Annotated in this window: 50 protein-coding genes, 1 pseudogene and 1 riboswitch (2 of these 52 cut by a window edge); of the genes and pseudogenes, 30 read left to right on the top strand and 21 right to left on the bottom strand. The window is 58.6% G+C overall.

Annotated features, from left to right (window positions below):
• Both argE and IG617_RS06320 read right to left on the bottom strand, forming a co-directional pair.
• On the bottom strand, positions 1-272 hold the start of the coding sequence (gene argE, locus IG617_RS06325; RefSeq protein ID WP_338109947.1) for an acetylornithine deacetylase. 892 nt of this gene lie to the left of the window's left edge; the window shows 272 of its 1,164 coding nt (coding positions 1-272); the start codon lies at positions 270-272; its stop codon lies beyond the left edge, outside the window.
• A gap of 7 nt (positions 273-279) precedes the next feature.
• On the bottom strand, positions 280-1,464 hold the full coding sequence (locus tag IG617_RS06320) for a M24 family metallopeptidase (RefSeq protein WP_192108337.1): 1,185 nt from the start codon (positions 1,462-1,464) through the stop codon (positions 280-282).
• A gap of 472 nt (positions 1,465-1,936) precedes the next feature.
• Between IG617_RS06320 and IG617_RS06315 the strand changes: the two genes are divergently transcribed.
• From IG617_RS06315 to IG617_RS06295, 5 genes are all read left to right on the top strand, one after another.
• Positions 1,937-3,031, top strand: a complete 1,095-nt coding sequence (locus IG617_RS06315; protein ID WP_192108334.1) for an ABC transporter ATP-binding protein — start codon at positions 1,937-1,939, stop codon at positions 3,029-3,031.
• Positions 3,032-3,125: 94 nt separating this feature from the next.
• On the top strand, positions 3,126-4,226 hold the full coding sequence (locus IG617_RS06310) for an extracellular solute-binding protein (RefSeq protein ID WP_192108332.1): 1,101 nt from the start codon (positions 3,126-3,128) through the stop codon (positions 4,224-4,226).
• A 75-nt stretch (positions 4,227-4,301) separates the two neighbouring features.
• Positions 4,302-5,564 (top strand): ABC transporter permease, encoded by a 1,263-nt coding sequence (locus IG617_RS06305; protein ID WP_192108331.1) that lies wholly within the window; start codon positions 4,302-4,304, stop codon positions 5,562-5,564.
• Between the two features lie 10 nt (positions 5,565-5,574).
• Positions 5,575-6,429, top strand: coding sequence for an ABC transporter permease (locus IG617_RS06300; protein WP_192108329.1), 855 nt, complete (start codon positions 5,575-5,577; stop codon positions 6,427-6,429).
• Between the two features lie 169 nt (positions 6,430-6,598).
• Positions 6,599-7,828, top strand: coding sequence for a M24 family metallopeptidase (locus tag IG617_RS06295; RefSeq protein ID WP_192108327.1), 1,230 nt, complete (start codon positions 6,599-6,601; stop codon positions 7,826-7,828).
• Positions 7,829-7,858: 30 nt separating this feature from the next.
• On the opposite strand, the gene IG617_RS06290 is transcribed toward IG617_RS06295, so the two are convergent.
• From IG617_RS06290 to hisD, 3 genes are read right to left on the bottom strand one after another with little or no spacing between them, the layout of a single operon-like run.
• Entirely contained in the window at positions 7,859-8,878 is a 1,020-nt protein-coding gene (locus IG617_RS06290) for a LacI family DNA-binding transcriptional regulator (protein WP_192108325.1), read from the bottom strand.
• A complete protein-coding gene (locus IG617_RS06285; protein ID WP_192108323.1) occupies positions 8,878-9,645 on the bottom strand; it encodes an SDR family NAD(P)-dependent oxidoreductase in 768 nt (255 codons plus the stop codon). The genes IG617_RS06290 and IG617_RS06285 overlap by 1 nt, the downstream gene beginning before the upstream one ends.
• On the bottom strand, positions 9,642-10,952 hold the full coding sequence (gene hisD / locus IG617_RS06280) for a histidinol dehydrogenase (protein ID WP_192108321.1): 1,311 nt from the start codon (positions 10,950-10,952) through the stop codon (positions 9,642-9,644). The genes IG617_RS06285 and hisD overlap by 4 nt, the downstream gene beginning before the upstream one ends.
• Positions 10,953-11,189: 237 nt before the next feature.
• Between hisD and IG617_RS06275 the strand changes: the two genes are divergently transcribed.
• Positions 11,190-11,969 (top strand): aldolase/citrate lyase family protein, encoded by a 780-nt coding sequence (locus tag IG617_RS06275; RefSeq protein WP_192108319.1) that lies wholly within the window; start codon positions 11,190-11,192, stop codon positions 11,967-11,969.
• Between the two features lie 85 nt (positions 11,970-12,054).
• On the opposite strand, the pseudogene IG617_RS06270 reads toward IG617_RS06275, so the two are convergent.
• The 9 genes and pseudogenes from IG617_RS06270 to IG617_RS06230 all read right to left on the bottom strand — a co-directional run bounded on the left by IG617_RS06270 (position 12,055) and on the right by IG617_RS06230 (position 19,621).
• Positions 12,055-12,407, bottom strand: a pseudogene (locus tag IG617_RS06270) (RidA family protein).
• Positions 12,408-12,442: 35 nt separating this feature from the next.
• Positions 12,443-13,543 (bottom strand): NAD(P)/FAD-dependent oxidoreductase, encoded by a 1,101-nt coding sequence (locus IG617_RS06265; protein WP_192108317.1) that lies wholly within the window; start codon positions 13,541-13,543, stop codon positions 12,443-12,445.
• A 143-nt stretch (positions 13,544-13,686) separates the two neighbouring features.
• On the bottom strand, positions 13,687-13,893 hold the full coding sequence (locus tag IG617_RS06260) for a hypothetical protein (protein WP_192108315.1): 207 nt from the start codon (positions 13,891-13,893) through the stop codon (positions 13,687-13,689).
• Complete coding sequence (locus tag IG617_RS06255) at positions 13,890-14,357, bottom strand: hypothetical protein (protein ID WP_192108313.1); 468 nt, start codon at positions 14,355-14,357, stop codon at positions 13,890-13,892. The genes IG617_RS06260 and IG617_RS06255 overlap by 4 nt, the downstream gene beginning before the upstream one ends.
• A gap of 5 nt (positions 14,358-14,362) precedes the next feature.
• On the bottom strand, positions 14,363-15,601 hold the full coding sequence (locus IG617_RS06250) for an agmatinase family protein (protein WP_209008289.1): 1,239 nt from the start codon (positions 15,599-15,601) through the stop codon (positions 14,363-14,365).
• Positions 15,602-15,617: 16 nt separating this feature from the next.
• On the bottom strand, positions 15,618-16,415 hold the full coding sequence (locus IG617_RS06245; RefSeq protein ID WP_338109942.1) for an ABC transporter ATP-binding protein: 798 nt from the start codon (positions 16,413-16,415) through the stop codon (positions 15,618-15,620).
• Positions 16,412-17,233, bottom strand: a complete 822-nt coding sequence (locus tag IG617_RS06240; RefSeq protein WP_192108311.1) for an ABC transporter permease — start codon at positions 17,231-17,233, stop codon at positions 16,412-16,414. Before IG617_RS06240 ends, IG617_RS06245 begins: the two co-directional genes overlap by 4 nt.
• Positions 17,234-17,303: 70 nt before the next feature.
• Complete coding sequence (locus IG617_RS06235) at positions 17,304-18,371, bottom strand: putative urea ABC transporter substrate-binding protein (protein WP_338109946.1); 1,068 nt, start codon at positions 18,369-18,371, stop codon at positions 17,304-17,306.
• A 105-nt stretch (positions 18,372-18,476) separates the two neighbouring features.
• A riboswitch (guanidine-I (ykkC/yxkD leader) is annotated at positions 18,477-18,612 on the bottom strand.
• Positions 18,613-18,868: 256 nt separating this feature from the next.
• Entirely contained in the window at positions 18,869-19,621 is a 753-nt protein-coding gene (locus IG617_RS06230) for an SDR family NAD(P)-dependent oxidoreductase (RefSeq protein ID WP_192108307.1), read from the bottom strand.
• A 179-nt stretch (positions 19,622-19,800) separates the two neighbouring features.
• Between IG617_RS06230 and aptA the strand changes: the two genes are divergently transcribed.
• Positions 19,801-21,120 (top strand): omega-aminotransferase AptA, encoded by a 1,320-nt coding sequence (gene aptA / locus IG617_RS06225; protein ID WP_209008288.1) that lies wholly within the window; start codon positions 19,801-19,803, stop codon positions 21,118-21,120.
• Positions 21,121-21,147: 27 nt separating this feature from the next.
• On the opposite strand, the gene IG617_RS06220 is transcribed toward aptA, so the two are convergent.
• Positions 21,148-22,650, bottom strand: coding sequence for an aminotransferase-like domain-containing protein (locus IG617_RS06220; RefSeq protein WP_192108305.1), 1,503 nt, complete (start codon positions 22,648-22,650; stop codon positions 21,148-21,150).
• A 266-nt stretch (positions 22,651-22,916) separates the two neighbouring features.
• On the opposite strand from IG617_RS06220, the gene IG617_RS06215 reads away from it, so the two are divergent.
• From IG617_RS06215 to IG617_RS06200, 4 genes are all read left to right on the top strand, one after another.
• Positions 22,917-24,053 carry an extracellular solute-binding protein gene (locus IG617_RS06215; protein WP_192108303.1) on the top strand — a complete coding sequence of 379 codons (1,137 nt, stop codon included), beginning with the start codon at positions 22,917-22,919 and terminating at the stop codon, positions 24,051-24,053.
• 101 nt (positions 24,054-24,154) lie between these two features.
• On the top strand, positions 24,155-25,249 hold the full coding sequence (locus IG617_RS06210; RefSeq protein ID WP_192108301.1) for an ABC transporter ATP-binding protein: 1,095 nt from the start codon (positions 24,155-24,157) through the stop codon (positions 25,247-25,249).
• Positions 25,250-25,252: 3 nt separating this feature from the next.
• On the top strand, positions 25,253-26,176 hold the full coding sequence (locus tag IG617_RS06205) for an ABC transporter permease (RefSeq protein ID WP_209008287.1): 924 nt from the start codon (positions 25,253-25,255) through the stop codon (positions 26,174-26,176).
• Positions 26,173-27,381, top strand: a complete 1,209-nt coding sequence (locus IG617_RS06200) for an ABC transporter permease (RefSeq protein WP_192108299.1) — start codon at positions 26,173-26,175, stop codon at positions 27,379-27,381. The genes IG617_RS06205 and IG617_RS06200 overlap by 4 nt, the downstream gene beginning before the upstream one ends.
• Before the next feature lie 132 nt (positions 27,382-27,513).
• On the opposite strand, the gene IG617_RS06195 is transcribed toward IG617_RS06200, so the two are convergent.
• Genes IG617_RS06195 through IG617_RS06180 form a run of 4 tightly spaced genes read right to left on the bottom strand, consistent with a single transcriptional unit; the run spans position 27,514 to position 34,961 of the window.
• Positions 27,514-29,217, bottom strand: coding sequence for a hydantoinase B/oxoprolinase family protein (locus tag IG617_RS06195; RefSeq protein ID WP_192108297.1), 1,704 nt, complete (start codon positions 29,215-29,217; stop codon positions 27,514-27,516).
• On the bottom strand, positions 29,214-31,322 hold the full coding sequence (locus tag IG617_RS06190) for a hydantoinase/oxoprolinase family protein (protein WP_192108295.1): 2,109 nt from the start codon (positions 31,320-31,322) through the stop codon (positions 29,214-29,216). Before IG617_RS06190 ends, IG617_RS06195 begins: the two co-directional genes overlap by 4 nt.
• 58 nt (positions 31,323-31,380) lie before the next feature.
• Entirely contained in the window at positions 31,381-34,113 is a 2,733-nt protein-coding gene (locus tag IG617_RS06185; protein ID WP_192108293.1) for a molybdopterin-dependent oxidoreductase, read from the bottom strand.
• 2 nt (positions 34,114-34,115) lie between these two features.
• Positions 34,116-34,961, bottom strand: a complete 846-nt coding sequence (locus tag IG617_RS06180) for an FAD binding domain-containing protein (protein ID WP_192108291.1) — start codon at positions 34,959-34,961, stop codon at positions 34,116-34,118.
• Positions 34,962-35,160: 199 nt separating this feature from the next.
• On the opposite strand from IG617_RS06180, the gene IG617_RS06175 reads away from it, so the two are divergent.
• The 11 genes from IG617_RS06175 (at position 35,161) to IG617_RS06125 (ending at position 46,140) form a co-directional block, all read left to right on the top strand.
• Positions 35,161-35,994 carry a ferredoxin--NADP reductase gene (locus tag IG617_RS06175; protein ID WP_192108289.1) on the top strand — a complete coding sequence of 278 codons (834 nt, stop codon included), beginning with the start codon at positions 35,161-35,163 and terminating at the stop codon, positions 35,992-35,994.
• A gap of 208 nt (positions 35,995-36,202) precedes the next feature.
• Positions 36,203-37,660 (top strand): 6-hydroxynicotinate reductase, encoded by a 1,458-nt coding sequence (locus tag IG617_RS06170; RefSeq protein WP_254170472.1) that lies wholly within the window; start codon positions 36,203-36,205, stop codon positions 37,658-37,660.
• A complete protein-coding gene (locus tag IG617_RS06165) occupies positions 37,657-38,559 on the top strand; it encodes a UPF0280 family protein (protein WP_254170450.1) in 903 nt (300 codons plus the stop codon). The genes IG617_RS06170 and IG617_RS06165 overlap by 4 nt, the downstream gene beginning before the upstream one ends.
• The gene (locus IG617_RS06160; protein ID WP_192108285.1) at positions 38,552-39,136 is read left to right on the top strand and encodes an amino acid synthesis family protein; all 585 of its coding nucleotides are present in this window, start codon (positions 38,552-38,554) and stop codon (positions 39,134-39,136) included. The genes IG617_RS06165 and IG617_RS06160 overlap by 8 nt, the downstream gene beginning before the upstream one ends.
• Positions 39,133-39,717 (top strand): amino acid synthesis family protein, encoded by a 585-nt coding sequence (locus IG617_RS06155; RefSeq protein WP_192108282.1) that lies wholly within the window; start codon positions 39,133-39,135, stop codon positions 39,715-39,717. Before IG617_RS06160 ends, IG617_RS06155 begins: the two co-directional genes overlap by 4 nt.
• A gap of 38 nt (positions 39,718-39,755) precedes the next feature.
• Positions 39,756-40,823 (top strand): aromatic ring-hydroxylating dioxygenase subunit alpha, encoded by a 1,068-nt coding sequence (locus IG617_RS06150; RefSeq protein WP_192108280.1) that lies wholly within the window; start codon positions 39,756-39,758, stop codon positions 40,821-40,823.
• Positions 40,824-40,901: 78 nt separating this feature from the next.
• Positions 40,902-42,101, top strand: coding sequence for an ABC transporter substrate-binding protein (locus IG617_RS06145; RefSeq protein ID WP_192108278.1), 1,200 nt, complete (start codon positions 40,902-40,904; stop codon positions 42,099-42,101).
• A gap of 89 nt (positions 42,102-42,190) precedes the next feature.
• Positions 42,191-44,053, top strand: coding sequence for an ABC transporter permease (locus tag IG617_RS06140; protein WP_153769073.1), 1,863 nt, complete (start codon positions 42,191-42,193; stop codon positions 44,051-44,053).
• Positions 44,050-44,823, top strand: a complete 774-nt coding sequence (locus tag IG617_RS06135) for an ABC transporter ATP-binding protein (protein ID WP_192108276.1) — start codon at positions 44,050-44,052, stop codon at positions 44,821-44,823. The genes IG617_RS06140 and IG617_RS06135 overlap by 4 nt, the downstream gene beginning before the upstream one ends.
• Positions 44,816-45,517, top strand: a complete 702-nt coding sequence (locus tag IG617_RS06130; protein WP_192108274.1) for an ABC transporter ATP-binding protein — start codon at positions 44,816-44,818, stop codon at positions 45,515-45,517. The genes IG617_RS06135 and IG617_RS06130 overlap by 8 nt, the downstream gene beginning before the upstream one ends.
• Positions 45,518-45,654: 137 nt before the next feature.
• Complete coding sequence (locus IG617_RS06125; protein ID WP_254170449.1) at positions 45,655-46,140, top strand: MarR family winged helix-turn-helix transcriptional regulator; 486 nt, start codon at positions 45,655-45,657, stop codon at positions 46,138-46,140.
• Positions 46,141-46,149: 9 nt separating this feature from the next.
• Here IG617_RS06125 and IG617_RS06120 read toward each other — a convergent pair whose 3' ends face one another.
• Positions 46,150-46,851 carry a GntR family transcriptional regulator gene (locus tag IG617_RS06120; RefSeq protein ID WP_254170448.1) on the bottom strand — a complete coding sequence of 234 codons (702 nt, stop codon included), beginning with the start codon at positions 46,849-46,851 and terminating at the stop codon, positions 46,150-46,152.
• Positions 46,852-47,180: 329 nt separating this feature from the next.
• Here IG617_RS06120 and IG617_RS06115 point away from each other — a divergent pair, with 329 nt between their 5' ends.
• The 8 genes from IG617_RS06115 to IG617_RS06080 all read left to right on the top strand — a co-directional run bounded on the left by IG617_RS06115 (position 47,181) and on the right by IG617_RS06080 (position 56,517).
• Positions 47,181-47,927: a class II aldolase/adducin family protein gene (locus tag IG617_RS06115; protein ID WP_192108272.1), complete on the top strand. Its 747-nt coding sequence runs from the start codon at positions 47,181-47,183 to the stop codon at positions 47,925-47,927.
• 101 nt (positions 47,928-48,028) lie between these two features.
• On the top strand, positions 48,029-49,579 hold the full coding sequence (locus tag IG617_RS06110; protein ID WP_192108270.1) for an ABC transporter substrate-binding protein: 1,551 nt from the start codon (positions 48,029-48,031) through the stop codon (positions 49,577-49,579).
• A 97-nt stretch (positions 49,580-49,676) separates the two neighbouring features.
• The gene (locus IG617_RS06105; RefSeq protein ID WP_192108269.1) at positions 49,677-50,645 is read left to right on the top strand and encodes an ABC transporter permease; all 969 of its coding nucleotides are present in this window, start codon (positions 49,677-49,679) and stop codon (positions 50,643-50,645) included.
• Positions 50,645-51,484: an ABC transporter permease gene (locus IG617_RS06100; RefSeq protein WP_153769066.1), complete on the top strand. Its 840-nt coding sequence runs from the start codon at positions 50,645-50,647 to the stop codon at positions 51,482-51,484. The genes IG617_RS06105 and IG617_RS06100 overlap by 1 nt, the downstream gene beginning before the upstream one ends.
• Positions 51,484-53,118: an ABC transporter ATP-binding protein gene (locus IG617_RS06095; RefSeq protein ID WP_192108268.1), complete on the top strand. Its 1,635-nt coding sequence runs from the start codon at positions 51,484-51,486 to the stop codon at positions 53,116-53,118. The genes IG617_RS06100 and IG617_RS06095 overlap by 1 nt, the downstream gene beginning before the upstream one ends.
• Positions 53,119-53,196: 78 nt before the next feature.
• Complete coding sequence (locus IG617_RS06090; protein ID WP_192108267.1) at positions 53,197-54,498, top strand: ArgE/DapE family deacylase; 1,302 nt, start codon at positions 53,197-53,199, stop codon at positions 54,496-54,498.
• The gene (locus IG617_RS06085) at positions 54,495-55,457 is read left to right on the top strand and encodes an NAD(P)-dependent oxidoreductase (RefSeq protein WP_338109941.1); all 963 of its coding nucleotides are present in this window, start codon (positions 54,495-54,497) and stop codon (positions 55,455-55,457) included. Before IG617_RS06090 ends, IG617_RS06085 begins: the two co-directional genes overlap by 4 nt.
• A 19-nt stretch (positions 55,458-55,476) precedes the next feature.
• Positions 55,477-56,517: a histone deacetylase family protein gene (locus IG617_RS06080; RefSeq protein WP_192108263.1), complete on the top strand. Its 1,041-nt coding sequence runs from the start codon at positions 55,477-55,479 to the stop codon at positions 56,515-56,517.
• Positions 56,518-56,542: 25 nt separating this feature from the next.
• On the opposite strand, the gene IG617_RS06075 is transcribed toward IG617_RS06080, so the two are convergent.
• Positions 56,543-57,671: the 3' portion of a M20/M25/M40 family metallo-hydrolase gene (locus IG617_RS06075; RefSeq protein WP_192108262.1), read on the bottom strand. 2 nt of this gene lie beyond the right edge of the window; 1,129 of the gene's 1,131 nt are visible here — the last part of the coding sequence; only part of the start codon is in view: it crosses the right edge, with 1 base visible at position 57,671; it ends in the stop codon at positions 56,543-56,545.

Below are 57,671 nucleotides of genomic sequence, written 5' to 3'. Positions count from 1 at the left end.
CGCATTTCAAACGGATCACCAACCCATTCATCCGGATTGGCGGGCACGACATCGGTATGGCCGGACAAGACGATCCCACCTGCGATATCCGGGCCGAAACTGGCAAACAGGTTGCCTTTCCTCCCGGTGCCGTCGCTCGTCAGTTCAATGCGCGCGCCCAGCTGCTCCAGCAGGTTCGCCGCATAGGAGATCAGATCAAGGTTGCTGTCGGAGGAGACGGTTGGAAAGGCGATCAGATCGCCCAAAATTGCTTTGGTCCTATTCAGATCCACCAATGACTCAATCCTTGATATGCAACTTGCGCGGCCGGTCGCACAGGGTTTCAGCAGCGCCGTTTTCGCGGATCAAGATGCTCTCGGTGATCTCAAGCCCCCAATCGTCCATCCATAGACCAGGCATGAAATGGAAAGTCATGCCCGGTTCGAGCACTGTTTCGTCACCTTCTCGGATCGAAATCGTCCGCTCGCCCCAATCGGGCGGATAGGACAGCCCAATCGGGTAGCCGGCGCGCGCGCCCCGGTCGATCCCCGCCCGTTCCAAAGGAGCGGCAAGCGCAAGGGCGATATCGCAGGCCCGATTTCCAGCGCGTGCGACTTCCAGACCCGCCTCGAGGCCTTCAACCAGGGCTTTTTCCGCCTCAAGCATAAACTCAGGCGGTTTTCCGAAGTACAGAGTGCGACAGAGAGGTGCATGATACCGCCGGTAACAGCCTGAAATCTCGAAGAAAGTCGCCGCATCAGACTGCAGCTCCCGACCGTCCCAGGTCAGATGCGGAGCCGCCGCATCAGACCCGCTCGGCAGCAAAGGAACAATCGCGGGATAATCACCCCAGGCATCCTCGACGCCGCGAATCGCATCGGAATACATCTCTGCGACCAGATCGACCTTTTTCATGCCCGGCACGGCACGCTCCAACGCCCCATCGATGATCTTTTCCGAGATACGAGCCGCCTTCCGGATGTAGACCAGCTCCTCCTCCGATTTCACGGATCGCTGCCAGTTCACCAGCGCCGTCGCATCCACAAAGGCCGCATCCGGAAGCTCGGATTGAAGCGTCAGATAGGCTTTGGCTGAGAAATAGTAGTTGTCGAGTTCGAGCCCGATACGCTTCGCGCCATAGCCTTTGCTGCGGATCAGCTCCGCCAGAACCTGCATCGGATGGCGCTCGGTCGACTGCACGAAATGGTCCGGATAGAACGTAACTCTCTCGTCAGACATCCATACCGTGCGGTGCGCGCCATTGGCATCCTGGCGCCTGCCCCACCAAATCGGGTCTTCATCGGTAAAAATCAGGACCCCCTGATGAACATAAAATGACCAGCCGTCATAGCCGGTCAGCCATGCCATATTGGATGGATCTTCGAGGAAAAGGAGGTCGATTCCGGCCGTTTCCATCGCAATGCGCGTTTTTTTCAACCGCCGCTCATACTCTTGGTTGGTGAATGGCAAAACACTTGCGCTCATCTTCGTCGCTCCCGCTGATGAATTCGGTCGATGTGAGAAAATCTGACGAAAAACGGCGGGCTTCTGCGCCATAGACGACGCTCGCCTCCAATTTACGAAATATCCTCGATGAAAAATCCGAGGCTTCAGTGGGAAACAAAGCGCAAGGCGTCAGGAAGACAAAAGCGACAACCAGTTCAATAAAAACGTCATCTGCGCATTTTTTTGGCGTTGTTCAAAGCAGGCCAAAGTCGAGCCAAGCTGAGCGACGAGATTCAATTAATTGCTGCAAGTTCAAATGTTTGGCTGTGAACAATCCTTGCACGCTTCTGTCCAATATTTATTCATCAATTCGCTTGCCCCCCCTTTTCCTCGGCACTTTAATTTGTTTTGATCATGTCAACTTCGAGGAACGTCGCTGCCGCACCAGCACGTCCCAGAGGAAATTTTTGCCTTCCGGCAATTAAAAATGAAAAAGGGTGTTGGGGATCTTATGCCATCAAATCGAGGCGCGTCCGTTCGCTATGAGAACGTCCAAAAGAGTTATGACGGCGAAATCCTGGTCGTAAAAAACCTCAACCTCGACATTCCCCCCGGAGAGTTCCTCACCATGCTTGGGCCGTCTGGCTCCGGCAAGACCACTTGCCTCATGATGCTCGCAGGCTTCGAGCCCGCGACCCATGGCGAGATCTTTCTGAATGACCGGCCGATCAACAACGTGCCGCCGCATAAGCGGGGCATCGGCATGGTGTTCCAGAACTACGCCCTCTTCCCGCATATGAGCGTCGCCGAAAATCTTGCCTTCCCGCTTCAGGTGCGAAACGTCGGCAAGGCCGAGCAGGAAGAAAAGGTCAAACGCGCGCTCGAAATGGTCGAGCTTGGCGATTTCGGCAATCGCCGTCCGGCCCAGCTCTCCGGAGGTCAGCAACAGCGTGTCGCTGTGGCGCGCGCATTGGTCTTCGATCCTGAACTGGTGCTCATGGATGAGCCTCTCGGCGCGCTGGACAAGCAGCTGCGCGAGCAGATGCAGTACGAGATCAAGCACATTCACGAAAACCTCGGTGTGACGGTGGTCTATGTGACCCATGACCAGACCGAAGCGCTGACAATGTCCGACCGGGTGGCCGTGTTCAACGATGGCGTCATCCAGCAGCTGTCGACGCCAGACAGCCTCTATGAGGACCCGCAGAATTCCTTCGTTGCCCAATTCATCGGCGAAAACAACAAGCTCAGCGGCAAGGTCATTGGCGTATCCGGCAATGAGTGCCTCGTGGAACTGGACGACGGCACCCAGCTGAAAGCGGACAAGGTCAACGTCAACGCGGTCGGCGATCGCACCACCTTGTCGCTTCGGCCTGAGCGGGTCGAGTTCGAGCCCGCCTCCTCCATGGAAAATCTCGTTCAGGGCCGTATCGAGGAACTCATCTACCTCGGCGATCACATCCGGGTTCGGATGAGTGTCGCGGGCAATGACGAATTCATCGTCAAGGTGAGAAACCGCGGTGAACGGCGCAAGCTCGAAACCGGCGAAACCGTGCCCATCGGCTGGGCCATCAATGATTGCAAGGCGCTCGACGCCGTCGCTTGAAGATCACAGGCCGACCCGAATAAGTCGGGCTTCGGCCGTGAGTAGACGGACCCGTACTACGTCCGTTCAAACCAGAAAGAGGGAGCTAACTATCATGAAGCTCAAGTCAACAATTCTCGCAGGCACCGCAGTGGCCCTGCTCGGTTCCTCTGCTTTAGCAGCAGACATGACCATCGTCTCCTGGGGTGGCGCATACTCTGCTTCGCAGAACAACGCCTACCACAAGCCCTACATGGAAATGAATCCGGACGTGAACATCATCAATGATGAATCGTCCGCTGAAGCCGTCGCCAAGCTGCGCGCCATGAACGAAGCCGGCAACATCACCTGGGACCTGGTTGACGTCGTCGCATCCGACGCAATCCGTCTTTGTGACGAAGGCCTCGCCCTGGAAATCAACCCGGACACCGATCTCGCAGCTGCTCCAGATGGAACGCCTGCTTCGGAAGACTTCGGCGATCTCCTGGTCTCCGAGTGCTTCATTCCGCAGATCGTTTACTCCACCACATTCGGCTTCCGCTCGGATATCGCTGAGTGGAACGGCAAAGAGCCGGACGACATCTGTGACGTCTTCGACCTGGAAACATTCCCGGGCAAGCGTTCGCTCGAAAAGCGTCCGATCAACAACGTTGAATGGGCTCTCCTGTGCGACGGCGTTGCAAAGGAAGACGTCTATGACGTTCTGGAAACCGAAGAAGGTCTCGACCGCGCACTCGCAAAGCTCGACACCATCAAGGATCAGGTCGTTTGGTGGTCCGCTGGTGCGGAAACGCCTCAGCTCCTGGCCGACAAGGAAGTCGTGATCGGCTCCACATACAACGGTCGTTTGTTCGCTCTGATCGAAGAGCAGAAGCAGCCGGTCAAAATGCTTTGGGACGCTCAGGTGTTCGATCTGGACGGCTGGATTGTTCCTGCCGGCCTGCCGGATGACCGCAAGGCAGCCGTAATGGAATACGTCAAGTTCGCAACAGACACACAGCGTCTTGCGGACCAGGCCAAATACATCAGCTACGGCCCTGCACGTGCGTCTTCCGCACCGCTCGTCGGCAAGCATGCTGACCTCGGCATCGACATGGCACCGCATATGCCAACCGATCCGAACAACGCCAAGAACACCTTCCTGTACAACTACGAATGGTGGGCTGATTACCGCGACGATCTGGATGCAAAATTCCAGGCTTGGCTCGCCAAGTAAGTCTCGCAAAAACATCCGGATGAGGGCACGTCCCTCATCCGGACTTCCTCATTATGAGCTGAAAGAATTGAATTCATGAGCGAAACCGCCACAGAGCAGGTTCTGACAACCAAGGACGGCAGGCCCCTGAAAGCAAGCCTCGCCAGGGCCTTGCGCCGTGAGAAACTTCGAGCCCTCGTTCTGATCGCGCCGCTCCTGATCTTTGTCCTTCTGACCTTCGTCGCGCCGATCGCCGACATGCTGTTTAGGTCCGTAGAAAACAGCATCGTGGAAGATACGCTGCCGCAGACAGTCAACGCCTTGCAGGACTGGGATCCGTCTTCCGGCGAAGTACCAGGTGAGCCGGTCTTTGCCGCACTCGCTGCCGATCTGCAGGTGGCGGTCGATCTGAAGACCCATACCCGGCTAGGGTCCCGCCTGAACTATGAAAAGACCGGCATCTCAAGTCTGTTCCGCAAGACCGGACGCCGCGTCAAGAAGATGACTGAACCGCCCTACAAGGAGCAGTTCCTCAAGGCGGACAAGAAATGGGGTCAGGTCGACACCTGGCAAACCCTGAAACAATTCTCGCCGCGCTACACCGACGGCTACTTCCTGTCCTCGCTTGATGCTGAGCGCACTTCGGAGGGGCTCCAGATGAAGCCCGAGGACGAGCAGATCTACCTGCTTCTCTTTGGCAGGACGATGATGCTCTCAATCGCGATCACCGTGTCTTGCCTGTTGCTTGGATACCCAATCGCCTTCCTCCTCGCGCAGCTTCCTCTACGCACGTCGAACCTCTTAATGATCCTGGTGCTTTTGCCCTTCTGGACGTCACTTCTGGTCAGAACGTCGGCCTGGAAGGTGCTCTTGCAGCAGCAGGGTGTGATCAATGACTTCCTTGTCTGGATCGGACTGATTTCCGACGCCAATCGCCTCGTCATGATCAACAACCAGACCGGCACGATCATCGCGATGACGCATATTCTGCTGCCTTTCATGATCCTGCCGCTCTATTCGGTCATGAAAACGATCTCTCCAACATATGTCCGTGCGGCCAAGAGCCTTGGCGCCACGGACTGGACAGCCTTCTGGCGGGTCTATTTCCCTCAGTCGGTTCCTGGAATTGGCGCCGGAGCAGTTCTCGTCTTCATTCTTGCGATCGGCTATTACATCACGCCGGAACTGGTGGGTGGCACGTCGGGCATCTTCATCTCGAACCGGATCGCCTACCATATTTCCAGTTCATTGAACTGGGGCTTGGCAGCTGCCCTTGGCACCCTGCTTCTGGCGGCCGTGATGATCCTCTTTATCGTCTACGACAAGATCGTCGGTATCGACAACGTGAAGCTCGGATAGGGAGAGAACCATGAGCGCACTACCTCCCTATGCCTCCACGGGCCAGAAAGTGTGGCACTACACCTTCCGCGTTGCCTGCGGCCTGATCTTCTTCTTCCTGATCTTCCCGATCCTGGTGATCCTCCCGCTCAGCTTCAATGCGCAGGACTTCTTCACCTTCACCAAGGAGATGCTGGCGTTCAAACCGGAAGGCTATTCCTTCAAGCACTATCAGGACTTCTTCACCAACCCTGACTGGCAACAGGCACTGAAGAACTCGGTCATGATCGCACCTGCCGCAACGATCCTGGCAACAAGCTTTGGAACACTCGCCGCAATCGGTCTGTCCCGTCCGCATGTGCCTTATCGTTCGGCCATCATGGCGATCCTGATCTCACCGATGATCGTTCCGCTGATCATTTCGGCGGCCGGAATGTATTTCTTCTATTCCCGCATCGGTCTTCAGGGCACCTACTGGGGCGTCGTGCTCGCTCACGCCGCCCTTGGCACACCGTTCGTCATCATCACGGTCACGGCAACGCTCGTCGGCTTCGATCAGTCCCTGGTTCGCGCTGCGGCCAGCATGGGCGCCAACCCCGTTACCACCTTTTTCAAGGTGCAGATGCCGCTGATCATCCCGGGCGTTGTCTCCGGCGGACTTTTCGCCTTCATCACGTCTTTCGATGAAGTCGTCGTCGTGCTGTTTCTCGGCTCGGCCGGCCAAAAGACCTTGCCCTGGCAGATGTTCACCGGCTTGCGAGAGCAGATATCTCCGACAATTCTGGCCGTTGCATCCCTCATGGTCGCCATATCGATTGTCCTTCTGACCGTTCTCGAGGGCCTTAGACGACGGTCCGAGCGTCTGCGGGGTCTTTCCCCGGGCTAAACACCTATTTCCGTATCCCTGCGGGGACCGATGGCGGAACGCCAGCTATCGGGAAGAAGCGCGAGAGGCGCAACTTCGGCGGACCGACAATTCAATCAGGGCCTGGCGGGCCGGCTTCCTTGCGAAGCCGGCCCGTTTTCCGTTTACGGCCCCAAGCAAGGAGTGGCAAATGAGTGCAGATATGATCCGCGTCTATGAAATGGAAAATGGCGCGAAGGCCTATTCCCCCTTTTCCGATGGCGAAATGGACAGCCGTCAGGCAGGACTGCGAAAGACAATGGAGGCGCGCAAGCTGGATGCCTGCCTCCTCACCTCCTACCACAACATCTGTTATTTCTCAGGCTTCCTCTATTGCGCCTTTGGGCGCAACTACGGCTTCCTTGTCACGGCTGACGAAGCGACAACCATCTCCGCCGGGATCGATGGTGGTCAGCCCTGGAGGCGCACCCACGGCGATGCGCTGACCTACACCGACTGGCGCAAGGACAACTTCTTTTACGCGATCCAGTCGCTGTTGAAGCTGCCCGGGGCCACGGTTCGGCGTATCGGCATCGAGTTCGACCATGTGTCGCTCGACATCAAGACCAAGCTGGAGGCCGCACTACCAGGTGTCGAACTCGTCGACATCGCAGCCGACGTCATGATGCAAAGAACCATCAAGAGCGCAGAAGAACATGCTCTGATCCGCGAAGGCGCGCGGATCTGCGACCTGGGCGGCCAGACAGTCTATGACGCCGTGCAGGCAGGCGTGCCGGAACATGAGGTGGCCATCGCGTCGACCAACGCCATGATCCGTGAAATCGCCGCCAGCTTCCTCGATGTCGAACTCATGGACACCTGGACCTGGTTCCAATCCGGCATCAACACCGACGGCGCTCATAACCCTGTCACCAACAAGCGCATTGAAGCTGGCGACATTCTCAGCCTCAACTGCTTCCCGATGATCTTCGGCTACTACACGGCCCTTGAACGCACACTCTTCTGCGAGCGTGCCACTTCGGAGGAACTGAAGCTCTGGGAGATCAACTGTGATGTGCACCGCGCGGGCCTTGAGCTTATCCAACCGGGCGCCAAGTGCAGTGACATTGCCAAGACGTTGAACGAGATCTACCTCAGCCACGATCTCCTGAAATATCGCAGCTTTGGATACGGCCACTCCTTCGGCGTGCTCTCGCATTATTACGGCCGAGAAGCCGCCGTTGAGCTGCGCGAAGACATCGACACGGTTCTTGAGCCCGGAATGGTCGTCTCCATGGAGCCCATGATCATGGTCCCCGAGGGAGAACCGGGCGCCGGCGGCTACCGGGAGCACGACATTCTGATCGTCGGCGAGGATGGCGCCGACAACATCACGGGCTTCCCCTTCGGCCCCGAGCACAACATCGTGCCCGCGCGCTAGGGCCGAACGATCACATAAAAATGCCGGGGGTCAGGCGGATCCCCGGCGGATGAGCCGACCTGCCAGCCGCTCGTGGGTCGCAGGAAGCTCTTCTTTTTTGATCCTGGCCAACAACTGGTTCACCGTAGCCAAGACCATATCGTCCAGCGACTGGCTGACCGTCGTCAGATTGTAGGACGGCCAGCCGGCCATCGGCACATCGTCATAGCCAACCACGGACACCTCATCTGGTATCTGGAGCTTCAGCTCGAAGCGAAGGACGTCCATGACGGCAAACGCCATGTGGTCGTTGGCGACAAAGACCGCATCGGGCCGCTCCCCTCGTGGCACGTTAAAGAGCCGTCTAGCTGCCCCGACAGCTCCGTCACGGGTAAAATCGCCACATGCTTCAGCAAACAGACATGTGCCGCGCTCCGCCAGTCGCTCCTTGAATCCTTCGGCTCGCTCCCTTGCGGTCGACGACCCTGACCATCCGGAAATATGTGCAATCCGCTCACGACCGGACGTCACAAAGAGGTCTGCAACCTGTCTTGCGCCGCCGCGATTGTCAGAGGTCACCTCGCAGAGATCCGGATGCCCTTGCCCCCTGTTGAACAGGACCGCCGGGACGCCGGACCGCGTGCACTTCAAGGCAACGTCATCAGAAAGCCCGACAGAGGCCGCAACAATGCCGTCGACCTGATAGTCTAGAAGGTCCTGCACGACCCGATCGGTCTCCCCTTCGTCACGGGACACCATAAAGACCAGGATACGATAGCCCTTGGCCTGAAATGCCTTTGAAAGCCGTGCCAGTGCCTCCGGATAGAACTGGTTTTCCAGATAGGAAACCAGAAGGCCGATAATGCGGGACCGTCCGGTGATCAGCGACCGTGCAAGCACATTCGGCCTGTAGCCGAGCTCATCAGCCGCTTTCTGAACTTTTTCCGCCATCAGCGGCGAGACAGATGTGCCCGGAGTAAAAACCCGGCTCACCGCCGACTGACTGACCCCTGCACGCTTAGCAACGTCATGTGCCGTGACCCGTACACCCTTCGTCACACCACCTGACATCAGTCAGCCGTCCATCCGCCATCCACCATCATCGCCGTGCCGGTGACCAGCGACGACGCGTCACTGGCCAGGTAAAGCACGGCGCCCATGATGTCTTCGACTGTACCCGTCCGGCCAAGCTTGATCTTTTCCTCGACCCACTTGACCCGTTCCGGATTGTCGAACGTCGCTTCAGTGAAGGGCGTCCTGATAAAGGTTGGACAGACTGTATTAACCCGGATCTGGGAGCTTCCCCACTCCAGCGCCATCGCCTTTGTGAAGCCCTCGACCGCAAACTTGGACGCACAATAGACGGCACGATCGACCCCGCCCACGTGGCCCATTTGCGACGAGATCGTAATCAGCGATCCGGGACGTTCGTTTGAGATCAGCTCCTTGGCGACGGCTTGGGCGAGGAAGTAGGCCCCGCGCAGGTTCACCTCCATCACGGCATCGAAGTCCTCGGGCGAGGTCTCTACAGCTGACGAATGACGCGCAAGTCCGGCACTGTTGACCAGAATGTCGAAAGGACCATTTGCAGAAACAGTCGCAGCCGTCGCTTCCACGTCGGCGATATCGAGCTGCAGCGCCTCGGCAGACCAGCCTTGCTCGGACATCGCGGCCACGATCTGCTCGAGCTTTTCAACCCGGCGTGCGCCCAGCACGACATGTGCCCCCGCTTCTGCAAGAGCGCTGGCACAGGCAAACCCGATACCCGAGGACGCACCGGCAACCAGCGCTTTCTTGCCGGGAAGGCTGAAGGACGGCGTCTTTGGCAGTTCAATCATTCAGCCGCCTCCCCAAAGGGTACATTCTTGCCGCCATACCTGCGCACACGCACATTGGCCTGTTCGGCGTGACCGACAAATCCCTCCAGCATGCACAGACGGGAGCAATATTCACCGATCCGCACGGCTGCCTCGTCTGTCAGGATTTTCTGATAGCTGTGTGTTTTCAGAAACTTGCCGACCCAGAGCCCGCCTGTATAGCGGCCTGCCTTTCGGGTCGGCAGCGTGTGGTTGGTCCCAATCACCTTGTCGCCATTGGCCACATTGGTCCGCGGGCCCAGAAACAGCGCACCGTAGGATGTCATCTTCTCGAGAAACCAGTCGTCGCGATCGGTCATCACCTGAACATGCTCTGACGCGATCTCGTTCGCCACATCAAGCATCTCGTCATAGGTGGTACACAGGATCACTTCGCCATAATCTCTCCAGGAAACAGACGCCGTATCGGCCGTCGGCAAGATGCTCAAAAGACGCTCAACCTCCGCGAGGGTCCCTTCGGCAAGCTTTCGAGAGTTTGTTACCAAGACCGCCGGAGAATCGTAGCCATGCTCCGCCTGACCAAGGAGGTCGGTCGCGCAAAGTTCTGCATCAACCGTCTCGTCGGCAATCACCATGGTTTCCGTCGGGCCGGCGAAGAGATCGATCCCCACCTTGCCAAAGAGCTGACGCTTGGCCTCGGCGACAAACGCATTGCCCGGACCGACAAGCATATGAACGGGGTCCAGTGTCTCCGTGCCGAGCGCCATGGCGCCGACGGCCTGAATACCGCCCAGAACATGGATCTCATGGGCACCCGCCAGATGCATGGCGGCAATCACCGCCGGATTGGGCTTGCCCTTGAACGGCGGTGTCGCCGCGACGATCCTTGGCACACCGGCAACCGATGCCGTCAGCACCGACATATGAGCCGAGGCAACCAGTGGAAACTTGCCGCCTGGCACATAACAACCAACAGACTGGACAGGAATGTTCTTATGGCCAAGGATCACGCCAGGTTCCGTCTCGATTTCGATGTCGGTCATCGACGCCCTTTGCGCTTCGGCGAACCGCCGCACCTGCGCCTGGGCAAAACGGATGTCTTCGAGATCACGTGGACTGACCTGCGCAATCAGCTCGTCAATCTCCTGTTGGGACAGTCGAAAGCTGGCAGGCGCATAGCCGTCAAACTTTTCGGCAAGTTCTCTGACCGCCGCATCGCCGCGTGCGCAAATATCGGCCAAGGCGGTTTCCACAATCTTGCGAACCTTGGCATCATCCACCGACCGTTCGGCCTCCAGCTTGCCCGACTTCAGATATTCGACACCCATACGATGCTCCCTCAGATGCTGTCTGATCGCTTAAAAGCTCAAACGCTTCATTGAGAGCTAACATCGTTTGCATACGTATGCAAATAAGATGATAATCGCCCAAACCAACGTTATGGGCGGGAGGAGATGGTTGAGCTGTCATTCTCTCGCCGAGCTGGAATAGCGCTTCCGATCGGCTATGCTCACGCACAAAGCCAGTGTCACAACCATAGACCAGACAATTTGAAAAGGACTGACATGCCCGCCCCTCAGAACACCTTCAAGGCAGCCCTTAAACGCGGCGAAGCGCAAATGGGCTGTTGGATGGGCCTCGCCGATGCCTATGTCGCCGAGATCACGGCAACAGCCGGCTTCGACTGGGTGCTGATCGATGGCGAACATGCGCCAAACGACCTTCGGTCCATTTTGAGCCAGCTGAGAACCGTTCAGGCAAGCAGCAGTCACCCGGTCGTTCGTCTGCCGGTCGGCGAAACCTGGATGATCAAACAGGCCCTTGATATCGGCGCGCAATCTTTGCTGATCCCCATGGTCGAGAGCCTTGCACAAGCCGAGGACCTTGTGGCTGCTGTCCATTACCCGCCGAAGGGCACCCGAGGGGTCGGCGCTGCGCTCGGCCGCGCCTCCCGCTTTGGGGCGATTGAGGACTATGCAACAACGGCAGATGCGCAGATATGCCTGCTCCTGCAGGTTGAAAACCTCGCGGGACTTGCCGAATTGGACGATTTTTTGAAACTCGACGGCGTGGACGGGGTCTTCATTGGCCCAGCAGATCTGTCGGCCGATATGGGCTTCCTCGGCAATGCGATGCATCCAAAGGTCATTGAAACGATCAATGACGCGATAACCCGCATCAAAAACGCAGGCAAAGCCCCCGGCATCCTGACGACAGATCCTGCATTTCAGAAGAGTTGCCTTGATCTCGGCGCAAGCTTTGTTGCGACAGACGTTGATGTCTTCCGCTTCGCCAATGCAATTCGGCAGGCCGCAAGTGATGCCAAGGCCCTGCGCGGCGGCTAATGCGTTTGCCCGCCAACAGCTTATGAAATTCGCTAAATAGAAAAGGCCGGGACAGAAAATGCCCCGGCCTTTTGGTCAAGCCGCGTTAGTCGTTCAAGGCCGCGACAATGATGATCTCGACCTTGTGCTCGGACGTTGCAAGTGCAGATTCGCCGGTCGCACGTGCAGGGGCATTTTCAGGATCGACCCAGGCATCCCAAACCGCATTCATCTCGGCAAAGTCATCCATTGACGCAAGCCAGATGGTCGCCTGCAGCAGACGGGATTTGTCGGTGCCGGCCTTCGCCAGCATATCGTCAACTTTCGCCAAAACCGTCTTGGTCTGGTCCGTGACGCTTTCACCCGGTGTCCCGACCTGGCCCGCGCATGAGCCAGGCCGTTGTGAACAACGGCCTGGCTCATGCGCGGGCCTTTGTCGAGGCGTTGAATATCAGTCATGTGATGTCCTTTCGTGGAAACCCGGCCAGCAGGCGTCAGCCCTGGAACCGGCTCGGGTGAAGTGAGGTCAAAATCTCGCGAGACAGGGAAGAACTCTTCCCAAGGCAAAGATCGGCAGCCAGCTGTGACAGTGCGGGAGCCGTTTGAACGCCGTACCCGCCCTGCCCGGCCAGCCAGAGGAAACCGTCCACCTCTGGTGCAAAGCCCACAACGGGTGTGCGATCGGGCGCAAAGGTTCGAAGACCTGCCCAGGTGTGCTCCAGGCGCTTCACCTGAAGATCAGCTGCCTGTTCGGCGCGATAGATACCCTCGGCGAGAACCATATCGTCCGGCCAGGCATCATGTGGTTCCACCGGATCTTCATCCGCTGGCGAAACCATGAACTTGCCCGCATCCGGCTTGATGTACCAGTCCTCGGCGGCACTCGCGACAAGCGGCCAATGATTGGGCGCCAGGCCGGGGGGCGGCGCAATGATTGCCGCACTCCGGCGCAATGCGGACAAACCGACCTTGTCGACCTCGGCGAGTGCTGCGACCTGATCGGCCCAGGCACCTGCCGCATTGACAACGACAGGCGCCTGAAAACGGCCCGCTGGCGTCTCAATCTGCCAAAGGTTCTCATGCCGCTGAATGCCGGTCACCGCGGCATTCGTCACGAGCTCGGCCCCGTGCCTGCGCGCGAGCTTGAGAAAGCCCTGCAGAAGCCGGTCTACATCGATGTCCTGCGCGGCTTTTTCAAAGGCTGCAGCCTGCACCCAGTCACGTCGCAACAGGGGAAAAAGCTCGATCGCTTCTGATGCGTCAAGACGCTCCAGTCCGTCGGAACCGTCCAGATAGGATTCAAGACTTGTGATACCGGCCTCATCAGCGACAATCATTTCGCCGCGTGGCGTGAGCAGTGAGCTGTCGCTGATGCCCGCAGGTTCAGACAGAACCGGCTCGGAGGCCGCATTCAGCGCCCGCAACGTGGCATTGCCGTAGTTACGGATGTAGATCGCCGCCGACCGCCCGGTCGCATGCCGCGCGGGCGCGTCTTCCATTTCGAGAATGACGACTGATGCCTCAGGAGCGATGCGCGCTGCGGCCCCGATCCCGGCGATACCTCCGCCGATGATGATGACATCTGCCGTTTTCATGACTTGCTCTGAAATGTTCGAAGGTGTCCGAGAGATTCGAGGCGAAGACCTCACCCGGCAATCTCACGCTTCGAGATCCATTAGACAAGTCACAAGTCATGCTTTCCCGCCGCGGATATCAAAAATCGCGGCGGGAACTACGCTTATCGTTTGGAAACCCGCCACCAGATGAGTGTCGCCAAAAGCACACCACCAGCGGCGACCACCGCCATATGGAGGGGGGATGACAGGAGATGCGTCGCGGCCTCACGCAAATGCACCTCGCCATGGTCGCCCGAATGCGCCAGGGCTGGCGAGATTGCCGCAAGGCTGGCGGCTGCAGTCAAGAGATGGGTCGTAACCGTTTTCATGGATTTGTTTCTCCGCTTTCAATGCGCTCCCGCAGAATGTCGACCAGATCAACATCTGCGCGTTCGCTCAAAGACACATAGGTGAAGGTCATAGTCTCACGCTGGGAGACCATGTTGCCGGGGAACGGCATATAGACCAGCTCACGCGATGCAAAAGCAGGCGATGCAGTGCCGATCTGCCAGTTGGATGCAATGGCCGCGTCAACGAGATTAAGCGTCAGGCCATCGCTTCCCGGTTTCTGAAAGGGAATGCCCGAAAGCCTCAGGTAGCTGATCTTGTCTTCAGCCGACCTAAAGCCGTCGACAAAGCTTGTCGCCAGCACCTGAAGTTCTTCGGTCTTTTCGTGATTTGACGTGCCATGGACATGCGAATGCAGATGATCATGTCCGTGGCCATGATTGTGCCCAGGACCATGATCGTGATGATCATGGCTATGAGGATGGTGGTGATGAGCATGTGCCATGACGATCACCCCACGTCCGGACCAGCCGGAATGGACACCGGCTTGTCGATGATCGATTTGTGCGAGCCCATTTTACCGTGGGACACCAACGTTCCCAGCACATCAACGATGACCCGCGTCGCCAGAAGCGCGGTGATATCGGAGCAATCGTAAGGCGGCGACACCTCGACAACTTCGAGCCCACAGATCCCTTCCTTGGCGACAAGAGAGACGAGCTCAAGCGCTTCGCGGGGCAGAAAACCACCGGGCTCCGGCCAGCCTGTTCCCGGAACGAAACCGCAGTCCACGCTGTCGATATCGAACGAAATATAGACGGCATCCGCGTCCTTCCAGGCCAGCTCCAACGCTCTGGCCGCCGTTTCGGCCAGACCAAGCTCCTCGACATCGCGCATGGTGAAGATGTTGGTGTTGCGCTCACGGGCAACCTCGACGCCTTCGCGCGGCACCTGCCAGCCACCGATACCCACCTGAACAAGGTTGACCGCAGGCACATTCGCCAGATCAGTTGCGTGGAACCATGGCGTCGTATGCATCCGCTCATCGAGATCCTTTTCCTGGATGTCGATATGACGGTCGAAGTGGACGATGCCAATACGCTTGGAGGTGCACTGCGCGATCCCGCGCACGCATGGAAAGCCAATAGAATGGTCCCCGCCGATCATGATCGGCAGCGCCCCGGACGAAACCACATGGGACACCGCGCGCGTAATCTGGTCGAAGGTCTTTTCGATATTGGCTGGGATGGTGAAGACATCGCCGACATCGCAAAGGGTCATCTGCTCGCGCAGGTCCACGCCCATCTCGTAGTTATAGGGCGTGTAAAGCGCGGAAATCTTGCGCACGCCCTGCGGACCAAACCGCGTGCCTGGCCGATAAGTCGTGCCGCCGTCAAAAGGAATGCCGATGACCGCCGCATCATAGGCACCAACCTGTGTGACATCCTCGATGTAAGGCGCCTTCAAAAACGTGTTGATGCCGGCATAATGCGGCAGCTCGCCCCGGGCAAATGTCGGGATCGACTTGTCGTTGATGGACTCGGCCCCCGTAAGCCCCATCCTCAGAGCCCACTGTTTCTCCTTCTCCCAGGCGGCGGATGGCAGCAAAGCTTCCTTTTCTGCCGATTTCCAACCACGCAGCTGCAGCTTGTCGAAGTCGGGGTGATGCTGCCGCGAAGGCTCGCGAACACCTATCTGGCCAGCGGCCTTGCTTCGGGTCACAGGCCCCTGGTTGTCGAACGTGGTCATGAAGGTTCTCCCTTTCTCAGCTGTCTGCAGCAGTGTTTGGTTTCTCGCCAGAGGCCAAGGCGACCAGATCGGCGTCGCCCCGGTCATTGGCCTTGATCGGCAAGTCGTAGGTGATGGTCGCGCCATAAGCCTCAGGTGCCTGGGGGTCGTGGCGTACCTTGTCGAAGACCAGAAGCCTGGTTCCGAGCTTGAAGGCTTCATGGATGTCGTGTGTCACCATGAAGATCGTCATGTTGAGCTCGCGCCAGAGATCATGAAGAAGTTCGTGCATGTCGGCGCGGATACCCGGATCCAGAGCGCCGAAGGGTTCATCCAGAAGAAGGACTTTCGGCCGCTTGATCAGTGCCTGGGCAATGGCGAGACGTTGTTGCATGCCGCCGGAAAGCTGCGCCGGGTAACGGTTGGCTGCCTGATTGAGCCCGATACGTTCAAGCAGCGGTTCAATCTCGCATAGCGCCTCTTTTCGAGCAGAACCGAACAGTCGGCCCGTGATTGGAGAGGCCTCGAACTCGTTCGCCAGGATCAGGTTTTCTGCCACAGTGAGATGCGGAAACACTGAATACCGCTGAAAAACGATACCCCGGTCAGGTGTCGGCTCTTCCGGCAATGGCGTACCGTCGAGAAGGATCTTCCCGCGAGAGGCCCTCTCCTGGGAAAGCAACAGTCTCAAAAAGGTTGACTTTCCGCACCCGGACGCACCAACGATGGTGCAAAAGCTGCCTTCGCTGACATCGAGGCTCACCCGTTCGAGGATCGGAGCGCCATCGTAGCTCATGAACAGATTTTGGACTGAAAGCTTGGTCTCGTGGGTCACAGGCTGTCTCTTTCCAGATGGTTCCAGGAGAAAGCACGTTTCGAAAGCGCAAGCAGAAGCCGATCGAGAACGAAGGCCAGAAGGGTGATCCAGACGACGTATGTCAGGATCACATCCATCGCCAAATAGCGGCGCACGAGAAAGATCCGGTAGCCGAGCCCGGAGGTGGAGGCGATAGCCTCGGCCGAAATCAGGAAGATCCACGCCGGCACGAGACTTAATCTCAGACAAGAGATCACCTTTGGCAGGACCTGCGGCAGGACGAGCCGCGTGATCATCTGCCAGACTGACGCGCCGAGTGTTTCGGCCTTGATGATCATCTCTCGCGGGATATCGAGCACCGACTGAGCGGTGTAGCGGATCATGACAGGCGCTGTACCAATCACGATCAGGGCGATTTTGGAAACTTCCCCGAGGCCGAAAGAGATGAATAGAATGGGCAGAATTGTGATCGGCGGAATCAGAGAGAAGGTTGCCAGGAACGGCGCAAGTGAAGAGCGGACATGCGGAATGAAACCGATCGCAATGCCGAGTGTTATGGCAAGCAGGCTGGCAACCGCCATGCCAACACCAAGGCGCATGAGGCTGTCGAACGTATCCAGCCACAAAAGCAGATCACCTGAGCGCCGGTCCGGCACAAAGGCCATTCGCCAGAAGGCTTCGCCCATCTTCTCCAGCGACGGCAGCAGCTTGTCTGCAGGGTTTTCCAGCCGTCGATAGTGGCTCGCGACCGCATAGGCAATGATCACGCCTGCGAAAGGCACAATGCCGAGCGCAAGAGACGTCAGCCGACCGGGTCTCAGATTGATGATCCGCATGAGAAAGCCTTTCCGTTGACCCGGCTCAGCACTGTCGCGCCAAGCCGGGTACCGGTTTCATGGAATGGGCTTAGAGGCTGCCGTCAGCAGCCATCTTCATGAAGGATGTATCGAACCGCAGTTTGACGTTGCCCTCGTCGCCGAAGACCGATCCGTCCGGGAAGGCCACTCCGACGAACTCAGGGCTCGGAGCCCCCTCACCGAGGATCCCGTTGTCGAAGAGGAATTCGGCAACGAACTTCATCGTGTCCGGCAATTCGTCGGATTCAGTGAAGGCGACGGCCTCAGCAGGCGCATAGAACATCTTGGTTGTCGCCAGCTGCGCGTCATAACCTGGCAAATCCGTGCCAGATGCTTCGGCCATGGCGGTACGAGCCGCGGCGCCCTCATCGCTGTCCGAGGACATCAGGGTCATGAGTTCATACCAAGCGCCAGTGAGCGCCTTGCCGAACGCCGGATTGTCCGCGAGCGTCTCGGTGTTGACCATCATGACGTCGATGATCTCGCCCGGGATACCGGAACTGTCGAAGACCTTGGTCGCATTGGCCTCCGCTTCGATTTCGGAAAGCAGCGGGTTCCAGGTCACAACCGACGTCACATCATCCGTTGCATAGGCCGCAATCATGTCCGCGTCGGACGTGTTGACGACGGTCAGGTCTTTTTCGCTCAGCCCGACGGTATCGAGCGCGCGGGCGAGCAAATAGTGGGACACCGAAAGCTCAACGAGGTTGACCGTCTGGCCCTTGATCTCGGCAAGTTCCGTCTTGTCTTTCAGGATAATGCCGTCGTTGCCGTTGGAATAATCGCCCACGATCAGCGCCGTCGTATCGACACCGCCGCCGGCGGGGATGGACAACGCATCCATGTTGGTCATGGAGCAGCCGTCATATTGTCCGGCCGTGTACTGGTTGATGGATTCCACATAGTCGTTGATTTGAACGATATCGACGGAGATATCGTATTTATCGGCCCATTTTTTCATGATGCCGCTGTCCTGTAGATAGCCCCAGGGCATCCAACCGACATAGATGGACCAGCAGACCGAAAAATCGGTCTTTTCCGCAGCAAGGGCGGATGGTGTGGCAAGCGGCATGGCAACGGCCGCGGCAAGGCAGAGGGATTTGGCGAAAGTCCGGATCATGGCTGTACGCGTCTCCTGTCTTGGCCGCCTCATCGGGCAGCCGTTGAAAGAGGCTTTCGCGCACATCCGGGAGAAGGTCTGCGCGCGCAAACCTGTGCAGTGGTCTCCCGGGTTTTTGTCCCGCCGTGTCACCGGACTATGAGCGATCTGAAGATCACGTGTCCGGCGTGCGCCTCTCGGTCCTGTGTTTGATCTTCAAGTTTCGGAAGATCAAACCGGATCCCTAGGCGCGCTGCACGAGTTGGTAAAAGCAATAGCCGTGCCAGATCGCATTGCCTGCGGATTTATCGCAGTAAAACCAAAGTTTAGCGTCGTTTTATTTGTGTGACGGGTGCAGATAAAATTTCATTCGCATGAAGTCGCACGACCATAAACTGTGCATTCTGAGAATTATTTTGCCGAAAGTTTCAACAGTGCGGTGAACATAGGAATAATTGCCATGCCGGCCATGGGCTGATGCGGAACCTTTTCATCAGCCCATGGGTCAGTGGGCGCTAACTTGGGTCGCGGGCAATTTGCCAACCACCCCAGGACTGGCTGACCGGCATCACCTCGAGCGAGTTGATGTTGATGTGCTTGGGCTGGGTCGCCACCCAGAAAATGGTATTGGCAATGTCTTCAGGTTGGATCGCATGCGCGCCGCCATAAAGCGCGTCATAGGCTTCCTTGTTGCCGCCAGTCCGGACCATTGTGAACTCGCTCTCGCAGAGCCCCGGTTCGATCGACGTCACGCGCACACCCTTGCCATGCAGGTCCGACCGCAGACCGAGAGAAAACTGACGCAGGAATGCTTTGGTCCCGGCATAGACGTTCCCCCCCGGATAGGGCCAGGTGGCGGCGATAGAAGATAGGTTCACAATCATTCCCTTGCGCGCGATGAGCATCGGCAACAGCAGGTCAGTGATCGTCAAAAGGCCCGTGACATTCGTGTCGACCATGGTCTTCCAATCCGAAAGCTTGGTCTCGGGAGCGGAGGCGGTTCCAAGCGCAAGGCCAGCGTTATTGACGAGAACATCAATTTCCTTGAACGCCTCAGGAAGACTTTCAAGCGCAGACTTGGTCGCATCTTCGTCTGTAATGTCGAAAACCAGACCGTAAAAGCTCTCACCCAGCTCAGCCTTCAATTCCTCCAGGCGCTCAGCCCTGCGTCCCGTCCCGATCACCAGCCAGCCATTTTGCGCGAAGAGCCGCGCCGTGGCCGCGCCAAAACCGGATGTGGTGCCCGTGATGAGAATAGTGCCAGTCATGGCGAAGCTCCTGCGTGGTTGCAAAGTTTGTCGCACCTTAGTCCCGGCGCCATTGCAGACAATACCCAAAAGTCGCCTCTCGCGTTCTGGCCCTTATGAATTTGGCTTCTGGATCTAAAGTCGGCAGACGAGAGAGTTCTAACTGGGCGAAAGAGTATATTTCAAAGGATCGCCCTGCCATGACCCAGATGCCCGTCAACATGGATCACCATTGGTTGCCGTTTTCCAACAACCGCCTGTTCCATGCCGAGCCCCAGATGTTTGAAAGCGCAAAGGGCGTGAAATACTGGACACCAGAAGGCCGTGAAGTTCTCGATGGTTCCTCCGGGCTTTTCACCTGTGCCGCTGGTCATGGGCGCAGCGAGATTGCCGAAGCGGTTTACGAGCAAATCCAGAAGCTCGACTACACGCCTCATTTCCAACGCGCTGCGCCGATCTCATTCGAATTGGCGGAAAAGCTTAGCGGTCTACTGCCAGAGGGCTTGGACCGTATCTTCTTCGCCTCATCCGGATCGGAAGCTGTCGACAGCGCGATCAAGATTTGCCTTGCCTATCACAAGGCGAATGGTGACCCTCAGCGGACCAAGCTGGTCTCACGTGCCTGGGGCTATCACGGTGTGAACCTTGGCGGAACGTCGCTCGCCGGCATGGTCGGCAACCGGCGGGACTTTGGCGGAATTACCTGCGACGTCGTTCATATGCGCCACACATGGAACGAAGACCAGAGATACACGCGCGGCCAGCCCGAAGATGGCGCTCACTTGGCGGACGATCTTGAGGCGATCTGCCAGACCTATGGTGGAGAAACCATTGCGGCCGTCTTCGTCGAGCCGATCGCCGGCTCAATTGGCACCATCGTACCGCCCGTTGGCTACTTGAAACGGCTGCGCGAAATCGCGGACAAATACGGCATCCTGCTGGTCTTTGATGAGGTCATCACCGGCTTCGGCCGAACCGGTGCGGCCTTCGCAAGCCAGGAGTTCGGCGTAACACCTGACGTCATGACCATGGCAAAGGCGCTGACCAACGGCGCAATTCCAATGAGCGCCGTGGCGGTCAAGACAGAGATCCAGACGCGGGTAATTCAATCCATCACCGCGGACCGGCCAGAGTTGATGCATGGATACACCTACTCGGCACACCCCGTCGCCTGCGCTGCCGCATTGGCCACCTTGAAGATCTACGAGGATGATCGGCTGTTCGAGCGTGGCAAAGCCCTTTCGGACACCTTCCTGGATCTGGTGTATTCACTGCGCAACCTGCCTCAGGTCACCGATCTGCGCGGCTATGGCATGATGTCGGGCATCCAGTTGAAACCAGGCGCCGCACCGGGTGAAAAAGGCTCGATCGTCCAGCGCCGCCTCTTTGACGAAGGGCTACACGTAAAGGCCACCGGCGACGCGCTCATCTTCGCGCCTGCCCTGGTCTCTACGGAGGAAGAGCTGACGCAAATGACCGCAATCCTGCAAAAAACCCTCGGCGACGCAGAACTGGCCTAAGCCCGGTACAAGAAAAAGTTCGGTAGCTTAGGCAGACCGTTTATTAAGTCGGTCAAGCTGCCGGACAAGTTGACCCAGACGCTCAAATCCTTCCGCAATCTGCTCAGGGCCCACGGCACCAAATCCGAGGCGGATACAATTGCCCGGCGCCTTGCCGTTCAAATAGTGCACGTCTCCGGGCTCAATCAGAATGCTCTGCTCTGCCGCTTTTGCCTGCAGCTCGCGCGCATCAACGTTATCCGGCAGCTCCAGCCAGATCGCCGATCCGCCTGTCGTTTGGGTGACGTCGCACATCGGCAAATGACGCTCGAGCGAACGAAACACCGTTTTCCATTTCTGCGACAAAACCTTGCGCTGCCGGCGAATGTGGGCGTCATAGTGCCCCTCCGCAAGAAACAGAGCCAGTGCTCGCTGCTCCTGCGCCGGTGGGTGGCGGTACATCAAACGACGCAGCGCGCGCAATTCACGGATGATTTCGGGGCTTGCAGCAATGAAGCCCGCCCGCAGCCCGGGGAAAAGCGGCTTTGACAGACTGCCGATGTGAACCACCCGCCCCGACCGGTCAAAACACTTCAACGCCGGTCTCTGCGCGCCGACGAAATTCAGCTCGTGCTCGTAGTTGTCTTCAAGAATAACAAAGTCATGCTTCTCGGAGGCAGCTATAAGCGCCAGCCTGCGCTCCATCGACATGGTCACACTGGTCGGCGACTGGTGCCCGGGCGTCACATAGACAAGACTTGCGCCTTCAAGGTCATCGCTCACGCGCATGCCATTCGCGTCGACCCGATGGCCGGTCAAACTTGCCCCCAGAGATTCGAAGATGTTGCGCGCGTCGACATATCCGGGATCCTCAACGTCGACTCGCATGCCCTCATGGCAAAATAGCCTCCCCGTCAGATAGATGCCGTTCTGCGCGCCTACCGTAAGCAGGATACTGCTCGGATCGGCACGAAAGCCCCGCTGCGGCAAGATTCGCCGGATGATCTGATCGACCAGCATGGGGTCATCGTCGTCAACAAGGTCCGAAATCCAGCTAGGCGCATGTTGGGCCGTCCCGGCCAGCCTTACACAGTCCCGCCACCTGGCGACCGAAATTTTGTCCGGCAGAATCTGACCGTAGATGAACGGAAAGTCATAGGACCGCCAATCCGCCGGCTTGTTGATACTGCGCTGGCCAGAATAGCTGTACTTCAAACGTCCCTGCAGATCGAAAGGCGTCGCCTCAGACGGCAACCCCTCCTTGAGCTTTGCGTCCTGACGAATATTGAGTTGTTCCCTGATCGTCCGCTCATTGATGAAATACCCCCGCCGATTGACTGGCGTCAGGTATCCATCTTCCGCGAGGCGCTCATAGACAAGCGACACCGTATTGCGGGAAACATTGATCGCTTCCGCAAGGCTGCGGGTTGCCGGCAGAGGTTCATGCAGAGGCCAGATACCCGCCAGAATCGCCTCGATCAACCGCTCCTGGATCTGGTGCTGAAGCCGACGCCCCGGATCGAAGGGTTTATCGAAATAGGTTTCTAACATGTTGTTTTGCCAATTCGAACGTAACGACAACAAGCCATCTCACAGAACGCGATCATCGCGCCATTCCCGCTGATTTCATAGGCAAATCACCCGGCTGGCTCCATAGTTTTATGCCCCTGGCTCTAATAGGCCATTTTGCACCGCAATAGTCTTTGTTCCCGACGTTGTCAGATCCGCGGGCGTTTCAAGACCCAGACCATAATGGTGGCCGACATCGTTCCAGATTTTTCCGTCCGGAGGACCGGACGACAGAGGGGAATGATACTATGAAAAATTCCAAGGGCATGAATGCAACCCGGCGGGATTTCCTGAAGACGACAGCTGCAGCAGGCGCTGGTCTTGCCATGCCGGCCATCGTCAGCAACAGCGTGTTGGCGTCTTCCGGCGAAATCAACATCATGATGTGGTCGGACTATCTTCCTGAGAGCTTCGTCAGCGGTTTCACCGACAAGACCGGCATCAAGATCAACTTCACCGGCATCGGCTCCAACGACGAGATCATCAACAAGCTCAAAGCCACCAACGGCGAAGGCTTCGATATCGTTTCTCCGACCGTCAACCGCAACCTGCTCTGGGCTGATCTCGGCCTCCTGCAGCCTTTCGACATGGCCAAGGTGCAGCTGGACAAGGTCAACCCGGCCATGGCTCTGGGTGAGACCCATTGGAACTTCGGTGGTAAGGGCGTGTTCTGGCTGCCGCACATCTGGGGCACGGAAGGCATTGCCTGGCGCACAGACGCCTTCACGCCGGCAGGTGAATTCCCGAGCTACTATGACGTCTGGGACGAAGCAAACGCTGGCAAGACCATGGGTCGTGGCCACTCCATGCTTCTCGGCCTAGGCCTTGGCCTCGAAGGCCGCGGCGAGATGGATCCAGGCTCCATGTGGGCTGCCTATGAAACGCCTGAGAAAATGGACGAAATCTGGACCAAGCTGGTCGACGTCGCCATCTCCAAGAAGCCAAACATCAAGCTGATCTGGAACGATGCCGATGCCCAGAAAAACGGCCTCTTGAACGAGGGCGTTATTGTCGGTCAGACTTGGGATGGTCCTCCGATCGCCCTCAAGTCCGCGGGCGAGCCTGTCATGTACCGTGCGCCGAAAGAAGGCGCCATGGCCTGGGTCGATGGCCTGTCCATGCCGACCGGTGCGAAGAACATCGATCAGATCTACGCATTCATCGAAGCAGCTTATGACGCCAAGCTTGCCGGTGAAGCCATCAAGACCCACGGCTACAACTCTCCGGTCATCGGCGCGGCCGAGTTTGGCGGCGACATCTACGCCCAGAACTTCGCAGACGCATATCCGGGTGAGGCTCTGGCAAATCTCAATGCCTGGCCGGCGGAAGCGCCTTGGTATTCGGAAAAACGCTCCGAATTCACCAACAAGTTCCTGGCTGCCTAAACCCACCGGGCAAACAGGAAACGGAACCCGGGCGATCTTCGCCCGGGCTTCAGTCAAAGATTGTCCGGCGCAATGCACGGCTCCAGATTCACGAGAACTCCATGACCACCAAAGATATCGTGCTTGACCACGTTTCGATCCGCTTTGGATCCTACACCGCGGTCGACAATGCACATCTCACCATCAACGGTGGCGAGTTCTTCTCTTTTCTTGGCCCCTCGGGCTGTGGCAAGACCACGATGCTGCGCTGCGTCTCCGGATTCAGTGAACCGACCGAAGGACGCGTCCTGATCGGCGGCAAGGACATGAAGGGCGTCGGCCCGAACAAGCGTCCGACCGCACTGATATTTCAAAACCTTGCTCTTTTCCCCTTGATGTCGGTCGCCGAAAACATCGCTTTCCCACTCGAAGTGCGGGGCGTCGGCAAGAAAGACAGACGCAAGAAGGCAGACGAGCTTCTGGATATGATCGCCCTGCCGGGCGTCGGCGACAAAAAAGTCCATGAGCTCTCCGGCGGTCAGCGCCAGCGCGTTGCAATCGCAAGAGCGCTTGCGGTTGAGCCGGATATTCTGTTGCTTGATGAGCCCCTGTCCGCACTTGATCTCAAGCTGCGCCATCATATGCGCACCGAATTGCGCACCATCCAGCAGCGGGTCGGGCTGACTTTTATCTACATAACGCACGATCAGGGCGAAGCCTTGACCATGTCCGACCGCATTGCGGTCATGAATGCAGGTGTGATCGAACAAATCGGCGATCCAGAGGCCATATACAACCGCCCCAAGACCGCCTTTGTGGCCTCCTTCGTTGGCGAAACCAATGCGATCGAAGGCAAGGTCACCGCGCAGACAGGCGAACTTGTGGTTCTCGATACGCCACTCGGCCCGCTCAAGGGGACGGCTGCCGGCGGCAGAAAATACAAACCCGGCGACAATTGCTATATCTTCATCCGTCCGGAGCAGCTTGAGCTGCGAGATAACCCCGCAGGTGAGAACGCCTTCACGACACAAGCCGTCAAGGCAGAATTCGAAGGCAACGCCCGCCTTCTGTTCCTGGGTGCGAACGGCGTCGATCTCCGTCTGACCCGGATCAACACAGGCGAACGCCCAGCAGATCTCGCAGGCACCGCCGTTCACGTCGGTTTTGATCCTTCAAAAGCCTTCGTCCTGCCGCACAGCGCCTTGGCGGGAGCCTGACCCATGTTGGCTCTTCGCACGATGTTCGACGCTTTCAAGAACAAGCATGGACTGGGCGTCGCCTGCTTCATCGGGTTCGCCGTGTTCTTCTGGGCGCTTTTCCTGATCGCCCTGCCCCAGATTGCAATGCTGGACTACTCCTTCCGGTTCAATCTGCCCCGCGCGGATATCGGCGGGCCAAGCGATGTCTATACGCTCGAGAACTACGCCTATTTCTTCCGCGGCAATGATGGCGGCTTCAACGCACTGGATGTCGGCATCCTGTTCAAGACGCTCGTGGCCGCGGTGTTTGTGACCATCATCGACATCATGATCTGCTATCCGATCGCCTACATCCTCGCCCATTCGGCGACCGGCGTCGCAGCACGGCTCATGGTGATCGGGCTGATCGTTCCCTTCTGGGTCAACGAAATCCTGAGGGCCTTCGCCTTCCGTATTCTTTTCGGCGCGACCGGCATGATCAACGGCATCGGCATGGAAATCGGTCTGTGGGATACGCCGATTGACTTTATTCGAGCCGATATCGCGCTCTACTCGGGTCTGACTTACGCCTACATCCTGCTGATGGTCTTCCCGATCTTCAACGCGGTGGAGGCCCTTGACCGCAATCAGATAGAAGCCGCCCGCGACATGGGCGCCAGCTGGTGGCGCGTTCACTGGCGCGTCGTCCTGCCCATCGCCAAACCCGGAATTGCCTCCGGCGCGACCATGGTTTTCATGCTGACCGCAGGAGCCCTCGCCGCACCGCAGATTCTCGGCGGACCCTCAAACCTCTGGTTCACCCAGCTGATCTATCAGTGGTTCAATGAATCGGCCAATTGGCAGCGGGGATCGGCCTATGCGGTCATCCTGCTCCTCGTCTGCATCGGTTTCGTGACCATGATGATGCGCGTCTTCAAGGTTTCCATTGGGGAGATCGGCCGATGAACAAGGGCACTGGCGGCGGCGTTATCGCGGCGGGGTTCTCCCTGCTCTTCTTCAGCTTCCTGTTCGGACCGCTGATCATCATGGTGATCACGGCCTTCAACTCCTCTTCCTTTCCCAGGATCACACCCTGGGAGTGTTTCACGACCGAATGGTTCGCAGTTCTGATCGGCAACGATCGCCTGATGAACGGCCTCGCCAACAGTCTGTTCATCGGCGTCGGCGTGGTGCTCATCTCGGTCCCCATCGGCCTGGCCGGTGCACTGGCGTTGTCGGAAATGGGACCGCGCCTTCGCGCAGCCCTCTACACCGTTCTGATCACACCGATCCTCATTCCGGGCGTCGTGCTCGGCATCTCGACAATCGTTTTTTGGGGCGCACTCGGGCGGGGCGTCGGAGCTGACTATGGCTCGATCTTTTACGACGGGATGTTCCTGACACTTGCCGGTCAGGTCACCTTCATCTCGGCCTATGCAATGCTTGTCTTTCTGGCCCGGCTGCAGCGCTTTGATCCCACGTTGACGGAAGCTGCTCTTGATCTGGGCGCATCCCCCGGTCAGGCCTTTCGCAAGATCCTGCTGCCGTTTCTGAGTCCTGCCATCGGATCAGCGGCATTTTTGACATTCCTGGCCTCGTTCGAGAACTACAACACCACAGTCTTCACGATCCTGTCGGGCAATACGTTCACCACGACCCTCGCCTCCAAGGTCCGCCACGGCACAGACCCGTCCTTGTCCGCGCTCGCCGTGATCATCATTGCAATCACCCTCGTTGGCGCAATGGTCCATGAGGCCCATACGCGTCGGAGCCAGGCTCTGCGAGACGGCTCTGCGGCCCGCTCCAAGATCTATGGCAATCCGGTGCTGCGGGTGATCGTCCATCCGCTCTGCGTATTTGCCATCCTGATCGGCTCCATCAGCTTCCTGACCTATCAGGGCAGCCAATATGATGCGTCGGTCTGCAAGCAGCAGGTCCTGGATGAAAAGCGCGCACGCCAGGAACAGCTCCTCGAGGAACAACGCCAGCGCATCAAGGCGCAAAAGGAAGCCGCTGGAGCGACAGAAACCGGGACCTCGGTGAAAAAGAGCCCGTCGGCCTTTGGTGGTGCCTTCGGCGGCGCAGCTCCTAAACCGGTCGAAACGCCAAAGAGCCCCTCACCTTTTGGCAACGCCTTCGGGTCAGGCACGCTTGCTCCCAAAACCGACTGAGCCTCGACGAACTTGTTGAAACGAGGAAGCCCGCTCCATAGGAAGCGGGCTTTTTCATTGATTTTTTTGACGTTGTTGCAGTGACGCCGAGAGCAGCCCGCCGATGCGGCAAGACATGTGACCTGGCATCCTTCAGTCGCTCGGCAACTCGGCAGATGAGACACCAAAGAGTTCCGCCGCTTGCGCCGCGCTATAGCGCCCGAGCCGAACATCTTCCGCGATCAGCTTGGGATCTCTTTCCGTGGGATCGCCGTAGCCACCACCGCCGGGCGTGCCGACACGAACGCGGTCGCCAGGTTTCAGGGGAATGTCCTGCGCCTTGGAGAGGTGCTCGGGAACAATCGCCTTGCCCCCCTGCCAGACGACGACCGAATTGGGCATGCCATCTTCTCCGCCGAGTGCGCCCTGAGGTCCGAAGCGGCCGTGATCCATGACGAAGCTGGCGGTGGCATGGCCGCGCAGAAGCTCAATCTCGTAGTCGAGGCCGAACCCGCCGCGCTGCTTGCCTGCGCCTCCCGAACCTTCCCGAAGAGCATAGCGATGATAAAGCACGGGGAATTGCTGCTCCATGATTTCGACCGGAGGCGCCTTGGAAATGCCGATTGTCGAGCAGCCGTTGGCCAGACCGTCATGATCGCTGTTGCCGCCGTAGCCACCGCCAGAGATCTGATACATGACAAAGTTCCGGTCCCGCTCGGGATCATGACCGCCAAGCGCGAAATTGCCCGAGCTGCCGGCAGGTGCTGCGGTCACACGATCCGGCAAGGCCTCGACGAGCGCCGCAAAGACCGCCTCGGCGATCCGCTGGCTGACTTCGGCCGCGCAGCCAGAAACCGGTCGCGGATAATGAGCATCCAGAAAAGTGCCTTCCGGCGTCTTCACATTCAGCGGCTCAAAGGCCCCGGCGCTGATCGGCACATCCGGGAAGATATGCCTCATCGCCAGGTAGACCGAGGAAAGCGTGGTCGCGAGGACCGAGTTCATCGGGCCCATGCAGGGCTCGGACGACCCGCTAAAGTCAAATGTGAGCTCGCCGTCACGAGCTGTAACCGCCAGCTTGATCTCGAGCGGCTCATTCACGACACCGTCGCTGTCCACATAGGCAGTTGACGTATAGGTCCCATCGGGGATCAAGGCGATGTTGGCCCGCATCTGACCGCTGGCACGCCGCCGCAGTTCGGCGATCGCCTCGCTCACCACATCGTCGCCATAGCGGTCCAGAATGCGATTGAGACGCTCTTGCCCCACAAGCAATGCGGCCGCCTGAGCCTTCACATCGCCGATGCGCTGTTCAGACACGCGAATGTTCGAGCAGATGATCGAATAGATCTCGGTGTCGAGCACGCCCTCCTTGAACAGGCGTACGGGCGGCAGCCGCAAACCTTCCTGCTCCACGGAGGTGGCCGACGCAGAAAAACCGCCCGGAACCGCTCCGCCGGTGTCGGGCCAGTGCCCCGTATTGGAAAGCCAGCAATAGATCTCGCCGTCGCGGTAGAACGGCTTGGCAAAACGCACATCCATCAGGTGTGTGCCGCCAAGATAGGGATCGTTGACGATGTAGATATCACCCGGCTTGGGCGCAGCAACAGTGCCGGAGGAGATCATCTCGATCAGGGTGCGCGTCGAATACTGCATGGTCCCGACAAACACCGGCAGACCGCCTGCACCCTGCGCGATCAAGGAGCCGTCTTCCGCCGAATAGATACCATCCGAGCGGTCGTTTGCTTCTGCAATCACAGGAGAAAAAGCGGCTCTCGAAAAGCTCAGGTCCATCTCGTCGCAGACCTGTTGCAGCCCGGACTGAATGACGCTGAGGGTGATCGGATCAATGCTCATGCGTCTGCTCCCTGAGAGGCTGTTCCAAGGGTGATGATAATGTTGCCGTCCTGATCCTGAGACGCCGTATCTCCCGGTTCGATGACGATTGTCGTGTCCATCTGTTCCACGATCGCCGGCCCCTGCAGCACTGCATCCAGCGGCAGGTGATCGCGCCAGTAGATTGGCGTCTCCTTCCATCCATCGAACCAGACCTGGCGATGACCAGTGACGGCCTCGTCAACTGAGGCTTTACGCCCGTCAGGGTCGATCAACATGGACAGATCGATCTCCTGCCGACGGCCAATCACTGACGTATTGACGTTGACAAGGCTCGCCTTGATTTCAGGAAGTTCGACGTGGAAGCGATTGAAGTAGGCTTCCTCAAACAGGCGCTGAAGCTCTTCTCGCGTTGGACGCGGATGTTCCAGGGGCACCCGCAAGAGATGGGTCTGTCCGATAAATTGCATGTCGACAGATCGGATCTCCTTGATCTCCTCGATCGGCACAGCTTCCTTTTCGATCAAGGTTCGACCATCAAGCGACTGTTGATCAAAAAGCGAATGAATCGCTTCAATATCAAGATTATCCAAAGGTCTGTTCACCGTATTTACGAAGTCGTGGCGCAGATCTGCGACCACGCATCCGAGTGCATTGGTAATGCCCGGACGCGAGGGAACCAGAACGCGGGGCACGCCCAGCTCACGGGCAATCGCCGTCGCGTGCAAGGGCCCCGCACCGCCAAAGGCAAAAAGCGCGAAATCTCTCGGATCTTCGCCAAGGCTAACCGAAACCATCCGGACAGCGTCGGCCATCCTTGCATTGGCGATGCGCAGAACCGCAGATGCGGCTTCGATCGCGGAAACTTTGAGCGGCTGGCCCAGCTTATCGGCAAAGATCTCTTCAATGTCTTTCAAAGAGATCTTGTTCGCCACAGAGTTCAACTTGTCGGGGTTCATGCGGCCAAGCAGCAAATTCGCATCTGAAATCGTCGGCTGTGTCCCGCCCCTGCCATAACAAATCGGCCCCGGAGACGACCCGGCGCTCTCCGGTCCAACCTGCAGAAGACCGGCATCCGTGACACGGGCAATGGATCCACCGCCTGCCCCAACGGTGCGCACGTCGACCATGGGCACATGGATCGGCATGGCATATTCGATCTCGATCTCATTGGAGACCGCCGGTTCCGCATCGCGTATCAGCGCCACGTCCGTGGATGTTCCACCCATGTCGTACGTCAGGAGGTTTGGGATGCCGGCGCGCCGCCCCGTATAGGCGGCAGCCATTACGCCAGACGCCGGGCCGGACATGACCGTCTTGGCCGCTTCAATCGCAACCCTCCGGGCCGAAACCATGCCGCCGTTGCCGTTCATCACCAGAACGTCGTGCCGGTAGCCTTCTCCGGCCAGCTGATCGGCCAACCGCTCGACATAGCGGCGCAAGAGCGGCTGAACCGAAGCATTGATCGCCGCCGTGACGCCGCGCTCAAATTCGCGGCTTTCAGACAAAAGCGCATGGCCAAGAGTGATGTTTTCATTCGGCCACATCTCTGCAGCGATTTCTCCAGCGCGCAGCTCATGCCCGGGATTGGCGTAAGAATGCAGGAAGTGAATCACCAGCGCCTCGCAACCCGCGTCGATCAGCGTCTGCAAAGCCCCTCGCAGAGCCTTCTCGTCGAGCGGTACGAGCTCTTCTCCAAGCGCACTGAACCTCTCTGGCACTTCAAGTCTCAAGTCTCTCGGAATGACCGGCTTGAACTCACCTTTCATGCCATAGGGCTGCGGCCGTGTGCGCCGGCCAAGCTCCAGAACATCCCGAAAACCCTGCGTCGTGATCAGCCCGGTCTTGCAGAGATTCCGCTCAAGAACAGCATTCGTGGTGGTCGTCGTTCCATGGACGATCAGATCGATGGCTGCCAGGTCGGCGTCTGCGGCATGAAGCGCGTTCAGGACGCCAGAGGCCTGATTGTCCAGTGTAGTCGGCGTCTTGGCGAGACGCACCTTGCGCGCGCCGGCATCAAACAGCACCAGGTCGGTAAAGGTACCGCCCACATCAACGCCTGCGACCAGACTGTCTGCGGCGGCGGCGGTTTCCGAAACAACTGGGCCGGAATGGGGAGCATTCATGGAAATCACGTCTCGCTGACTGTTTTATAGCTATGAACGAAAGAACTCGGCGCGGGCATCACTCGGCCTCGAGAGACCGGATGGCGGCGCGGACCTTGTCCGGTGTTGCCGGCAACTCGCTGACCCGCGCACCACTCGCGTGCTTGATGGCATTGAGGATCGCCGGGGCCGTCGGGATCAGACAATGCTCCCCAAGCCCCTTTGCACCGTAAGGACCGTGCGCATCACCGCTTTCGATGATGATGGTCTCGATTGGTGGAACATCGCCGATGGTCGGGATCAGATAGTCATGTAGGTTTTCCGTACGCCCGGGCAGGAATTGCTCCATCATGGCCAACCCGATGCCCTGTGCGACACCACCATGCACCTGCCCCTCGACGAGAAGCGGGTTGATGGCTTTGCCGACATCATGGGCAGCGGTGATCTTGAGCAGCTTCACAGTCCCAAGCGCCAGATCAACCTCAACTTCCGCCATCTGCGCCGTTGTTCCAAAAACAGCGTAGGGATCGCCCTGGCCATTCTCATCGAGAGGCAGCGTGGGCGGATCATAGCTTTCCGTCGCCTCGACAGCATAGTCTCCGCCGCCAAGGTCAGAAAGCGCGACAACTCTCTGCTCGCCGTCCTCGCTGAGGTGAATGGCGCCGTCGACGATGTCGATCTGCGCGGCTTCGGAAACATTGCCCAGACGCAGGATCTTGCCGCGCAGGGTCTCCCCGCAAAGCCGGGCTGCATTGCCTGTAATGAAAGTCTGACGGCTCGCTGAGGTTTTGCCCGCGTCCGGTGTCAGATCCGTATCGGCACCAATAATCTCTATCTTGTCTATGGAGATCCCAAGGGCGGTCGCAAAAATCTGCGCAATGACCGTATTCGAGCCCTGGCCGATATCAACCGCGCCCTGATGCAGGATGACCCGTCCATCAGGCGTGATGCCCGCCTTGATCGTCGAGGGGTTGGACATTGAGGTGTTGCCACAGCCGTACCAGCCACCCGCAATGCCAACGCCTCTTTTCACAGCTGTGTTTGAGGCATTGAAGGCAGTGATGTCTTCAAGTGCCCGGCGCCACTGCGGCTCCAGACTGTCGAAACATTCGACGATCCCCATCCCTGTCTCAAAGACCTGACCGGTCACCGTCGGATCACCGTTGCGCAAGGCGTTCCTGCGCCGAAACTCCAGGCGATCAACACCAAGAGCATTCGCCAGATCATCGTAGAGCGGCTCTTGCGCCAAGGCAGATTGCGGAACACCAAAACCGCGGAAGGCACCGGAGGGAGGGCAATTGGTATGAACTCCGGCACTGCGGGCGACGTAATTCGGCGTTCTGTAAGGACCGGACGCATGAATGGGTACCCGGTTCGCAACCGTCGGGCCCCAGCTTGCATAGGCACCGGTGTTGAACACGCCGTCAAACACCGCGCCGACGATATGTCCATCAGCATCCGCACCGATTTTCATCGTGATTTCAGACGGGTGTCGTTTGGTGGTCGATGCCAGAGACTCGGTTCGCGTGTAGGTCACCCGCACCGGTCTGTTCAGTTTCCAGGCGGCGAGCGCGACATAAGGCTGAGTGGTGAGATCCAGCTTGGATCCAAAGCCGCCGCCCGTAGCTGTCGGCACGATACGGATCGATGACGTCGGCAGACCGAGCAGCCGGGCAAGGCCATCCCTGTTCATATAGGGGGCCTGGGTGCAGCAATGAACTTCCAGACGGTCCCCGACGCGCTCAGCGAAGGCAGCCTCTGGTTCGATATAACCATGTTCTATGAAACCGGTCGAAAAGCTGCCCTCGACGACAACAGAAGCGCCTTGAAGCGCCTCTTCGGGCTCGCCCCTGCGCACGAATCCGCGGCACATGATGTTGCCTTCCCGGCCCTCGTGAAGGTCATCAATGGATCCGGCATCTGCCGGAACGAGTGCTTCGGCCAGCGGCGACCAGGTCACAGGGAAATCAGACAGGTCGATTGGGTTGATGATCTCTGCATCGCCAACGATGGCAGCGACGGCCTCGCCGCGAAACCTGACTTCGCCTTTGGCGAACATCGGCTGATCCTCGAATCCCGGGATAACCCCGAAGATATTGTCGCCGGGAACATCTCCGGATGTCAGGATCAGATCGAGACCATATTTTATTCTAAAGGCTTCCAGATCGCCGAAGCTAAAACGCGCCCGATGATGGGGCGAGCGGATGACACGCAGCGCCAGGGCGTCCGCGGGAGCAACATCATCGCCAAACAATTCCCGTCCGGTAACCTTGGCAAGACCATCAATCCGCGCCATCGCAGCACCAACACCACCACTTTCAGGCAACCCGGTCGCTCCCGCGTCCATCACCGCATCGATGATCTTGCGATAGCCGGTGCACCGGCAGAGCACGCCGCCAAGGGCGTCCTGAACTTCGGCCTCATCCGGTGTCTCCTCCTCGCGCAGCAGGGCGACAGCGGACACCATCATACCCGGAGTGCAAATTCCGCATTGGGCGGCCTGGTGTTTCTGAAAAGAATTCACCAGCGCCTTCGCATGAGGATCTGCCTCAACGAGACCTGACAACGTCTCGACAGTCCCACCCGCGACCTGACCAACGGCGGTCGTACAGGCACAGACAGCAAGACCGTCCACCAACACCGTACAGGCGCCGCAGTCCCCGGCATTGCAGCCGACCTTGACGTCCCGCGCACCTGCCCGCTCCCTCAAAGCGTTCGAAAGCCGCTCGGCCGGCGGCGCCTGAAGGGTTACAGTTGCACCATTCAGCTGAAAGGAAATGCCGGGCAAGTCATCTACATCTAAAAGAGCCATGATCATCCCTCCTGCCCCTGAACAGCCAAAAGAATTGCCCGGACGAGCAGCTCGCGAGCTGCCTCAAGCCGGTAATCTGCGCTGCCGCGCACATCGCTCAGCGGCGCCAGGCCGACAAGGTCCGCACCACCAATTCGCGCCCTGATCTCACCGTCACGTGGGGCGGCTCCTATCAACAGGGCTTCGACATCCGGCAAGCGCTGAGCAACTGCGGAACAGGCCCCGACTGCAAGACGCGCATCCGAAATGGCGTCGGCTTCATCCAATGCGATCATCGCAGCGACCATGGTGATCGAAATCACCAGATACCGGCGCGCGCCCAGTTTCAAAAAGCTGGAGGTTGCAGGCGAACGGTCAGGCACAAGAACGGCTGTGACAATCTCATCGGCACGCCGCGCGGTCTGGCGCACACCGGTGATAAAGTCACAAAGAGGCAATTGGCGGACACCGTCCGGGCCCGCAATTTCCACGGATGCATCGAGGGTCAGAAGCGGCGGAACACCGTCTGCGGCAGGCGATGCATTGCAAAGATTTCCAGCGATTGTTCCAGCGTTTTGAATCTGGATCGACCCGACTTCTCTGGCGGCCAGTTTCAGGCCGTCGAACAGAGGTGGCAGATCTGCCCGGGCGATCTCGCGCCAGGTCGTTGTTGCCCCGATGCGCCAGACATCCCCCACAAGCCGTATCCCGCGCAATGCAGCAACCTGGCGCAAGTCCAGGATTGGTCCGGGCGCAGGCTCATCCATCAGTGAGGGATAGAAGTCCGTGCCGCCAGCAAGCAGCCGCGCGCCCTCTCCGCTCAACAGCGAAAGCGCGTCATCCAAAGTTTCCGGTCGGTGGAATTGCATCGGCGTCCTCAATGCATTTCATTTGCATACTAACGAAGTTGAAGCCAATTTCACGCCCCTGTCAAGCAGCTCCCACCTGGTGACTTGCGTAAATTTACGCCATGCATATCAAATTATCATCACGTGGCATTTTTCATTTGTATACTAACGATTTTTCTGCCAGCGTATTGCTATTCGGGATTTCACGAAGGAGACCAGAATGTCGGACACAACTGCTATTGAACCCCTGATCCTGGGCGGTTCGCCCTCTCCGTTCGACATTCCAAAAGGCTGCTTTGGCCTGACAGTAACAGAGGTCCAGCATTATACGGACAGCCTGTTCCGGTTTAGGATCACCCGACCTCAGGAGTTCCGCTTTCGCTCCGGAGAATTCGTCATGATCGGCCTGCCGAATGCAGAAAAGCCGGTCTTTCGGGCATATTCTGTTGCAAGTCCGTCGTGGGATGAAGAGCTCGAGTTTTACTCCATCAAGGTGCCGGACGGCCCCTTGACCGAACATCTTCAGAAGATCCAGCCCGGTGACACGGTGCTGATGCGCAAGAAGCCGACAGGCACTCTGGTCAACGATGCGCTGTTGCCCGGAAAGCGTGTCTGGATGTTCTCGACCGGAACTGGCCTCGCGCCCTTCGCAAGCCTGATTCGCGACCCGGAAACCTATGAGAAATTCGAGACCATTGTTCTGGTGCACGGCTGCCGCACAGCCGCCGAATTGAAATATGGCGAGGATCTTGTTGCCTCTCTCAGGAACGCCCCCTTGATTGGCGAGATGGTGGACGGACACCTGTTCCACTATACGACAGTGACGCGCGAGAATTTTGATCGCCAGGGCCGCGTTACAGACCTGATTTCATCGGGCAAGCTGTTCGATGATCTGGGGCTGGCACGTATGGGACCTGAGGAGGATCGCGCCATGATATGCGGCTCCATGGCCATGCTGCGTGACACCAAGGAACTGTGCATCGAACACGGACTGACCGAAGGCGCAAACAACAAGCCCGGCGAATTTGTCGTCGAGCGTGCATTTGTCGACTAACGCCCGCATGGGTCGTTTCGATGCTTGGAAATTCACCAAGCCTGCTTATCAATTCAGCGAAACTGATACGCCAACCAAGTTGACAGATTTTCGCTAAACATGTTTGCATACTAACAATTGCTGATGTGCAATCAGCATGTGAGGAGCTCGGACGTTGACTGCAACCGATGGCAAGCCCGAAAAGATCCGCTGCGACGCGTGTCCGGTGATGTGCTACATCGCCGAGGGACGCTCTGGAGCCTGTGATCGCTACGCCAACGACAACGGCAACCTGATCCGCCTGGATCCTCTGACCATTCTCGAAAATCGCGAAAACACCGACGCCAATGTCGTGCCTTTCCTGGAACGGGAGTGGGACGGCGACATCGTGGCAGGTCCCGAGACCTTCGTGACCGCCATCGGCGCGGGAACAACCTATCCCGACTACAAACCAGCCCCCTTTATCGTGGCATCGGAAGTTGACGGCGTGGACATGGTCACGGTCGTCACCGAAGGCATTTTCAGCTACTGCGGTGTGAAACTGAAGATCGACACCGACCGGCACCTGGGCGACGAATGCGCCCTCGTCCGCTCGGAGGGCGAGGTCATCGGGCATGTCACAACGTCCGAATATGGCAGCCAGATGCTGTCACTGGGCGGCGTGCATCACCTGACCGGCGGTTCGAAAAAGGAAGGCAGGATCACATGTTCAACCATGCTGGCGCTCTGCAACGGCGAAACAGCCGACCTTACGATCGACGGCGGCGCGGAACTGACCGTTCAAGCCGGAAAAGCACCCACGATCAACGGAGCGCTGGAAGAGCGCATGCGTGTCGGCTGTGGCTCCGCTACGGTCGGCATGTTCGCCGCCCAGTGGAAGGACCTCGTAGACGAAGTGGTCGTGGTTGACGATCACATCACCGGTGTCATGTCCGAGCACCAGGCCGGCAAGGTCATTGGTTGGGAGCCAACCGGCATCAAGATCAACGGCCGCCGCTCGACGCCCGGACGCTATTTCCAGGTGGCCGAGCCTGGAACCGGTTGGGGCGGCACCAATCTGACCGATCCACTTGCCATTATCAGCAAATTCGACGCCAAAACCGCCCGCCCCGGTCTGTCGATCCTCATGGTCTCGACCACAGGCGAACATGCCGCCTATTTCGAACTCGATGACGAGTTGCTTCCGGTCCAGCAAGATATGCCTGATCGGCTTCTGCCCTCTGTTCGCCGGATTGAAGAAAACTGCGAACCCGCGCTGACTTCCGTCCTCTTTATGGCCGGCGCAGGCGGATCATTGCGTTCCGGCGTTACGGAGCATCCAGTGGGCCTGACCCGCTCGGTCCAGAACTCCCTGACCTACGTCAGCTGTGGTGGAGCGCCCGTCTACACCTGGCCGGGCGGCGGGATCACCTTCATGACCGACGTTACCCGCCTGCCTCAGAACGCATTCGGCTACGTCCCGACTCCGGCGCTTGTCGCCCCGCTCGAGTTCACAATGCGCGCAGATGACTATCGTGCGCTGGGCGGTCATATGGATTACGTGGTGCCGCTCGCCGAAGCCATCGAGGGCAAGACAGGGCGCCAGAACGATCATCTTCTGAAGGGCCGCAGAGCTGTGTCCTCTTCGTCGGGCAACCCATGGCCGGCTGGGCCGGACAATTACCCGTGGAGAAAAGCCAACCCATGAGCGCGCTCCGCCAACATTCAGATCAACACGCTTCATGGTGGCCTGCCGCCGCCATGCTGCCGGACGGTGAAAGGCTGCATCTGCAGCACGGGCCGATCGATCTGATCATTGGCGCGACAGGTGCTCCCGAGGACATTCGATTGGCGTTTGAGCAGGCCCGCGATGCATTTGGGTCGGTTCTGACGGATCTGGTCGAAGAGCTGCCCTGCTTGAAGTTCCCACACGCGGCGCAGCCCAAAGGGGCCGTTGCGCGGCGCATGTATGACGCCACCCGTGTTTATGGATCCGAGTTCATCACCCCGATGGCGGCAGTCGCAGGAAGCGTCGCCGATCACGTGTTGGCGCATCTGATCAAGGGCTGCAATCTGTCACGCGCCTACGTCAACAATGGCGGCGACATCGCGCTCCACCTGGCAGAAGCCAGCTTTCGCATCGGGATCTGCGACGACCCGGTCACCGGGACGGCAGGCGGCGTGATTGACATTCAGCACGACGATGAAGTCGGCGGCATCGCCACGAGCGGTTGGCGCGGACGGTCTCATTCGCTCGGCATTGCCGACGCGGTCACCGTTCTGGCTGGTTCCGCCGCCGCTGCAGATGCAGCAGCAACCATGATCGCCAATGCCGTTTACCTTCCGAGGTGCCCGAAGATCCGGCGCGCACCGGCAAACTCACTCTCACCCGACAGCGATCTGGGCAACCGGCTCGTGACCATGGACGTCGGGCGCCTCTCTCCGGCCGAGATCAACAAGGCGCTGGGCGCGGGCCTCGACAAGGCTGAGAGCCTTCGTCGCTCAGGGGTGATCAAGGCCGCTTATCTTTCGCTGGCCGGCGAACGCCGGACCTCAAGCGCACAAACACAACAATCAGAAATTTCGAGGAACGTAGCCCATGCCTGAACCAATCGTTCGCAAAAAGGCGATTATTGTGGAAGAGATCTTCCACGAAGGCGGCCCGGTCGCAGAGCAGCCTCTGCGCCGGGCGGCCGCACTCGTCGTGATCAAGAACCCCTTTGCTGGTCAATATGTTGCCGACATCGAAGGCTTCATGGATGACCTGAAGCCCCTGGGCGTTGAAATGGCGGGCGACCTTGTCCAGGCGCTTGGCAGCGACGCCAGCGTTGTTGAAGGCTACGGCAAAGGCGCGATCGTCGGTGCTGCAGGCGAGCTCGAGCATGGCGCGCTCTGGCATGTGCCTGGCGGCTATTCCATGCGCGAAATCCTGCCTTCCTCCGCGGCCATCGTTCCCTCCACCAAGAAAATTGGCGGTCCCGGAACACGGCTGGATGTCCCCATCACTCATTGCAATGCGTCTTACGTCCGCTCACACTTCGATGCCATGGAGGTCGGCCTCAACGACGCTCCAAAGGCTGACGAAATCCTTCTGGTTTTGGTGATGACGACCGGATCGCGAATTCATGCTCGTGTCGGTGGACTCAAAGCTTCCGAGATCAAGGGAGAGGACGGCCTTAGATGATCGCCAGGATCCGGAAACTCATGACCGCTGTGGAGGAACTCCGGCTCGAAATGGGCCAGGAGATTTCACCTCCTGTCAGGCGCGTCATGTCTGCCGCGGTGATCGCGAATCCATATGCGGGCCGGTTTGTTGCGGATCTCGACGACCTGATGACCATTGGCGCGGAACTCGGCGACCTTTTGACCAGACGCGGCGTTGAAGCCCTTGGCTGCGAGCCATCGGAAATCCAGAGTTTCGGCAAGGCCGCAGCAGTGGGCGAAAACGGTGAGCTGGAACACGCAGCAGCCCTTTTGCACCCGAGGCTCGGCGCGCCAATGCGTGAAGTTCTGGGCTGCGGCAATGCGCTGGTGCCGTCCTCCAAGAAGATGGCAGCCCCTGGCCAGACGATTGACGTGCCGCTGGGCCACAAGGACGCGGCCTATGTGCGCTCGCATTTCGACGCGATGGAGTTGCACTGCACGGACGCTCCGCAAGCAGATGAAATTGTCATCGCCGTCGCCTTGGCAACAGGTGGACGACCATTGCCAAGAGTAGGCGGATTGACCCATGAAACAGCACAGGGCGACGATGGTTTGAGATAGGCGTCTTGAACCTGGGTTTACAACGAGGGAGAGCCAAGATGGAATTCATACGAAATGCCTGGTACGTCGCCGGCTGGTCTTCCGAGATTGATCAGGAACTGCGGCGTTTCACGATCCTTGACGAGAACATTGTCATCTACCGCAAGGCGGACGGCGATGTCGTGGCGCTCGAGGACCGCTGCCCGCATCGCTTGCTGCCACTTTCGCTGGGAAAACGCATCGGCGACAACATCCAGTGCGGCTATCATGGTCTAACCTTCGACTGCAGCGGCAAATGCGTTCGTGTCCCTGGCCAGAACAACCTCCCCGCCTCCGCCTATGTCGACGCCTTCAAGACCGTCGAACGCCACAACATTGTCTGGATCTGGATGGGCGATCAGGACAAGGCCGACCCCGCTGACATCTTCGATCTCGCAGAGTTTTCCGATCCGGCCTGGGAAGCCCATCAGGGCGATGCGCTGCATCTGAAATCCAATTACCTGAATGTCGCTGAAAACCTCGTTGATCCTGCCCACGTGTCCTTCGTTCACCCGACGACACTTGGCAACTCGGCTTCGGAAAACGTGCCGGTTCATGTCTCCACAGAGGGCAAGGCCATTGTGGCGTGGCGCTGGATCCGCGATTCCGAACCGATCGGTTTCTTCAAGAAATTCGGTGATTTCAGCGGGAACGTCGATCGCTGGCACTATTACTATCTGCACTTGCCCTGCACGGCCGTCATCGACTTTGGCAGCGCACCGACCGAGGACGCGATTGCCGAGGACGACCGCAACAAGGGCGTGCGGATCTTTGCCTTGCATTTCATGACGCCTGTGACCGGCGGCTACACGATCGACCGCTGGATGCATCTGCGCAATACAGCTCTGGGCGACGATGAAGCTGCCGAGAATATGGACGCCATGTTCCGAATCGCATTCGATGAGGACAAGGCCATTCTGGAGGCTGTTCAGAAAGAAGAGGAGCGCCCGGCGAAACGGCGGCCGATCCGGATCGCCATCGACAAGGGGCCAATGGTCTACCGCAAACGCATCAACGAAATGCTGGAGTTGGAACGCACGCATGATGTTGCCTCCGATCCAAGTCCCGCATTCGTGTATCACGACTGAATAACAAGAGCCGCCAAAGGCTTAATCAAATATAATGGACCGCAAAGTCGGCCAACCTTCCAACCAGATGAGGGACAGATGAAACAGGTAAAAACACTCTTGGCCGCGGCGGCAATTGCCGTTCTCGGCTCATCGGCTTACGCCGCAGACACCATAAAGATCGGCGAGATCAACCACTACAAGCGCCTCGCCGCATTCGCAGAACCCTACAAGAAGGGCGTCGAGCTTGCGCTGAGCGAGATCAACAGCTCCGGCGGTGTCCTGGGCAAGGATCTCGAGTTCATCTTCCGCGATGACCAGGGCAAACCAGGCGAAGCGGTCAAGATCGCTGAAGAACTGATGACACGTGACGGCGCTGTCATGCTGACCGGGACGATCCTGTCCAACGTCGGTCTCGCGATCTCGTCCTTTGCTGCCGAGAAGGGCTACATCTACCTGGCAGCCGAACCGCTGGCAGATGCCCTGGTCTGGACCTCCGGCAACCCCTACACCTTCCGCCTGCGCGCCTCGACCTGGGTTCAGGCCGCCATGCTGGCCGAGGAAGCTGCCAAGACCGATGCCATCCGCTATGCAACCATCGCGCCCAACTATGCCTATGGCACAGCTGCCGTGGAAGCCTTCAAGGTCAACCTGAAACAGCGCAAGCCAGAAGTTGAGTTCGTCACCGAACAGTGGCCGGCACTCTTCAAGATCGATGCCGGTTCCGAGGTTCAGGCCATCGAATCTGCCAAGCCTGACGCCATCTACAACGTTACATTCGGTCCTGACCTGGCGAAATTCGTCCGTGAAGGCACCACCCGCGGGGTCTTTGAAGGCCGCAAGGTCTATGGCCTTTTGACAGGTGAACCGGAATATCTTGAGCCGCTCAAGGATGAAGCGCCAGAAGGCTGGTTCGTAACCGGCTATCCCTGGTACGGTTTCACCGCCGGTCCTGAAAAGAAATTCGTCGATGCCTATATCGCGGAATTCCCAGGCGAAACGCCAAAGATCGGCAGCCTTGTCGGCTACATGACCGCCAAGAGCATTGCCACCTTGATCACCGATGCGGGTTCTACGGAAACCGACGCACTGCTGGCAGCTTTCAAGGACCTCAAGGTCGACACGCCCATGGGTGAGATCACCTATCGTGCCCTCGATCATCAGTCCACCATGGGCGCCTATGTCGGCACCACGGCGCTTGAAGATGGCAAAGGCGTGATGGTTGACTGGTCCTACAAGGATCCGGCCGCCTACATGCCAAGCGACGACGAGGTCAAGGCCATGCGGCCGGCCAACTGATCGTCCCAAACGTCAAACGCTCCATCGCTGGCGCCACAATTGCGCTGCGATGGAGCAGACATCCCTGCTCTATCGGACGTTTTTAAGCTATGGGCCTTTTTGTGGCGCAGCTCCTGACCGGGCTTGCAAATGCGGCAGCGCTGTTTCTGGTTGCCTCCGGATTGTCGCTGATCTTCGGGGTGACCCGGATCGTCAACTTCGCACATGGTTCCCTCTATATGCTGGGAGCCTACGTCGGCCTGACGCTGATGAACCACTTGCCGGGACATTTCGGCTTTTGGGGGTCGATCGTCATGGCAGGTCTGATCGTGGGCCTGATTGGCGTCGTGATCGAGGTCTGCGTCCTGCGTCCGGTCTACCGTGCGCCCGAGCTGTTCCAGCTGGTGGCCACCTTTGGTGTCATTCTGGTGATCCAGGACCTGGCGCTCATGATCTGGGGCGCTGAAGACCAACTGGGGCCCCGCGCACCTGGCTTGCGGTCCGTAGTTCGAATTCTTGGCGAACCTGTGCCCCAGTATGATCTGGCCCTGATCGCCATCACACCCTTCATTCTCTTTGGCCTTTGGTGGTTCATCGCCAAGACCCGCACAGGCATTCTGGTGCGCGCCGCCACTCAGGACCGTGAAATGGTCGGTGCGCTTGGCGTAAATCAGTCCTGGCTCTTTACCGGTGTTTTCTTTCTGGGCTCCGCCCTTGCCGGCCTCGGCGGCGCGATCCAGCTGCCCAAGGGCGGTGCTGACCTGCTGATGGATCTGAACATCATTTCCGCCGTCTTTGTGGTCGTGGTTGTTGGCGGCATGGGCTCCATTCCCGGCGCCTTCATCGCTGCAGTCCTCATCTCCGTTCTCAATGTCTTTGGCGTCGCCTATGTCCCCCAGAGTACCCTGGTGCTGATGTATGTGGTCATGGCGGTTGTTCTCATGGTCAAACCCTATGGCCTTCTCGGGCGCGAGGAAAAAGCTGGAGAACATGGCCAGGTCGGCGAAGTTGAACGCCCCATCCGGCCTGCAGGGCTCGTTGGCCGTAGCCTGGTTGTCGTGCTCCTGGCCGTTCTGGCTCTGGTGCCGTTTTTCGCTTCAACCTTCATGCAGGTTCTCATCACCGATATCGTGATCTTCTGCCTGTTCGCGGCCTCACTTCAGTTCATCCTCAGCTCCGGCGGCCTGGTCAGCTTTGGCCACGCGGTGTTCTTTGGCGGTGGTGCCTATGTTTCGGCGCTGCTCGTCACCTATTCCGAAACGCCGATGGAAGTCGCGTTCCTGCTCGCACCACTTGGCGCAGGACTGCTGGCGCTGGGCATCGGATGGTTCTGTATTCGCCTCAGCGGCGTCTATTTCGCCATGCTTACGCTCGCGTTCAGCCAGCTGGTCTGGTCGCTGGTGTTCCAGTGGGGCTCGGTCACCGGTGGTGACGACGGTCTGGTCAACATCTGGCCCTCGGACTGGCTGTCCGGCACCACAGCTTACTACTACTTCACGCTGGCGCTTGGTGTGGGCGGGATTCTCGTCCTTCGTCACATCATTCATTCCCCCTTCGGCTATACATTGCGTGCGACACGCGACAGCGCTCGTCAGGCAGAAGCCACCGGCATTGACGTCAAGAAGGTTCAATGGCTTGCCTTCGCACTTGCAGGCGCCATGGCTGGTCTTGCCGGCGGTTTGTTCGTCTTCTCAAAGGGATCGATCTTCCCGAATGAACTCGAAATCGCCAAGAGCTTCGACGCCCTGATTGTGGTCTTCCTGGGCGGCGTCAAAACACTCTCTGGTGGCGTCGTCGGCGCCGTCTTCATGGAAAGCGTCAAGGACTGGCTGACCCGTCTCGAGTACTGGCGGCTGATCCTTGGGCTGCTGATCATCGCCGTGGTCATCATCGCGCCGGAAGGCATTGTCGGTTCCCTGAGGAAGTTCGGCGAACGGATCGGCCTTGTGAAGGAACAGGAGAGCATGCAATGAACGCGATCCTGGAGGTCAGAGACCTGTCAAAATCCTTTGGCGGCATCAAAGCCGTCAACGGGGTAAGCTTCGACGTTGCCCCTGGAGAGTTGAAAGCCCTGATCGGTCCGAACGGCGCGGGCAAGTCCACCTGTTTCAACATGTTGATGGGCCAGCTCGAGCCCACATCCGGAACCGTTCGCCTGCAGGGAGAAAAGATCACCGGCCTGCCGCCGCGCAAGATTTGGCGCAGGGGCGTCGGACGCACCTTTCAGATCACCGGCACCTACCAGAGCATGACAGTGGCCGAGAACGTTCAGATGGCGTTGATTTCCCATCATCGCCGCCTGTTCTCGGTGCTGCCCTATGCACACACGCTTTATCGCGACGAAGCGCTGGCTCTGCTGGATGTCGTCGGAATGGCTGAGCAGGCAGACCGCGCCTGCGCCATCCTGGCCTACGGCGATCTGAAGCGTCTGGAGCTCGCAATCGCGCTCAGCCACAACCCGAAGCTTTTGCTGATGGATGAACCAACAGCGGGCATGGCCCCCAAGGAACGCATCAACCTCATGCAGTTGACAGCCGACATCGTCCGCGACCGAGGCATCAGTGTCCTCTTTACAGAACATGACATGGATGTCGTCTTTGCCCATGCGCACCACATCATGGTGCTCAATCGCGGCGAGTTGATCGCCGAAGGCACGGCTGCAGAAGTGCGCGAAAATGCGCGCGTCCAGGAGGTCTATCTGGGCGGTGGCACCCTTTATGCCGCGGAGACTGAAGATGCTTGAGATCAATGCTGTCCACAGCTTCTACGGCAAGGCCCACATCCTCAATGACTTGAGCTTTTCCGTTGGCAAGGGAGAGGTCGTCGCCCTCCTCGGCCGAAATGGCGCCGGCAAGACCACCACCATGAAGTCGATCATGCAGCTGGTTCGCCCAAGGTCAGGAACTGTCCTCTTCAACGGCAAGGATATCACCGGCGTCTCACCCCATAAGGTCGCCCAGCTCGGCCTTGGCTATGTCCCCGAAGAGCGCCGGATCTTCACCGATCTGACAATCCTTGAAAACCTTGAGGTCGGCCGGCAAAAGCCACGTGAAGGTGCGCCCGTTTGGACCGTTGATGCCCTGTTCGACCTGTTCCCGAACCTGTCTGAACGCCGCGCGAACCGCGGCAAGGCACTTTCAGGCGGTGAGCAGCAAATGCTGACCATCGCCCGAACACTCATGGGCAATCCGAGCCTGCTTCTCCTCGATGAACCCTCCGAAGGCATCGCCCCGGTCATCGTCGAGGAAATGGCGCAAACAATTCTGAAGTTCAAATCCCAGGGTCTGACTGTGATCATTTCGGAGCAGAACCTTCATTTCGCGAAGATCGTCGCCGACCGGGCGGTCATCATTGAAGGCGGGCAAAAGAAGTTTGATGATAGTTTTGACGCCCTGGAACAGCAGCCCGAGGTACGCGACGCCTATCTCTCCGTCTAGCGCCTGTCCGGACACCGGCGCGCTAAACCAAAGCTCGCCCTCGACAAGACCGACTGGAAGCTGCAAAAGAGCCGAAGAAAACGATAGGTACGGGTAAGCGATGCCCGCACGACGTGAGCGCATCCGGGAACTTGAAATTGAGCGATCAGGCCGAGAAAAAATCAGAGACTGTCACAGGAGTTGATCCCGCAACCGGATCGGACCTGGCACAGGACGAGAAATATGTTCTGGACGACCAGATCGGCTATCTTTTGCGCAAGGCCTACCAGCGCAACGCGGTGCTGTTTTCGGAGAAGGTTCAAGACCTGACGCCGACGCAATTTGCGGTCATGGCGCGTCTGACAGAGCTCAGCTCGGTATCGCAGAACCAGCTCGGACGCACGGTCGGTTTGGATGTGGCCACAACGAAGGGCGTGATCGATCGACTGTTGGCGCGGGGCCTTGTCCAGACGGCACCGTCTCCCAGCGACCGCCGCCGACAACTGATCTCCCTGACAGAAGAGGGATGGCGGTTCTTCATGCAAAAAGCCCAACTTGGGCTCGAGGTAAGCGAAGACACACTGGCGCCGCTGACTCAATCCGAAAAGCGCAATCTATTGCGTATCTTACGAAAGCTTCAGTAGTCAAAGCCCCTAGGACGCTTCGCTCATTCTCTCGAACAGAAGCACGACCTGATCGCGCGCCACCGCGATGTGAAAATGCAGCGCCTCTCGCAGCTTCACCACATCCCGGGCCTTCAATGCGTCGAGGATTGGCATGTGTGTTTCAGCAATCCGATGGGGATCATCATAGAGCTTGCCAATAAGGGTGATGCCCGCCCGCATGTCCGTCGCAAGGTCATCATAGACTTTTAAAATCCGCGCGTTGCCACTGAACTTGCAAAGCATCCTGTGGAAGACGAAATCCTGAAAGATCTGCTCCTCGACAGAGCCCTCGTCGGCGAGCTGATAGAGCTTTTGGATCTGTTCCTCGAGCGCGGAAATTTCGGCGTCACCTATCTTCTCGAGCGCAAGTTCGGCTGCATAGAGTTCGAGACCGAGACGCAGATCATAGATATCTCGCAGATCTGCAGCACTCAACGTGCGCACAAAGAATCCACGCCGCGGACTGGAGACCACGAGCCCCTGGCTTTCCAACAGCCGGGCAGCTTCGCGAACCGGCGCGCGGCTCGTGCCGAATTCCTGTGAGAGCCGCAACTCGTTGAGACGCTCGGCGGGCCTTAGACGCCCTTCCGCGATTGCGTCACCAATCTGTCTGGCGATTTGCTGAACGAGATCAGTCGTCTGTAGTGGCGAGAACGACCCACCCAAGCTTGCTTTGTCTTCTTCAGCCAAACAGTTCACCGTCCTTCGCATTCGTACATTAAAAGCCTGAAAACGGCTCATTTGTGCCGCTTCCGGGCTCAAACAAACCCCGTCCGCCGTCTAATCACAACCTACAGACCTCAAGAAACGACCAAGGGCAAGAATCTTGCGCAAGAAACAAGATCATCGCCTAAATTTTGACTATTGTCGACAATTGACAGTTTTGTCGCACCATGCTTGCTTGTTCAACAAGATTCCAACCTCGATCGAACGCTGCTTTTCGCGTCTCGGCCGAAACATGGCGTCTGGACGAACGCCGGCAGGCGAACACATCGAGCGAATGATCAGCGAGCCAAGACATGACGACACAACCAAAAGAACGCATTGACCTGGCCGCCGCCTATCGGCTGATTGCCCACTACCAGATGGACGACAGCATCTTCACGCATATCTCGGCCAAGGCTCCCGATGACGAAGGCGAAAATACCTTCCTGATCAATCCCTACGGCCTGCGGTTTGACGAAGTGTCCGCAAGCAGCCTCGCAACGGTCGACATCGACGGCAACATCCTGCGCGACACCTATGGCGCCGGCATTAACAAGGCCGGCTTCACCATCCACAGCGCCGTCCATGCGGCTCGCTCGGAAATCCACTGTGTCCTCCACACGCATACGGTTGCAGGCGTGGCGATCTCCTCCATGGAGGAAGGCATTCTGCCGCTCAATCAGTGGGCCCTTCAGTTTCACAACCGCTGCGCGTTTCACGACTACGAGGGAATCGCACTGGACCTGGGAGAACGCGAGCGTCTGGTCAACGACCTCGGCGAGCACAAGGTCATGATCCTGCGCAATCACGGTCTGCTGACATGCGGGCGAACAGTTGGCGAAGCCTTCGGCCTGATGTTCAACATGGAGCGGGCGTGCCGGGCACAGCTGGCGATCATGTCGTCAGGCGGAGCACTCCGGAAGATCGACCCGGCGCTCGCCGAAAAAACCGCACAACAGTACGAAAACTGGGACAAACAGCATTCCGGCAACAAGCCGGACCCGCAGTGGGACGCCTTCCTGCGTCTCGCCACCAAGAATTACCCGGACCTTGCAAACTGATAGCCAGGACCAATCCGGGATCCAGAACCTTCCATTGATCCAGCATCCGGCGCGAACAGAGACCCAAGTCCGCCGCGCCAAACAAACCGAGGGGAACTCACATGCTGAAGAAACTATCCTTGCTTGCCGCCACATTCATCGTGGCGACCGGGACGGCCCTGGCCGATCCGGTATCTGGCGGACGGGCCAACGCCGTTATTCAGCCCGAACCGCCGAGCCTGATGCTGGGCCTTGTTCAAAACGGTCCGACCCAGATGGTCGCCGGCAATCTCTACGAAAGTCTGCTGCGCTACGGTCCTGATCTGGAGCCACTGCCTCAGTTGGCGAAATCATGGGAGATCTCCGAAGACGGTCTGACCTACACGTTCCACCTCTATGACAACGTGAAATGGCATGATGGCAAGCCGTTCTCCGCCGAGGACGTCGTTTTCTCTGCCGACGTGTTCCTGCGCGAAACCCACCCGCGTCTGCGTCAGTCTTTGAAGTATGTGGAATCAATCACGGCACCGGATGCGAACACGGTCGTGTTCAAACTCAACGAGCCATTCGGACCCTTCATCGGGATCTTCGAAGTCGGCACCATGCCGATGATCCCGAAGCACATTTATGAAGGCACGGACTACAAGGCCAACCCGGCCAACAACACGCCGATCGGAACCGGACCGTTCAAGTTCGTTGAATGGACCAAGGGGTCACACATTCTTCTGACCAAGAATGAAGACTACTACATCGACGGCCTGCCATATCTTGATGAGATCTACTGGCACATCATTCCCGATGCCGCCTCGCGTTCAGTGGCCTTTGAAACAGGCGTCGTCGACATCCTACCTGGTGGCTCGGTCGAGAACTTCGACGTGCCGCGTCTGACCGCGATGGAAAATACCTGTGTCACCGACAAGGGCTGGGAATTCATTGGGCCGCTGTCCTGGATGTGGCTGAACAACCGCGAAGGACCGACGGCAGACAAACGGTTCCGCCAGGCGGTCATGTACGCCATGGACCGCGAGTTCGCCAAGGACGCTCTGTGGAACGGTCTCGGCAAGGTTGCCCAGAGCCCGGTTTCCTCCTCCACGCGCTTCTTCTCCGATGACGTGAGCCAATACCCCTATGATCCGGACAAGGCGCGCGCGCTTCTGGAAGAGATGGGCTACGATGGCACGCCGGTCCGCCTGCTGCCCCTGCCCTATGGCGAAACCTGGCAGCGCTGGGCCGAAGCCATCAAACAGAACCTCGAAGAGGTTGGCGTCAAGGTCGAGATCGTTGCAACGGATGTTGCCGGCTGGAACCAGAAGATCAGCGACTGGGACTATGATCTCGCCTTTACTTACCTCTACCAGTATGGCGACCCAGCCCTCGGCGTAGCGCGTACCTATGTGTCTTCCAACATTGCCAAGGGATCTCCCTGGAACAACGTGGAAGGCTATGAGAACGCCAAGGTCGACGAACTGTTTGCCAAGGCAGCAACCGCTGTCTCGAAGGAAGAGCGTCAGGCGCTTTACACGGAAGTTCAGCAGATCCTGACCGACGATGTGCCGGTGGCATGGCTCCTGGAGCTTGGCTTCCCGACCATCTATCGCTGTAACGTCAAGGACCTTGTGACCACCGCAATCGGTGTCAACGACGGCTTCCGCGACGCCTACATCGAGAAGTAGGAACAAAAGGCACTCCCCGCTCCGCGCAGGTCGTCAGGGCCCGCGCGGTGCAACCTTTTGCACCTGAAGACCGGAACAACCCGGCAGGACAAGGCCTATGCTCCGCTTTATCGCCATGCGCCTGGTCAAGGCCGCGATCATCCTGATCGCAATCGTGACCTTGAATTTCTTTTTGATTCACGCCGCTCCCGGCGACCCTGCAGCGGTCATGGCTGGTGAAGCTGGCGCCGCAGATGACATTTTTCTGGAACAGCTGAGAGAGCAATTCGGCCTCGACAAGCCACTGCTGACCCAGCTTGGTCTCTATCTTGGCGGGATTATTCAGCTTGATCTGGGCTTTTCCTACCGCCAGCAGATGCCTGTCGCCGACCTGATCTTCGACAGGTTGCCTGCAACGCTGCTGCTCACGATGACTGCCTTTGTGATTTCCCTTGTCCTTGGCACGCTCGCCGGAGTTCTGGCATCGGCGCGGGTCGGCAAATGGTCGGACACGCTGATTTCAACCGTGGCCCTGCTGTTCTACGCAACGCCCCTTTATTGGGCCGCACTGATGGCCGTCCTGATCTTCTCGGTTCAACTGAACTGGCTCCCCGGCTTTGGCTACGAAACTGTCGGCGGCAACTACGAAGGTCTGGACCGGGTCATCGACATCGCCAAGCATCTGATCCTGCCTGCTACTACGCTGGGCCTCTTCTTCATGGCGGTCTATATGCGCATGACCCGCGCATCAATGCTTGAGGTCAGCACACTCGATTTCGTCAAGACCGCCCGCGCCAAGGGCCTGAAGCCCAGTATCATCCAACGGCGCCACGTCTTCCGAAATGCGCTGCTCCCGGTGGTCACGCTCGCCGGCTTGCAAGCTGGACAACTGGTTGGCGGCGCGGTTCTCACAGAGACAGTGTTCGCCTGGCCCGGCATCGGCCGTCTGATGTTCGAAGCCCTCGCGCAGCGCGACTACAACGTGCTCCTTGGTGTTTTCTTCGTCTCCGCCGCCATGGTGCTGCTGTTCAACCTCATAACCGATATCCTCTACCGGGTCGTTGACCCTCGGATCAGGGCCTCTTGATGACCGATTTCTGGAAACGCTATCAACGCAATCGTGGCGCGGTCATCGGCCTGATCATTCTCCTTGCCGTGGTCCTGGTTGCCGTGCTCGCCCCCGTGCTGTTCCCCCAGTCTCCCTGGAAGATGGTGCAACGTCCCTTCCTGCCGCCCTTTGCCATGGAACGCTTCCCCCTTGGTACGGACACCCTCGGGCGCAACGTACTGGCCGGGCTCGCGCATGGGGCTCAGGTGTCCCTGCTTGTCGGGCTGATCTCCACCCTCGTCTCACTCGTTATCGGCATTCCGATCGGCGCTTTGGCCGGATATTTCGGCGGCTGGGTCGATGACGCATTGATGCGCTTCACCGAGTTCTTCCAGACCGTTCCCAATTTCGCTCTGGCCATCGTTCTCGTGGCAATCTTCGAACCCAGCGTGCAGTCGATCGTGGGCGCAATCGCGATCGTCAGCTGGCCGCCGGTTGCCCGGCTTGTGCGTGGCGAAGTCCTATCGCTCAGATCGCGCGAATATGTCGAGGCAGCCATCTTGTCGGGACAGACCAACGCAACCATCATCTGGCGTCAGATCCTGCCCAACACACTGTCCCCAATCATCGTTCTTGCCTCGCTGATGGTCGCAACGGCAATACTTCTGGAATCTTCCCTTTCCTTCCTCGGTCTTGGCGACCCCAATCTCATGTCCTGGGGATACATGATCGGCGCGGCTAGAACCGTGATCCGCCAGGCATGGTGGTTGTCATTCTTCCCAGGCCTTGCGATCGTGCTGACCGTGCTTGCCCTGAACCTCATCGGGGAAGGCCTCAACGACGCCCTGAACCCACGTCTTTCGCGAAAGGGCAAGTGATGACAAGCACGCCAAGCGAACCGGTCCTGCGCATTGAAGATTTGCAGATCGCCCTTCCAGAGGGCGCTGATCGTGCCTTCGCCGTCGACGATGTCTCCTATGAGCTCAATGCGGGCGAAATCCTTTGCATTGTCGGCGAGAGCGGCTCCGGCAAATCCATGTCCGCCAATGCAATGATGGGCCTGCTTCCGGACCAGGTGCGCCCTACCGCCGGTCACATCTTTTTCGATGGACAGGATCTCCTGACCTTGAGCGAGGCGGAATTGCGGGATCTGCGCGGGCGCCGGATCGCGATGATCTTCCAGGAACCCATGTCTGCGCTAAATCCGCTGATGCGCATCGAGGACCAGATCTCCGAGGTGTTTGAAGCCCACAACCTCCTGACACCGAAAGAACGCCGCGCCCGCACGTTGGAGCTTCTCAACGAGGTTCAAATCCCGGACCCGGAAAAGGCCATGCAGGCATATCCGTTTCAGCTGTCCGGCGGCCAGCGCCAGAGGGTGATGATCGCAATGGCGCTCGCCCTGGAGCCAGATGTCCTCATCGCCGACGAGCCGACCACAGCCTTGGACGTCACAACCCAGGCGCAGATCCTCGAACTGATCCACGATCTGCGTGACCGCCATGGCATGGCGGTGATGTTCATCACCCATGACTTCGGCGTGGTCGCCGAAATCGCTGACCGGGTCGCGGTGATGCAATTCGGCAAGATCGTCGAAAAGGGCACCGCCGAAGAGGTGCTGGACAACCCTCAGCATGACTATACCCGCAAGCTGATCGCAGCGATCCCAAAGCTTCATGCTGAAAAACAGGAAATGGTGACAAGCCCGACACCGATCCTGGAAGTCATCGGTCTTTGCAAGACCTATCGCTCAGGCGGAGGCCTCTTCGGTGGGCCTGAGCGCGTGGTCAAGGCCGTCAAGATGATCAACCTCAAGCTGGCCGAGGGCGAGACGCTCGGAATTGTTGGCGAAAGCGGGTCCGGCAAATCCAGCGTCGGTAGGTGTCTGGTCCGCCTGATGGAGCCGGACGCAGGTTCTGTCTTTCTTGCGGGCGAGGACATGGCCCATCTTAAGGGCGAGAAACTGCGATCCGCGCGCAAATCGATCCAGATGATTTTTCAGGATCCGTTTGCCTCGCTCAATCCGCGCACCAAGATCGGCAGGATCATCGCTGAAGGCCCGATCGCACATGGTGTCCCGGCACAGGTAGCCTTCGCAAAGGCGGCCGAGCTCCTCGAGCTCGTAGGCCTCGACAAGTCCGCCCTCGATCGTTACCCGCATGAGTTCTCTGGCGGTCAGCGGCAACGGGTCGGCATTGCCCGTGCCCTGGCGCTTGAGCCGCGCGTCATCATCGCCGACGAGGCCGTCTCTGCCCTCGACGTCTCCATTCAGGCCCAGGTCCTGGATCTGCTGGCCGATTTGAAAGCGCGCCTGAATCTCGCGCTTGTGTTCATCACCCATGACCTCAGGGTCGCAGCCCAGATCTGTGACAGGATCGCTGTCATGCAAAAAGGCGAAGTGGTTGAGATCGGCACGGCCCACGATATCTTCAACGCACCTCAAAGCGCCTACACGCAATCCTTGATCGAGGCGATACCGGGCCGCGAAAAGGAACTCGCCGCCGCATCCTGACCCAAGCCATCCGAGCTGTTCGCCAGGCACTGGACGACCAGCCTTCTCGAACATGTTCACTTTGAGAAAGTCACTTCCTTGGACGCCGAACTGACACAATCGATCCTTGACGCCGTCGAAGCCGGTTTTGAAGATCAAGTTGCCTTTACCGAGGATCTCATCCGCTTTCCCTCGTTGCGCGGCGAGGAGCAGGACGCACAGCGCTTCCTGGGCAAGGCCCTCGGAGATCGCGGCTATGACGTCGAGACCTTTGCGATTGACCTGGACAAGATCCATGATCATCCGGGGTTTTCCCCCGTCACGGTGGACTACAGCGAGGCGTTGAATGTGGTCGCCACCCACCTGCCGCGCGAGAGCAAAGGCAAATCCCTGATCCTCAATGGCCACGTTGATGTGGTGCCTGAAGGCCCTCACGACATGTGGAAGGTCTCCGCACCCTATGAACCAAAGCGCGACGGCGACTGGCTCTATGGCCGCGGCGGCGGAGACATGAAGGCCGGCATTGCTGCCAACATCTTCGCACTTGATGCTCTGCGCCGCCTTGGCTTGCAGCCCGCCGCCAAGGTTCACATTCAAAGCGTCGTGGAGGAAGAATGCACCGGCAACGGCGCACTTGCGTGCCTTGTCGAAGGCTATACCGCGGACGCTGCCATTATTCCCGAGCCCGAAGACGAAAAGCTCGTTCGCGCGAACACCGGCGTCCTCTGGTTTGAAATCGAGGTTTCTGGCCATCCTGTCCATGTCCGAGAAGCAGGTACGGGCGCAAATGCAATTGAAGCCAGCTTCCGCGTGATCGAGAGCCTGAAGCGCCTGTGCGAAGACTGGAACGGCGAAAAAGCCAACTACCCCTACTTCGAAACCGAAGATCACCCGATCAATTTCAACGTCGGCAAGATTGAAGGCGGCGATTGGGCGTCCACCGTTGCCGCCTGGTGCAAGCTCCATTGCCGCATCGCCATCTACCCTGGTGATGATCCCAAAGACCGTGCCCGGCAGATCGAAGACCATCTTGCCAGCGATCTTGCCGGCGACAGTTTCCTCGGCAACCGTCCGCCCAAGATCACCTGGAACGGGTTCTTCGCCCGCGGCTATGTGCTCGAGGAAAACACCGAGGCTGAACAGGCACTAGCAGCAGCCCATCGGCGCGTGACGGACACAGAGCTCACATCCTTCGTCACACCTGGATATCTGGACGCCCGGGTCTTCGTGATCTATGCGGGCATGCCCTGCCTGGTTTATGGCCCAATCTCCGAAGACATTCATGGCTTCGACGAGCGTGTCAGCCTCTCATCCATGAAACGGGTCACCGGAACCATTGCCCTCTTCATCGCCGAATGGTGCGGAGTGGAGGAAATCATGCCGAACAAGGAAACGACGTGAGCAACAGCGAAGTCATTGAGGGCGTCTACCTCAGCTCAAAGCTGGATCTGGAAGAGCTGTTCGCGGATGTTTTCCGCCCCTATGCCGACAAGGTCCGGATCCGCTTGCCACGGGACATTGAAGATCCAAGCCGTATTCAGTTTTCAGTTGCCTGGTATCCCGAAAAAGAGGCCTTCACGCCCTACCCCAACCTTCGACTGGTCTCGTCCATCGCAGCAGGTGTCGACAGCCTGATCAACTGCCCCAGCTTGCCTGCTTCAGCCCATCTGACAAGGATCCGGGACAATGCCCAGGCCGACATGATGGCAGGCTTTGCGGTCTGGCAGGTGGTCTGGCATCACCGCAACATGGGCCACTATCTTCAAAGGCAGGCTTTTTCGACCTGGGACCAGCAAAATCTGAGCGTTTCTCCCAAGGACTACACCGTTGGTGTGCTTGGCTACGGTCTGATGGGCAAAGCGATCGCTGAAGCCGTCGCAGCCCTTGGTTTTCCTGTTGTTGCCGCCGTGCGCAAACAGCCATCCGAAGCACCTGCCGCGGGCATATCCTTTGAGACAGGCGCTTCTTCCATTGAAAGGGTCGCCGCCAGATCACAGGCCTTGATCAATGTTCTTCCTCTCACCCCACAGACGGAGAACATTCTCAATGAGGACCTGTTCAATCTGATGCCAACCGGAGCACGCCTGATCCAGCTGGGGCGCGGTCAGCACCTCGTTGACGAGGATCTCGACAAGGCGTTGGCCAGTGGCCAACTCGGCGGCGCATCTCTGGATGTTTTCAGAACCGAGCCGCTTCCCGAAGATCATCGCTGGTGGCGGAACGACAAGATCCTGATCACGCCCCACCATGCCAGCGACAGTTCCGCCGCAATCGTTGCGAAACAGGTCACCGAGGCGGCAATCGCCGCCGTTGATGGGCGTGTTCCTGAAAATACAGTCGACCGTACCCAGGGCTATTGAGCCTTCTTAGGATCCTTCCATGAAAGCCATCTTCGACGAACGTCAGCTGAAGCATAATCCGGAACGCTATTTCAGACGCGGGGCCTATATTCCCCATCCCGAGCAGCCGGAACGCGCCATCCTGATCCGCGACATGCTTTTGAAAAACGGATTTCCCATCGAGACACCCGGCGACCATGGCGTTGACCCGATCAAGGCGGTCCACGATCATGGCTATGTGGACTTCTGGAAAGACGCCTTTGCCCGCTGGCGCGCTGAGGCCGGCGATGCGGAAGCCATTCCCACCTATCACCCCGGCCGGCGTGCGGGCAGAATGTCCTCGTCCATCTATGGCCAGCTCGGCTGGTACGCGACGGACACCTCTGTTCCCCTGACCGAAAACACCTATGAAGCCATCTATTGGTCTGCCCAGACGGCTGTGGAGACCGCCACACGCGTCGCAGCCGGAGAACAGATGGTCTATGGCCTTTGCCGGCCACCAGGTCATCACGCCTTGTCAAATGGCGCCAACGGCTTTTGCATCTTCAACAATGCAGCCATCGCGGCACAGGTGTTGCGCGGCACCTTCTCGAAGGTCGCTGTCTTTGACATCGATACCCATACCGGCAACGGCACCATGGACATCTTCTATGACCGCAGTGATGTCTTCATGTGCTCGCTCCACGTCGATCCAGACAGTTATCCGACCTACTACCTGGGTTACGAAGACGAACGCGGCGAAGGCGATGGCGATGGCACGACCTTGAACCTCACGCTTCAGCCCGGCGCAGGGGAAGACGCCATCCTGTCACGCTTCCGCGAAGGTGTCAGAGCCATCCAGGCCTTTGGCGCAGAGGCCATCGTCATCTCGCTCGGCTTTGATATGGCGGAAGACGATCCACTTTCCGAAGTCGGCATGACCGGTAAGGGTTTTGCCACAATGGCGCGTGAAATCGTCCAGATGGGGCTGCCGACGGCCCTCATTCAGGAAGGCGGCTACCTCGGCCCGTCACTTTCAAACAATGCAGAGGCGTATCTGACCGCCAGCCGTGACGAACTGGGCAAGTTGGGCAGCGCCTGATCCGCTCGCCGAACAGAGAAACGATCTAAGCAAGGCGCATAAGCATTCCGGCCATGAGCTGCGCGCGCTCAACCAGACTGTCGATGTAGATATGTTCATCGAGCGTGTGCAGCCCGTGGCCGCGGACCCCAATGGAATCCAGGGTCGGAATGCCCATCGCTCCGGTGAAGTTGCCGTCTGATCCGCCGCCCGCACTGCCATGTGTCAGATCGAAGCCGATTTCCTTGGCGACATCACGCGCCAGATCATACATGGCCAGGGTTTCGGAAGACGGCTCCCATACCGGCCGCGTCACGCTCTGTGTCACCTCGAAAACGACACCACCTGCTTCTTCGCTCAGCGCAAGCATCCGTTCGACACCGTCATCGAGGTCGGCCTGGCGCTTGGCCATGCTCAGAACCTCTGCCTCGCACAGCGAAGAAACGCAATTGACCCACTGACCGCCTTTGACGACGCCAACGCTGAATGTGCAGTCCGGCGTGGTCAGTGCCTCGATCTGGAGGATTTTCCGCGCCATGGCAGCGATCGCCGAGCGCCCATCCTCAAGCGCCCAGCTGGCATGGCTCGGCTTGCCTTTGGCTTTCAGATGAAAGCGCGCGATTGCATAGCGCCCGGTGACAGCACCGCCGTCGGCACTCGCAGGCTCGGGCACCAAAACATACTTGTTCTTCCGCGCCTCCATCTCGATCAGCTCACGCGTCGACGGCGTTCCAACTTCCTCATCGGGAGTGAACAGGACCGTGACCGGCAGCGGCGTTTCATGGCCCGCAAGCGCAAGTTTCCGTACGGCCTCGATGGCAAGATAGTTTCCCGCCTTCATGTCCATGACGCCCGGCCCGAAGCATTTGTTGCCGTCGATCCGCCACGGCAAGACATCAAGCGTTCCGACGGGATGCACCGTATCAAGGTGGCCGGAAATCAGGATCCCCGGCTCCCCAGCCGATTTGTGCGGAAAGGTCGCTCGGACCGAACCGCCAAAGCCCATGCGTCCAGGAATTCGCTCAATCGTCGCGCCAGCGGCCACAAGGTCATAGGTCGCAAGATCCATCATGCGGTCGACAGCCGCCGCGTCATAGGTGGGGCTTTCGCACTCCACCCAGGGCTTCAAGCCCGCGAGAATCTGACCAGCATCGAATCCAAGCTCGGCGAGAACC

This window comes from Roseibium polysiphoniae (assembly GCF_014842925.1).
Taxonomy (GTDB): Bacteria; Pseudomonadota; Alphaproteobacteria; order Rhizobiales; family Stappiaceae; genus Roseibium; species Roseibium polysiphoniae.
The sequence above is the reverse complement of the archived record's forward strand: the minus strand, read 5'-3'. Positions and strand labels throughout refer to the sequence as shown.

Coding starts and splice junctions, on each gene's coding strand:
- IG617_RS06320 (WP_192108337.1), bottom strand. CDS start 1,464: ATGAGCGCAAGTGTTTTGCCATTCACCAACCAAGAGTATGAGCGGCGG.
- IG617_RS06315 (WP_192108334.1), top strand. CDS start 1,937: ATGCCATCAAATCGAGGCGCGTCCGTTCGCTATGAGAACGTCCAAAAG.
- IG617_RS06310 (WP_192108332.1), top strand. CDS start 3,126: ATGAAGCTCAAGTCAACAATTCTCGCAGGCACCGCAGTGGCCCTGCTC.
- IG617_RS06305 (WP_192108331.1), top strand. CDS start 4,302: ATGAGCGAAACCGCCACAGAGCAGGTTCTGACAACCAAGGACGGCAGG.
- IG617_RS06300 (WP_192108329.1), top strand. CDS start 5,575: ATGAGCGCACTACCTCCCTATGCCTCCACGGGCCAGAAAGTGTGGCAC.
- IG617_RS06295 (WP_192108327.1), top strand. CDS start 6,599: ATGAGTGCAGATATGATCCGCGTCTATGAAATGGAAAATGGCGCGAAG.
- IG617_RS06290 (WP_192108325.1), bottom strand. CDS start 8,878: ATGTCAGGTGGTGTGACGAAGGGTGTACGGGTCACGGCACATGACGTT.
- IG617_RS06285 (WP_192108323.1), bottom strand. CDS start 9,645: ATGATTGAACTGCCAAAGACGCCGTCCTTCAGCCTTCCCGGCAAGAAA.
- hisD (WP_192108321.1), bottom strand. CDS start 10,952: ATGGGTGTCGAATATCTGAAGTCGGGCAAGCTGGAGGCCGAACGGTCG.
- IG617_RS06275 (WP_192108319.1), top strand. CDS start 11,190: ATGCCCGCCCCTCAGAACACCTTCAAGGCAGCCCTTAAACGCGGCGAA.
- IG617_RS06265 (WP_192108317.1), bottom strand. CDS start 13,543: ATGAAAACGGCAGATGTCATCATCATCGGCGGAGGTATCGCCGGGATC.
- IG617_RS06260 (WP_192108315.1), bottom strand. CDS start 13,893: ATGAAAACGGTTACGACCCATCTCTTGACTGCAGCCGCCAGCCTTGCG.
- IG617_RS06255 (WP_192108313.1), bottom strand. CDS start 14,357: ATGGCACATGCTCATCACCACCATCCTCATAGCCATGATCATCACGAT.
- IG617_RS06250 (WP_209008289.1), bottom strand. CDS start 15,601: ATGACCACGTTCGACAACCAGGGGCCTGTGACCCGAAGCAAGGCCGCT.
- IG617_RS06240 (WP_192108311.1), bottom strand. CDS start 17,233: ATGCGGATCATCAATCTGAGACCCGGTCGGCTGACGTCTCTTGCGCTC.
- IG617_RS06230 (WP_192108307.1), bottom strand. CDS start 19,621: ATGACTGGCACTATTCTCATCACGGGCACCACATCCGGTTTTGGCGCG.
- aptA (WP_209008288.1), top strand. CDS start 19,801: ATGACCCAGATGCCCGTCAACATGGATCACCATTGGTTGCCGTTTTCC.
- IG617_RS06220 (WP_192108305.1), bottom strand. CDS start 22,650: ATGTTAGAAACCTATTTCGATAAACCCTTCGATCCGGGGCGTCGGCTT.
- IG617_RS06215 (WP_192108303.1), top strand. CDS start 22,917: ATGAAAAATTCCAAGGGCATGAATGCAACCCGGCGGGATTTCCTGAAG.
- IG617_RS06210 (WP_192108301.1), top strand. CDS start 24,155: ATGACCACCAAAGATATCGTGCTTGACCACGTTTCGATCCGCTTTGGA.
- IG617_RS06205 (WP_209008287.1), top strand. CDS start 25,253: ATGTTGGCTCTTCGCACGATGTTCGACGCTTTCAAGAACAAGCATGGA.
- IG617_RS06200 (WP_192108299.1), top strand. CDS start 26,173: ATGAACAAGGGCACTGGCGGCGGCGTTATCGCGGCGGGGTTCTCCCTG.
- IG617_RS06195 (WP_192108297.1), bottom strand. CDS start 29,217: ATGAGCATTGATCCGATCACCCTCAGCGTCATTCAGTCCGGGCTGCAA.
- IG617_RS06190 (WP_192108295.1), bottom strand. CDS start 31,322: ATGAATGCTCCCCATTCCGGCCCAGTTGTTTCGGAAACCGCCGCCGCC.
- IG617_RS06185 (WP_192108293.1), bottom strand. CDS start 34,113: ATGGCTCTTTTAGATGTAGATGACTTGCCCGGCATTTCCTTTCAGCTG.
- IG617_RS06180 (WP_192108291.1), bottom strand. CDS start 34,961: ATGCAATTCCACCGACCGGAAACTTTGGATGACGCGCTTTCGCTGTTG.
- IG617_RS06175 (WP_192108289.1), top strand. CDS start 35,161: ATGTCGGACACAACTGCTATTGAACCCCTGATCCTGGGCGGTTCGCCC.
- IG617_RS06170 (WP_254170472.1), top strand. CDS start 36,203: ATGTGCTACATCGCCGAGGGACGCTCTGGAGCCTGTGATCGCTACGCC.
- IG617_RS06165 (WP_254170450.1), top strand. CDS start 37,657: ATGAGCGCGCTCCGCCAACATTCAGATCAACACGCTTCATGGTGGCCT.
- IG617_RS06160 (WP_192108285.1), top strand. CDS start 38,552: ATGCCTGAACCAATCGTTCGCAAAAAGGCGATTATTGTGGAAGAGATC.
- IG617_RS06155 (WP_192108282.1), top strand. CDS start 39,133: ATGATCGCCAGGATCCGGAAACTCATGACCGCTGTGGAGGAACTCCGG.
- IG617_RS06150 (WP_192108280.1), top strand. CDS start 39,756: ATGGAATTCATACGAAATGCCTGGTACGTCGCCGGCTGGTCTTCCGAG.
- IG617_RS06145 (WP_192108278.1), top strand. CDS start 40,902: ATGAAACAGGTAAAAACACTCTTGGCCGCGGCGGCAATTGCCGTTCTC.
- IG617_RS06140 (WP_153769073.1), top strand. CDS start 42,191: ATGGGCCTTTTTGTGGCGCAGCTCCTGACCGGGCTTGCAAATGCGGCA.
- IG617_RS06135 (WP_192108276.1), top strand. CDS start 44,050: ATGAACGCGATCCTGGAGGTCAGAGACCTGTCAAAATCCTTTGGCGGC.
- IG617_RS06130 (WP_192108274.1), top strand. CDS start 44,816: ATGCTTGAGATCAATGCTGTCCACAGCTTCTACGGCAAGGCCCACATC.
- IG617_RS06115 (WP_192108272.1), top strand. CDS start 47,181: ATGACGACACAACCAAAAGAACGCATTGACCTGGCCGCCGCCTATCGG.
- IG617_RS06110 (WP_192108270.1), top strand. CDS start 48,029: ATGCTGAAGAAACTATCCTTGCTTGCCGCCACATTCATCGTGGCGACC.
- IG617_RS06105 (WP_192108269.1), top strand. CDS start 49,677: ATGCTCCGCTTTATCGCCATGCGCCTGGTCAAGGCCGCGATCATCCTG.
- IG617_RS06100 (WP_153769066.1), top strand. CDS start 50,645: ATGACCGATTTCTGGAAACGCTATCAACGCAATCGTGGCGCGGTCATC.
- IG617_RS06095 (WP_192108268.1), top strand. CDS start 51,484: ATGACAAGCACGCCAAGCGAACCGGTCCTGCGCATTGAAGATTTGCAG.
- IG617_RS06080 (WP_192108263.1), top strand. CDS start 55,477: ATGAAAGCCATCTTCGACGAACGTCAGCTGAAGCATAATCCGGAACGC.